Here is a 57,671-nt window from a genome sequence, read left to right as displayed (position 1 = left end):
GGGCCGCCGGATCGTCGGCGGCAACGGCGACGACGAAGGCCATGCATGGATGGAGCTGCTCGGCAGCGGCATGGTCAACCGCCGCGTGATCGCGAACTGCGGGCTCGATCCCGATGTGTGGCAGGGCTTCGCCTTCGGGGTCGGGGTCGACCGGCTCGCGATGCTCAAATATGGCATGGACGACCTGCGCGCCTTCTTCGACGGCGACCTGCGCTGGCTGTCGCACTACGGGTTCGGCGCGCTGTCGGTCCCGACGCTCAGCGGGGGGATTTCGGCATGAAGATCACCCTCGACTGGCTGAAGGTCCATCTCGAAACCTCGGCGACCGTCGCCGACGTCGTCGCGACGCTCAACCGCATCGGCCATGAGGTCGAAGGCATCGAGAATCCGGCCGAGAAGCTGACCGGTTTCCGCGTCGCGCGCGTGCTCACGGCCGAAAAACATCCGCAGGCCGACAAATTGCAGGTGCTGACCGTCGAGGCCGGCCCCGACATCAACGGCGGCGCGCCGCTGACCGTCGTGTGCGGCGCCCCCAACGCGCGCGCCGGCCTCGTCGGCGTGCTCGGCCTGCCCGGCGCGGTCGTGCCCGCGAACGGCATGGAATTGAAGGTCGCCGCCGTGCGCGGGGTCGAATCGAACGGCATGATGTGCTCGACGCGCGAACTCGAACTCGGCGACGATCATGACGGGATCATCGAATTGCCCGCCGATGCCCCCATCGGCACCGCCTTCGCCGATTACAGTGGCGCGGGCGAGCCGGTGATCGACATTTCGATCACCCCCAACCGGCAGGATTGCATGGGCGTGCGCGGCATCGCGCGCGACCTCGCCGCCGCCGGGCTCGGCACGCTGAAGCCGCTCGAGGTTCCCGTGATCGCGGGCGCAGGCGCCATCGCGACGCCGATCGCGACGAACGACGCGGAAGGCTGTCCCGCTTTCTATGGCCGCACCATCGCTGGCGTCGACAACCGCGTCGCCACCCCCGAATGGATGCGCCGCCGTTTGGAAGCGGTCGGCCAGCGCTCGATCTCGGCGCTCGTCGACATCACCAACTATGCGATGCTCGACCTCGGCCGGCCGAGCCATGTCTATGACCGCGCGCAGCTCAGCGGCGGGCTGACCGCGCGCCGCGCGAAGCCAGGCGAGACCGTCACCGCGCTGAACGGCAAGGATTATACGCTGAGCGACACGATGACGGTGATCGCCGACGACGCGGGCGTCCACGACATCGCGGGCATCATGGGCGGCGAGCATAGCGGGTGCAGCGAGACGACAACCGACGTGCTGCTGGAGATCGCCTATTTCACCCCCGAGCGCATCGCGCTGACCGGGCAGGCGCTCGGCCTGACCAGCGACGCGCGCAGCCGGTTCGAGCGCGGGGTCGACCCCGCCTTCCTCGACGATGCGACCGCGATCGTCACCGGGCATATCCTCGCGATCTGCGGCGGCACCCCGTCGGAAGTGACGCGCGCGGGCACCCCGCCCGCGGCCGAAAAGACGGTCGAGTACGACCCCGCGCTGTCGGCGACGCTCGGCGGCATCGCGATCGAACCCGCGACACAGCGCGCGATCCTCGAATCGCTGGGTTTCGGCGTGACCGAAGGCACGCCCTGGCGCATCGCGGTGCCGAGCTGGCGCCGCGACGTCGACGCCGCGCCCGACATCGTCGAAGAGGTCACGCGTATCACCGGCTTCGACGCGGTCGAATCGGTCGCGCTGCCGCGTGTCGATGGCGTCGCCAAGCCGACCGCGACCGCCGACCAGTTGCTCGAACGCCGGCTGCGCCGCGCTGCGGCGGCGGGCGGCTATCATGAGGCGGTAACGTGGAGCTTCGTGTCCGACCGCGAGGCCGCGCCCTTCGGCGGCGGCGCGTGGAGCCTCGCCAATCCGATCAGCGAGGAGCTCAAGGTCATGCGCCCGTCGCTGCTACCCGGGCTGCTCGCCGCGGCGGCGCGCAACCAGAATCGCGGCGCCGACAGTATCCGGTTGTTCGAGATCGGGCGCCGCTATCTGGCCGATACCGAACATCCGACCCTGTGCATCGTGATGGCGGGTAACCGCAGCGAGCGCGGCTGGCAGGCGGGCAAGGCGCAGCCCTTCGACGCCTATGACGCCAAGGCCGCGGCGCTGGCTTTGCTCGACGCCGCGGGGGCGCCGACCGACCGGCTGCAGGTGATGGAGCCCGTCGCCGAGGCCGGCATCTGGCACCCCGGACAGGCCGCGACCCTGCGCCTCGGCCCCAAGGCGGTGCTCGCCGAGTTCGGCGCGCTGCACCCGTCGCTGGCGCGGCATTATGACGTCGACGGCGCGGTGATGGCGGTGCAAATCTTCCTCGACGCGATCCCCGCGAAGCGCGCGAGCGGCCCGGCGCGCAGCGCCTTCACCCCGCCCGCGCTGCAGCCGGTGCGCCGCGACTTCGCCTTCCTCGCGCCCGACAGCCTCGCGGCGGGCGACCTCGTCCGCGCGGTGAAGGGCGCCGACAAGGCGGTGATCACCGACGCGCGCCTGTTCGACCGCTTCGCCGGGCAGGGCGTGCCCGAGGGTCAGGTCAGCCTGGCGGTCGAAGTCGTGTTGCAACCAGCAGAGAAAAGCTTTGCCGAGGCCGAGCTGAAGGCGATTGCGGATAAGGTGGTGGCTGCGGCAGCGAAGCTCGGGGCGGTGCTGCGGGGGTGAGCCCCGGTTCGGCCCGGAGCGGCGGCGCGTTGCACGCCCGGCCGGCAGGGCCGGGACGATGACCGCCGCGGCGAAACGGCCGCCGAAGGGCCGCCTGCTCGCCGTGAGCCTAGGTGTGGCGGCTTGGGTCGTCGCGACGCTGGTCAGTGCCGTTCAGGAGCAATTGTTCGCCGCCTATCACGGTCGGCCGCAGGACTGGTGGCCGACGCTCGGTTATACCGCCGCCGTTTTTTCGGTGTGGGCCTTGTTGACGCCGCTTGTGCTGAAGGCGGCAGAAGCCGTCCATGCAGCGCAGCTACCGCGCGTGGCGGCGGCCGCGCTATGGATCCTGGGATATCCGCTGTTCGCCGCACTGCATGTGATGATCTTCGTGCTGCTGTTCTGGCCGATCTATGGCGCGCAGGCCCCCACGGCGTTCGCGATGGCGCAGCCCGTGCTGCTGGCGAATCTCGACAAGGCCGCCTTTGCCTATGTCGCGCTGGTTGCGGTCGCCCATTGGCGCCGCCAGTTTCGCGCGCGGAGCGAGGCCGCGCCGTCCGCCGAGGCCGCCCCGGCCGGGGAGGAGGGGTTGTGGATCCGCGTGTCGGGGGGCTCGCACTTCCTGCGCTTTGACGAAATCGACTGGATCGCCGCTGCCGGAGACTATGCCGAGGTGCACGCCGGTGGGCGGCGCTTGTTGACCGATCGGTCGCTGACCGCGTTGGCCGCCGAGCTTCCCGAGGCCGCCTTTGCCCGCATCCATCGCAGCGCGATCATCAGGCTCGACCGCGTGCGCGAAGTGCAGCGTCTTGGCCGCGGCGATGCCAAGCTGTTGCTGCGCTCCGGCAAAACGCTGCGCCTCAGCCGGCGCTATCGCGACAGGATTGCCGCCCGGCTATCCTTCTGAACCCGCTCGGCGAAGCGGCGGTCCCGCTCACCGATCCGCGCTCGCCCGATCACTGCCCTTCGTCGACACCCGGCGGTGACGACAAGGACGAGGGTCACCACCATGCGTATCGCATCATTTCATTTCCTGTTCGCCGCGCTGTTGCTGGCGGCCGCAACGCCCCGCGCCGATGCCGCGACGGCCGACGACGGGGTGCTGGTCATCGGGGCGCTCCACGATCTCCACGACAGCGAGCCGGCGTTCGGCTATGACCAGTTGCGCGCCGCGATCCTGGCCTTTGCGCCCGACGTCCTGGTGATCGAGGTCCGGCCCGACGAACTGGCCGAACGCAAGGCGACGCCCGGCCGCCCCGAATATCCAGCCGTCGTCTGGCCGTTGCTGGCGCATATGGAGGTCGAGTCGATCGCGATGGAGCCGGGCGGCGAGATGTTCGAGACTATAGCGGGGGAAGCGGGCGCGGCCTTTGCGGCGCTGAAGCAGCGCGATCCCGATGGCGCCGCGGCGCTGTCGCGCCTCGATTCCGACATCGAGCAGATCCTGCTGCGCTATTGGCAGAATGCCGGGCAGGTGCAGGACGCAACGACGGCTTCGCTGGCAGGTAGCGTGCAGGCGGCGCAATTTGTGCTGGTCGGCCCGGCCTTCGTCGCCGCCCAGTCGCGCTGGGATAAGCATATGGCGGACCAGACGCGGCAGGCGGTGCGAAACAATCCAGGCAAGAAAATGATGGTCATCGGAAGTTACAGGAATCGGGCAATGCTAGAGACGGCGGTGCGCGAGATCGCTCCGCGACGCGTCCTCGACGCATCGGACTGGATCGGACGGCTGAACCCCGCGAAAACGGTCGGCGACCAAATCGGGAAATGACCCCATCCCCAGGCAGGAGCAGGATGATGAAGCGTTGGTATCAGGGAAGCTGTCACTGCGGGACGGTGACGTTCAAGGTGCATATGGATGTCGCGGCCGGCACCGGCAAATGCAACTGCAGCTTTTGCTGGAAGCAGCGGAACTGGAATGTCGGCGGGTTGAAGCCCGAGGCCTTCGAGCTGCTGACCGGCGAAGAGGCGCTGACCAGCTACGGCCGCGAAAGCGAGGCCTTTTCGATCTCGCATCAATTTTGTTCGCGGTGCGGGACGCAAACGCATGGCGGCGGCTATCTGGAGGAACTGGGCGGTGCGTTCGTCTCGGTGCGCCTCGCGGCGATCAACGACCTGCCCGTCGAGGATCTGGTGACCGCGCCGGTGACCTACAGCGACGGCCTCCACGACAATTGGTGGAATGCGCCCGACGAGATTCGCCACCTTTGATGGGGCGCCGCACGCCACCCCCAGCCAATCCCTTCCTTCGGCGAGCCATATCCATGCGTTTCCTGTTCCTCCTGCTCATGCTGGCGTTGTGGCCGGCCGGCGGCGCCGATGCGCAAGATGTGCCGCCGCTCCCGCAAACCGAGGTTGTCATTCTGGGCGTCGATCACAGCGCGCAGTTGATCAACCGCCGCCAGCAACCGGGCGCGGTCCGGGCTTTCGTCGATGCGATAGGCCCGGCCGCGATCTGCATCGAACGCGCTCCCGACCGCTTTGCGCGCAACGATCATTATGAATTCACTTATGAGATTCAGGACCTGCTCGTTCCGTTGGCGCGCGAACGCGGCCTGCCGCTGTGCCCCTTCGACTGGCTGCCGAGTGCGGAGGATAGCGCGCTGGGCCTTGGCATCGCCGACCTCGAGGCGGTTCCCCTCCTCCGCCGCGAGGCCGGTTTTCAGGGGTTCCTGACCTTCCCCGACCCGCGATCGCGCACGCACGGCCTGTTTTTTGCCGATGCGCCCGAAGAGGGCGCCCGCCACCGCGCCTTTTATGCGGATTATCCCGACCGGGCGGCGCGCGATTTTCCCCGTCGCCTCTTCCTATACCGGACCTTCATGCAGGCGCGGCGGATCGCCGCCGCAGCGCGCGCTTATCCGGGCCAACGGATGCTCGTGGTCGTCGGCGTGATGCACAAGGCCGATATCGAGCAGATATTGGCGGGCGATCCCGCGATCCGCATCGTGCAACCTTCGGCGATCGCGGCTGAGCCCGATGCGGCCGCCATGGCCCGCTTCACGCGGACGGAGGATCTGGCGGCGATCGCGACGTTCAACCTGCTCGGCACCGGATGGCGCGACTCGCATCTGGACCGCGCGTGGATGGCCGAGGTCGTCAGCGAACTCGAGCGGCGAAGTCCGGGTGCCGAGAGCGCCTTGCTCGCGGCGCGGCTGGCGGAGCGCGAAGGCGCGCGCCCGAGCGCGATGCTCGCACGCTACCTGGCGATCGCGCGGCGCGCCGACGCCGGACACTTCACCTGGATGGGCGTGAAGGACCGCTCGCGGATCGATTCCTTCTTCGACCCGTTCGGAAATCTGCCGGTCGCCGACCGCGCGCTGCTCGAAGCGGCGCGAATCCACATCGACCTTGGCGAACGGTCGAAAGCCATGGCGATACGCCGCCGGCTTGCCGCATCGCTTGGCAGCGATTTCAAGCGGCTGCAGTTCGACGGATATTGGGCGCGATATGTCGAGCGCGCGGCGTTTAGGCGGGTCACGTAAATGGTGTCGACCGCATGTTCACCATAGGCGGCGACAGGCGCATCTTCCATCGCGGTTAACCTGCTTCGAACGATTGCCATCCTAAAGTCCGCTCATGCGCTTGGCGACGATCACCAACTGGGCCTATGGCGCGACCGTCCTGCTGACGATCGTGTCGAGCACGACGATGATCTTTGCGTCGAACGCGCAGGAGCGCGAGCGCGAGGCGGTCGAGCAACGCTATCGGCTCGACCGGGCGACCGGCACGCTGGGCGACGAAATTTATCGGTTGAGCGACCGCGCACGGCAATATGTCAACACAGGCGATCCGACCTATCTGGCCGGCTATCGCAGCGAGGTGGCCGCGCTGGCGAGCGTCGAGCAGCGGATTCGCCACATCGGCGACGCCGGGGCGTCGGCGAGCGAGCTCGATGCGCTGAAAAAGGCGATCGCGCTGGCCGATACGCTGCACGACGAACAGGAAACCGCGCTGGCGGCGCAGGAGCGCGGCGACGCCGCGACCGCGCGGCAGATTTTGTTCGGCCCCGAATATGAGCGGCAGCTCGACCGGTCCGAACTGGAGGTCCAGCGGTTCCAGGACCAGCTCGACAGCCGCATCGAGGAACGGGTCGCCGACGCGACCGAGGTGTCGATCCTGTGGAAGCGCATTTCGGAGGTCGTGCTGGCGCTGACCGCGCTGCTCGTCCTGTGCGTGCTCTATTTCGTCTTCAAACGCCGCGTGCTGCACCCGGTCGTCAGGCTGAGCGACGTCGTCAACCGGCTGGCGGTGCAGGATTTCGCCGCCGAACCGCCCACGGTCGAGCATATCGACGAAATCGGCGACATGGCGCAGGCGATCCGCCTGTTTCGCGAAAACGGCATCGAACGCCAGCGGCTGGAGGTCGAGCGCGACGCCGACCGGTCGATGCGCGACCTGCTGTCTCGGATGACGCAGCGCATGCAGGGCAGCGACACGCTGCACGACCTGAAAGAGGTCGTCCGGCGCTTCATTCCCGAGATCGTCCCCGACCTTCCGGGTCGGCTCTACCTGCTCGACCAGCAGAGCAAGCTGGTGGTCGAGGCGTGCAGCTGGCTGGGCCCGGTGCGATCGAGCGCGCAGTTTTCGGCGACGTCTTGCTGGGCGCTGCGGCGCGGCCTGCGTCATCGCCCGGCGGGCGACCATGTCGACGTGCCGTGCGACCACATCGACTGGAACGCCGAGGCGCCGGTCGACAGCCTGTGCCTGCCGCTGATGGCGCAGCGCGAGACTTTGGGCCTGCTCTATTTCGAAATGCCGACGGACGCGGCGAACCGCGGCGCGGCGCAATTGATCTATTTCGACATGCTCGCCGAGAATATCGGCCTCGCCATTGCCAATCTGCAGCTGCGCGATTCGCTGCGCGAAATGGCGATGGCCGACCCGCTGACCGGGCTCGCCAACCGCCGGCAGCTGGGCCATGTGCTGGAAACGCAGATCGCGCAGGCCGTGCGCGACGGCGAGCCGCTGAGCTGCCTGATGATCGACGTCGACCATTTCAAGCGCTTCAACGACGTCCATGGCCATGAGGCGGGCGACGCGGTGCTGCGCGCGGTCGGGCGAGTGCTGGCCAATGTCACGCGCGAGCCGGAGTTCGCCTTTCGCTATGGCGGCGAAGAGTTTCTGTTGCTGTTGCCCGCGCTGTCGCCCGAACAGGCGGCGGAGCGCGCGCAGGACATCCGCGACCGCATCGCGACGATCGAACTCGCGCATGCCGGCGGCGAGCCGGGCGGCCTGTCGGTGTCGATCGGCCTGGCGGTGGCGCCGCTGCATTGCGATTTTTCGCGCCTGATTCCGACCGCCGATGCCGCGCTGCTCCGCGCCAAGGCGCTGGGGCGCGACCGGGTGGAAGTCGCGCAGGTCCGCAAGGCCGCGGCGCTCTAGGCCGCGACCGCTTCCTCGCTGCCGCTTCCCGCGGCTTCGAGCAGGCGTTTCTCGAGCGACTTCACCCGCGCCGCGCTGTCGATCTTGTCGCCGATCAGGTCGGTCACGTAAAAGGTATCGACCGCGCGTTCGCCATAGGTAGCGACATGCGCGCTGTGCACCGTCACCTTCGACTGGAAGAGCGCATAGGCGAGCTGGTTGAGCAGCGCGGGACGGTCCTGCGCATTGACCTCGATCACGGTGAAGCGGTTCGACGCCTTATTGTCGACGAAGACATTGGGGGCGATGCGGAACGCCTCGGCGCGGGCGCGGGGGAGCGCGCGGGCTTCGAGTTTGGGCAATAATTTGTGGCGGTTGGCGAGCGCATCCTCGATCGCGCGGGTCAGCCGGTCGATCTGCCCCGCCTCGGCAAAGGGGCGGCCGAGCGGGTCCTGGACGAGGAAATTGTCGAGCGCGAGGCCGTCGCGGGTGGTGTGGATACGCGCGTCGATGATGTTGCCGCCGGCGAGGTGGATGCCCCCCGCGATGCGATAGAAGAGCCCCGGATGGTCGGCGGCGAGCACCATCACCAGCGTCGCGCCGCGATCCTGATCGGGCACCGCGGCGATGTGCAGCGGGGTATCGCCCGCCTGCTGCATATGGCGCAAGTTGGCGGCGATGACCTCGACCGGTTCGGCGATCCAGTAACTTTCGGGGAGGCGCTTCGCGAGCCGGGCAAAGCTCTTCTCGTCGAGACCGAGCAGCGCCTGCGCATCCTCTTTCTTGTTCGCGATCCGCTGTTCGCGACCCTTTTGCTTGTGGCCGAGGCGCAGCACTTCCTCGGCGGCGTCGAACAGCTCGGTGAGCAATTGCCGTTTCCAGCTGTTCCACACCCCCGGGCCGACCGCGCGGATGTCGACGACGGTGAGCACGAGCAGCAGGCGCAGGCGTTCGGGGCTTTGCACCTGCCCCGCGAAATCGAGGATCGTCTTGAAATCGGCGAGGTCGCGCTTGAACGCGGTCGCCGACATCAGCAGGTGATGACGCACGAGCCACGAGACGGTCTCGGTCTCCGCCTCGCTGAGCCCCAGCCGCGGGCAGACGCGCAGCGCGAGTTCGGCGCCCAATACGCTATGGTCGCCGCCGCGCCCCTTGGCGATGTCGTGGAGCAGCACCGCGACATAGATGGTCCGGCGCGAATGGATCTGGTCCATGATCGCGGTCGACAGCGGATGGTCGTCGCCGAGCCGGTTCTGCTCGATGTCGGCGAGCAGCCCGATCGCGCGGATCGTGTGTTCGTCGACGGTGTAGTGATGATACATGTCGAACTGCATCTGCGCGACGACGCGGCCGAAGTCGGGCACGAAGCGGCCGAACACCCCCGCCTCGTTCATCCAGCGCAGCACCGTTTCGGGATCGTGCGGGGACGTCAGCACGTCGAGGAACAGCGCGTTGGCGCGCGCGATGCGCCGCACCCCGCGCGCGTCGATCAGCTTGGCATCGTGGCGCGCCTGGCGCATCGCCTGCGGGTGGATTTCGAGGCCATATTTGTCGGCGAGCGCGAAGATTTCGATCAGGCGCACCGGGTCCGCCTGAAAGAAATCGTCCGCCGGCAGCGCGAGGCGGCCGCGGTCGAGCACGAAGCCGTTGAGCCGGCCCGGGCGGCGGCGGATCGTCGGCAGGAAGCGCCGCCCGCGCGCCGCAAGCTGGTCGTCGAGATGGGCGAGAAAGGTGCCGGTGACGTCGCCGACGCTTTTCGCGTGGATGAAATAGAGCTGCATGAAGCGCTCGACCGCGCTCTTGCCCGGGCGCTCGGCAAAATGCATGCGGCGCGCGATCTCGGGCTGGAAATCGAAGGTCAGCCGGTCCTCGGCGCGCCCCGCGAGCGTGTGGAGGTGGCAACGCACCGCGAGCAGGAAATTCTCGGCGCGCGCGAATTGCCGAAGCTCGCGGGTCGAGAGCAGCCCCGCGTCGACGAGTTCGGGGACGGTGCGCACGCGGTGGATGAACTTGCCGATCCAGAACAGCGTGTGGAGGTCGCGCAGCCCCCCCTTTCCTTCCTTCACATTGGGTTCGACGACATAGCGCGAATCGCCCATGCGCTTGTGCCGCTCGTCGCGCTCGGCGAGCTTTTCGGCGACGAAGCTGCGCGCATTGCCCGCGACGACCTCGGCATCGAAACGCGCCGAGGCCTGATCGTAAAGATCGCGGTCGCCCCAGATGAAGCGCCCTTCGAGGAGGGCGGTGCGGATAGTGAGATCGTCCTTCGCCGCACGCACCATCTCGTCGATCGATCGCGACGAATGGCCGACCTTCAGCCCGAGGTCCCAGAGCGTGTAGAGCTGCGCCTCGATCACCTGTTCGGTCCAGCTCGTCTGCTTGAACGGGGTGAGGAAGCCGATGTCGATGTCGCTGTACGGCGCCATTTCGGCGCGGCCATAACCGCCGACCGCGATGATCGTGATGCGCTCGCCCGCTGAACGATTGCCCGCGGGATAGAGATGATCGACGGTGAAATCATAGGACAGGCGGATGATCTGGTCGATCAGGAAGGCGGTCGCGCTGGCGGCGAGGCGGCCCGACGAGGGCGCTTCGAGCAGGCGGCGGGCGATTTCGGCGCGGCCCTCCTCCAAGGCGACCTTGAGCAGGTCGACGAGCGCGCGGCGGCGCTTGCCGGTATCGCTGGTCTCGGCGGCGACGGCCTCGAGCCGCTCGGCGAGCGCGCGGCGATCGATGATCGCGCGGCGGCCGTCGAGATGCGCGAAAATGTCGCTCATACCTCGCCCCCGGTCGCCTTGAGCCGGTAGAGTGCGTCGAGCGCCTCGCGCGGGGTGAGCGCGTCGGGATCGATGTTTGCGAGCGCCTCGCGCAGCGCATCCGTCACCGGCGCGGGTTCAGCGGCAAGCGTCGCGGCGAACAGCGGCAGGTCGTCGAGCCCCGCCGCGAGGCCGCCGGTCTTTTCGCGCCCGGCTTCGAGCTTCGCGAGCACCGCTTCGGCGCGCTTCACCACCTTGGGCGAGACGCCGGCGAGGCGCGCGACCGCGAGGCCGTAGCTGCGGTCGGCGGGGCCGTCGGCGAGCTCGTGGAGGAGGACGAGGTCGCCCTGCCATTCGCGGGCGCGGACATGGTGGAGCGAGAGCGCGTCGAGGCTTTCGGCGAGGCGGGTGAGTTCGTGATAATGGGTCGCGAACAGGCAGCGGCACTTGTTCACTTCGTGGACGGCCTCGACCACCGCCCAGGCGAGCGCAAGCCCGTCATAGGTCGAGGTGCCGCGCCCGACCTCGTCCAAGATGACGAAGCTTTGCGGGGTCGCCTGCGCGAGGATCGCGGCGGTTTCGACCATTTCGACCATGAAGGTCGAGCGCCCGCGCGCGAGATTGTCGCTGGCGCCGACGCGGCTGAAGAGGCGGTCGACGAGGCCGAGCCTCGCCGAAGCCGCAGGGACGAAGCCCCCGGCCTGCGCGAGCACGACGATCAGCGCATTCTGGCGCAGGAAGGTCGATTTACCGCCCATGTTCGGCCCGGTGACGAGCCAGAGCCGGTCGGCCTCCGACAGCGACAGATCGTTGGGGACGAAGCGTTCGCCCGCCTTGGCCAGCGCCGCTTCGACGACCGGGTGGCGGCCGCCGGTGACGTCGAGGCACGGGGTGTCGGCGAGGTCGGGGCGGCACCAATTGTGGCTCATCGCATGGTCGGCGAGCGCGGCGGCGACGTCGAGCCGCGCGAGCACGTCGCACGATGCGGCGATCGCTTCGCGGCGCGCGGTCGCGGCGTCGGTGAGCGCTTCGAGATGCGCGGCCTCGGCGGCGATGGCGTGGACGCCCGCCTGGGTCACGCGGCTCGCCGCCTCGTGCAGGTCCGACGAGTTGAAGCGCACCACCCCGGCGAGGGTCTGGCGGTGGGTGAAGCCCGATTCGGGTGCCATCAGCGCGTCGGCGTGCTTCGCGGGCACCTCGACATGATAGCCGAGCACGCCGTTGTGGCGGATCTTGAGCGCGGCGATGCCGGTGCGGTCGCGATAATCGGCTTCCAGCGCGGCGATCGCCTTGCGCCCGTCGCGCGCGGTCTCGCGCAGCGCGTCGAGCGCATGATCATAGCCTTCGGCGACATAACCGCCCTGCGCGGCGTCGACCGGCGGGGTTTCGATCAAGGCGCGGCTGAGTTCGTCGACGAGCGCGCCATGGCCGCCGAGGCCGGGAAGCAGGCGGGTGAGCAAGGGCGGCAGGTCGGCGCGGCGGCCGAGCCGTTCGCGCAAGAGGCGCGCGCCGCCGAGCGCATCGCGCAACTGGGCAAGGTCGCGGGGCCCGCCGCGCCCCGCGACGAGGCGGCCGAGCGCGCGGCCGGCGTCGGGCAGCGCGCGAAGGTCACTTCGGAGTTCGCCGCGCCACAGCGCATCGCGCGCGAAGGCGTCGACGAGGTCGAGCCGGTCGAGGATCGCGTCCTTGTCGGTGAGCGGGCTCGCGAGATCGTCGGCGAGCAGCCGCGCGCCCGCCGCAGTGACGGTGCGGTCGATGGTGCCGAGCAGGCTGCCGTCACGCGCGCCGGCCATGGTGCGCACGAGTTCGAGGCTTTCGCGCGTCGCGGCGTCGATCGCCATGCGCCCCGAGGCGAGGTGACGTACCGGCGGCTGGAGGAAGACGGTCGTGCCGGTGCCTACATGGTCGAGATAGGCGGCGATCGCGCCCATCGCGGCGATTTCGCCGCGCGAGAATTGGCCGAAGCCGTCGAGGGTCTGCACACCGAACAGCGATTCGAGCCGTTTCTGGCCGGCGTTGCTGGCAAAATCGGCGGTCGGGCGGCGCACGACCTGGCGCACGCTCCACGCGGGCAGGTCGCCGATACTCTCGCTGACCAGCAATTCAGACGGCGCCAGGCGAGCGAGTTCGGCGTCGACCGCCTCGCGGCGCACCGCGACGACCTCGAACCGCCCGGTCGAGATATCGGCGGCGGCGATCGCGACCTCGCCCTCGCTGCCGACCTCGGCGAGCGCCGCGAGCCGGTTGGCGCTGCGCCCTTCGAGCAGGCTTTCCTCGGTCAGCGTGCCCGCGGTGACGAAACGCACGATCGCGCGCGCGACGAGCGCTTTCGATCCGCCGCGCGCCTTGGCCTCGGCGGGGCTTTCGACCTGTTCGGCGATTGCGACGCGGTGCCCGGCGCGGATCAGCCGCGCGAGATAGGATTCGGCGGCATGCACCGGTACGCCGCACATCGGCACCGGTTCGCCGCCATGTTCGCCGCGCGACGTCAATGCGATGTCGAGCGTCGCGGCGGCGGCCTTGGCATCGTCGAAGAAGAGTTCGAAGAAGTCGCCCATGCGATAGAAGAGCAGGCAATCGCCCGCCTTTTCCTTGAGCGACCAATATTGCGCCATCATCGGCGTCGGGGCGGAGGGCTTGGCGGCGGAAAGGGCGGCGGTTGCGGACATCGCGCCCTGATTAGTGATTGGGGGGCGCATGGCAAGGCGCGGGTAGCGAATGTCGGCTTTGAGGTAGGAAGCGGACGTTCTTTAAACCGTCGCTCCTGCGAAGGCGGGGGCCGCTGTCGGTTTACGCAGCGATACGGAAATAGGCCGTTAGCGGCCCCCGCCTTCGCGGGGGCGACGTCGTGTTTCGGTCGCAACCGGTCGTTTGCCCCCCAAGGGAGGGGTCTTTACCGCGCCCCGAACAGCGCGGTCCCCACGCGCACGTGCGTCGCGCCGAGCATCACCGCGCTCTCGTAATCGCCGCTCATGCCCATCGAGCGCAGCGGCAGGCCATGCCGCTCGGCGAGTTCGTCGAGCAGCGCGAAATAGGGGGTCGGTGCGACATCGGCGGGCGGGATCGCCATCAGGCCGGCGATCTTCAGCCCCGCGTCCTTTGCCTGCGCCAGCAGCGCGGGCAGGTCGGCGACCGCGCAGCCGCCCTTCTGTTCCTCGTCGCCGATGTTGACCTGCACGAACAGCAGCGGTTGCCCGCCCGCCTTCTCGCACGCCCGTGCCAGCGCGGTGACCAGCGACGGCCGGTCGACCGAGTGGATCGCGTCGAACAGCGCGACGGCTTCCTCGGCCTTGTTCGATTGCAGCTGCCCGATCAGGTGGAGCACGATATCGGACGTTCCGCCGCGCAGTTCGGGCCATTTGCCCGCCGCTTCCTGGACGCGATTCTCGCCGAAATGGCGCTGTCCGGCGGCGATCAGCGGGCGAATCGTCGAAGAGTCGTGCGTCTTCGACACCGCGACCAGCTGGACGTCACTCGCTTTGCGTCCCGCACGCGCCGCGGCGGCGGCGATTCCCGCTTCGACCCCGGCCAATCGCTGCGCTGCACTGTCCATGTCCGATCCTTCGCTGGCGCCCACGCGTTGCGCGCGGCGGCGACGCGCCTATAGAAAAGCCGATGCCCCGGCGCCACCCCTTCTCAAGACCATCGGGCCGACTGCCGCGGCGCTGGCTGTTCACCGATGCGCGGCTCGGCGATGCGGTGCTCGCCGCCGCCGCCGCGCTGCCGCCGGGCAGCGGCATCGTCATCCGCGACGACGACCGCGCGCCGGGCGATCGCTGGCGGCTGGTCCGCCGCCTCGCGCGAATCGCCAAAACCCGCAGCCTCCTGTTGCTGCTCGCCGGACGACCCGCGCTGGCGCGGCGTTGGGGCGCCGGCGGCGTTCACCTGCGCCGGCATCATGCCAAGCATGCGCCGCAGGCGCGCCGCCTCGGCCTGATCGTCTCGATGCCCGTCCACGACCCCCGCGAAGCCCGCGCCGCGCGCCGCGCGCGCGCCGACCTCGCCTTTGTCTCGCCGCTCCACCCGACCCGCTCGCATCCCGGCGCCCCGGCGCTCGGCCGCGCGGCGTGGCTCGGCCTCGCGCGGCTGAGCGGCGCCCGGCCGGTCGCGCTCGGCGGCCTCACCCCGGCGCGCGCGCGCGCGCTCCACCGCGCGAGCAGGGCAAGCGGCCTCGCTCCCGGATGGGCGGCGATCGATCATTGGCTGGAAAAGGCGACAAAACCGCGCAGATAGACTGCGTCGATATTTGGTTCAGGGTGAGTCGAAAATGGTGGCGTTTCGCGACCCGGAGCGCAGCGTACGTCTGTACGTGAGCACCGGAAGCGCGAAAGGTCGCCATTTGCAGGCCACCATGGGCCAAATAGCGATGCAGGCTAGAAGCGGAACGCGGTGCCCACATACACCGCCTGGCTGTCGCGGCGGGTGTCGGTCAGCGGCTGGACGCTGTCCTCGCTCTTGTACCGCACCCCGGCAGTCACATCGAGATTCTTGGTCAGGCGATAGCTGCTGACGACATCGACAGCCTGGTCGTCGCCGGGCGCGGTCAGGCGATCGGTCGCGCCGGCGGGATCGCTCGGGCGCGCCAGCATACGCGTCGCGAAGCGCGATTTCTTTTCATTCTGCTCGGGCGCCTTCGCCTGCGGCAGGTTGCGCAGGTCGATGCCGCGCGGCAGCGTCGGGGTCACGAATTTCTCGAACCCGACCGAAGCGCCGAGATTATAAGCGACGGGCGTGATCGCGACGGGGGCCTTGCGGCCCTGCACCAGCGCCGAGGTCATCGCGGCGCTCGAGGCGTCGTCGCGGGCGCGAATCACCACGGTGATCGCCCGGTTCTGACGATTCTCGTCGGTCAGCGCGGGGGTGAAGCTGAAGTTGCTGCGCGCATCGGCCGACACCTTGGCATAGCGTGCGATCAGGCGCGGATCGCCCGAAGCGGGGGTGAATTGCCCCAGCAGGGTTTCCGACAGGCTTGTTTCGCGGATGCGGTCGGCGCGGCTCATCGCGGCGAGAGCGGGGGGCAGGGCAAGCGAAACCGTCGCCAAAACGACGACCCCTGCTTTCCAGAAATGGCGCTTGCTGCGCGGCATTGTCTGCGACTCCAACCCCAGTACCCTCATCAGATAGGCCGAACGCACCGACTTTTCCAGTGATTCGCGAGAAAGCAATTCTTTATGCCCCATATTTCGCGGGGCTGTTGCGCGATCACCACAGTGCGACGCCAAGCTGTCTCCCCGATGAACGCCGCGAACAAGCCGATTGCCGCGCTTGCCGCCGCGCGGCAACGGCGATAGAGACGCTGGAAATCCAGCAAGCGCGGCGGTCGCCCGCGCCCGATGTATAAGGTGTTCCGGCATGTTCCAGCTTTCCGTCCCTGCCAAGTTCGGCGCCACGCTCGGTCGCCGTTCGGCCACGCTCGCGCTCCTCGGGGTCGCGGCGCTCGGCCTTTCGGGGTGCGGCGGCAAGGAACGGCCGCGTGCCGACCTCGCCGCGTCGCAAGTCACGACGATCGGCGTGAACTCCTATCTGTGGCGCGCCAGCCTCGACGCGCTGTCGTTCATGCCGCTGCTCCAGGCCGATTCGTCGGGCGGCGTCATCATCACCGACTGGTACGCCAACCCCGGCAACCCGAACGAGCGGATGAAGGTCACCGTGTCGATCCTCGACCGCGATCTGCGCGCCGACGCGCTGCGCGTCGCCGCCTCGCGCCAGGTCGCGCAGGGCGGCACCTGGGTCGACGCGCCGGTTCAGGCGGCGACGGTCCAGAAGCTCGAGGAAATCATCCTCACCCGCGCTCGCGACCTGCGCCGTTCGGCCTTCGAGGGCTAATAACCCGGCGCGGACACGCGCCGACAGACATCAACGGGGTAAAAACGAATGACCCGCGAACCGCGCTTTGGCGCCCTCGCCGCCGATGCCCGCTGGCAGGCGGCGTGGGAGGCCGCGAACAGCTTTGCCACGACCGAGACGGCGGACAAGCCGAAGGCCTATATCCTCGAGATGTTCCCCTATCCCTCGGGGCGCATCCACATGGGTCATGTCCGCAACTATGCGATGGGCGACGTTCTCGCGCGGTTCAAGAAGATGACCGGCCACGACGTTCTCCACCCGATGGGCTGGGACGCGTTCGGCATGCCCGCCGAAAATGCCGCGATGGAAAAGGGCGTCCACCCCGGCGGCTGGACCCGCGACAATATCGCCGCGATGCGCGGCCAGCTGAAACGCCTCGGTCTCGCGATCGACTGGAGCCGCGAACTCGCGACCTGCGAGCCCGATTATTACGGCCAGGAACAGGCCTTGTTCCTCGACCTGTTCGCGCACGGCCTCGTCACGCGCAAGCACAGCTACGTCAACTGGGACCCGGTCGACATGACCGTGCTCGCCAACGAGCAGGTGATCGACGGCCGCGGCTGGCGTTCGGGCGCGCTCGTCGAGAAAAAGAAATTGTCGCAGTGGTTTTTGAAGATCACCGACTTCGCCGAGGAACTGCTCGACGGCCTCGGCGGCCTCGACAGCTGGCCCGACAAGGTGCGGCTGATGCAGGAAAACTGGATCGGCAAGTCGCAGGGGCTGGAATTCAGCTTCAAGCTCGCTGGCGGCGCGCCTGGCTTCGACGTCTTCACGACGCGCCCCGACACGCTCTATGGGGCGAGCTTCGCGGCGATCTCGCCCGACCATCCGCTTGCCGAGAAGTTGGCGAAGGACGCGCCCGAACTGGCCGCGTTCATCGAGGAATGCCGCCGTCAGGGCACCGCCGCCGAGCAGATCGACACCGCGGAAAAGCTCGGCTTCGACACCGGCCTCGCGGTCGAACATCCGCTCGACCCCGCGCTGCACCTGCCCGTGTGGGTCGTGAACTATGTGCTGATGGATTATGGCACCGGCGCGATCTTCGGCTGCCCGGCGCACGACCAGCGCGACCTTGATTTCGCGAGAAAGTACGAACTGCCCGTCCTCCGCGTGATCGCCGATGGCGACGAGACCGCGCAGCATTTCAGCGGCGACGAGGCCTACACCGGCCCCGGCAAGCTGGTGAACAGCCACTTCCTCGACGGCATGACGATCGACGAGGCCAAAGCCGCGATCGTCGCGCGCGCCGAGCATGAGGGCTGGGGCAAGGGCACGACCGTGTGGCGCCTGCGCGACTGGGGCGTCTCGCGCCAGCGCTACTGGGGCACCCCGATCCCCTTCATCCATTGCGACGCCTGCGGTCTGGTCCCGGTGCCGAAAGCGCAGCTTCCCGTCGTGCTGCCCGAGGACGCCGATTTCTCGGTCCCCGGCAATCCGCTCGATCGCCATCCGACCTGGAAACATGTCGCCTGCCCGTCGTGCGGCGGCGAAGCGGTGCGCGAAACCGACACGCTCGACACCTTCGTCGACTCCAGCTGGTATTTCCTGCGCTTCGCCTCGGCGCCGTCGGACAAGCCCTTCGATCCCGAGGTGATCCGCCGCTGGCTGCCCGTCGACCAGTATATCGGCGGCATCGAGCATGCGATCCTCCACCTGCTCTACGCGCGCTTCTGGACGCGCGCGCTCAACAAGCTGGGGATGATCGACATCAAGGAGCCCTTCGCCAGCCTGTTCACGCAGGGCATGGTGACGCACGAGACCTATAGTCGCGATCAGGGCGAAGGCCTGCCGCCGCTCTACTTCACCCCCGACGAGATCAGCCGCAGCGCCGAGGGTGCGACGCTCGAATCCGATGGCGCGCGGGTCGATGTCGGCCGCGTGATCAAGATGTCGAAGTCGAAGAAGAATGTCGTCGATCCCGACGCCATCCTCGACCAGTATGGCGCCGACGCGGCGCGCTGGTTCATGCTCTCCGACAGCCCGCCCGAGCGCGACCTGCCGTGGAGCGAGGCGGGTATCGAGGGCGCCTGGCGTTTCGTCCAGCGCCTGTGGCGTCTGTTCGGCGACACCGAAAATATCGGCGACGGCGCCGAGGACAACGGTCTCGCGCGCAAGCTGCACCAGGCGATCGCCGGCGTCGCCGCCGACATCGAGGCGCTCGGCTTCAACAAGGCGGTCGCGAAAATCCACGCCCTCGCCAATGACGTCGAGAAGGCCGTCCCCTCGGCGACCCGCGCCGAAGCGTGCCGCACCCTGATCCTGCTCGTCGCACCGATGCTGCCGCACCTCGCCGAGGAAGCCTGGGCGGCGCTGCCGGAAGGCCAGCGAACCACCGCGATGATCGCCGACGCCGCATGGCCGCACGCCGATCCGGCACTTCTCGTCGATGACGAGGTGACGATCGCGATCCAGATGGCGGGCAAGCTGCGCGATACGATGACGATCGCGAAGGGTCTCGACAAGGAAGCGACCGAAGCCGCGGCGCTCGCGCGCCCGCGCATCGTCGAACTGCTCGCCGGTGCGTCGCCGAAGAAGGTGATTGTGGTCCCCGACCGTTTGGTGAATATCGTACCCTGATATGCGCAAGCTGCTCGCCCCCCTCGTCGTCGCCTCGCTGCTCCTTGGCGGTTGCGGGCTGCGCCCGCTCTATGCGAGCGGCAGCGACGGGGCGGTGGCGACGATCCTTGCCGACGTCGATGTCGCGCCGATCGAGGGGCATCAGGGCTGGCTCGTCCGCAACGCGCTGCGCGACCGGCTCGTCGCGGCGCAGAACGGGCAGGGCGCGGGCAAGCGCCTGCGCCTCGACGTCCGGCTCGAGGACAGCATCACCGGTTTCGGCGTCCGCGCCGACGATGCGGTGACCCGCGAACGCCGTACCCTGCGCGCGCGCTACCAGCTCGTCGATGCGGCGAGCGGCGAAGTGCTGCTCGACGCGACTGCCTTTTCCGATTCGGGGATCGACGTCGTCGGCAGCGAATATGCGACGATCGCCGCCGAATCGACCGCGCTTGAACGCCTCTCGTCGGCGGTGGCCGACCAGATCGTCGCCCGCCTCGCGGTCTTCGCCGATCGCGGCGGTGGTCGGATGTCCGACGCGCCGCCCGCCCCCGGCGGGCAATGAAGAGCGTCAAACCCGCCGAACTCGAACGGGTATCGCGGCTCGACCACCGCTTCATCCTCCTCACCGGCCCCGACGATGCGACGATGGGAGCCCTCGCCACGCGGCTGACCGGGCTTGCCGGCAAGGAGGCCGAACGGCTCGACCTCACCTCGTCGCAAATGTCGCAGGATCCGTCCTTGCTGGCCGCCGAGGCCGCGTCGATGTCGCTCTTCGCCGGCGCGCGGGTGATCCGGCTCGATATCATGGGTAGCGGCGATGACAGCCTCGCCGCGGTCGAGGCGCTGCTCGGTGCCGACAGCGCGATCAACCCGGTGATCGCCACCGGCGCCTCGGTCACCGCCAAGTCGAAACTGGTCAAGCTCGTCGAGGGCTCGGACCATGGCGTTGCCGCCATCTGCTACCAGCCCGACCGCCGCGCGCTGGTCGGCATCGCGATGAGCGCGGCGGAAGGCGAAGGGCTGCGGCTCGGCAATGCCGAGGCGCAATTGCTGATCGACCTCGTCTCGGGCGATCAGGCGCTGATGCGCCGCGAGGTCGAAAAGATCGCGCTCTACCTTGACGCGGGCCGCGACCGCCAGCGCCAGGTCACCGCCGCCGACATCGCCGCCTTGGGCGCCGCGACGCACGAAGAGGACGTCAGCGAGGTGATCAACACCGCGCTCGGCGGCAAGGTCGGCGATCTCCCGGCGATGTTCGCCACCGCTGCCGCGGTCGGGGTCGCCGAAATCCGGATCATCCGCGCCCTCGCGATCCGCGCCACGCAATTGGCGCGGCTGCGCGCCGAGGTCGACGCCGGCGCGCACCCCGCGACCGTCGTGTCGGCGCGGAGCAGCGGCGTGTTCTGGAAGGAACAGGGCGCGGTCACCGCGCAGCTCCATATCTGGGATTCGGTGCGCATCGCGCGGCTGATGAGCCGGCTGCTCGACTGCGAACGCAGCCTCAAGGCGTCGGGCACCGCGGGCGGCGTGCTGTTCCGCAAACTCGTCACCGACATCGCGCATCAGGCGGCACGGGCGCGGTAGGCGAGCTCTAAGCCACCCGATTGATCCCGTTCGACACGAACGGAAAAAGTGGATCGCTGGCATCTTCCCCTTGGGGAGGGTCCGCCGCGGCAGTGCCCGGCCGCGGCGGACCTCCCGCCCCTCCCGCCAGGGGAGGGGGGAGAGAGCGTGGCTAGAATTGCCCGCGCAGCGTCACGCCATAGGTGCGCGGCTCGCCCGGGAAACCGACGAACAATTTGTTCGCGGTGGCGGGGAAGCCGAGCGCCGCGGGCGCCGCGACCGAGCGGAAGCCGTTCGACCCCTGCAGCGGCATGTCGGCGCCGATCTGGTAATATTTGCGATTGAGCAGATTCTGCCCCCACAGCTCGACGCCCCAGCGCCGGTCGGGTCCGAAGATGCCGATGCGGCCGTTGAACACCGCGAACCCGTCCTGTTCTTTCTCGATATCCAGGTTCGAGCCGGTGTTGGTGTCGCTCTGCAGGCGGGTGTCGAGATAGAAGAGTGCGCTCATCCCCGAACTGCCGATCGGCGGGGTCCAGCTGATCCCCGCGGTCGCGACATATTTCGCGGCGTTCGACACCCCGCGTCCCGGCAGCTGAAACAGCACCGGCGACAGCGGGCGCCCGCCGGTACCGACGAGGTTGCGGCGATAGAGGGTGTCGACATAGGTCAGTCCCATATTGACCGACAGATAGCGCGCCGGGCGGATGAAGGTCTCGATCTCGAGGCCCTTGGCGACGACGCCGGGGGTCAGCCGGTCCGACGCGCAGGCGCCGGTGACCGCGCTGTTGTCGATCGGCCCGGTCCCCAGATCGTCCTTGCACGCCTGGATATTCGTCACCTCGAAATTGATGCCGTTGAAGGTGTTGAGCTGGTAATTGCTATATTCCTGCCAGAAAGCGGCGACGTTGATGTCGATGCCCGGGCCATCCCATTTGACGCCCAGTTCATAGGCATCGACCTTCTCGCTCGCGAACTGCAGGTCGCTCGCCTCGGGGCGGCCGTTGCCCGGCGTGTTGGCGGGGCGTGCCAGCGCGGTGGTGCAGGCGGTATTTTGCGCGGCCGATCCCGCGGTCGTGCTGCACGGCCGGTCGAGCGCCGAATAGTCGAGGTTGAAGCCCCCCGCCTTGTACCCCTTCGAGGCCGAGGCATAGACCAGCCAGTCGGGATCGGGTTTCCAGCTCAGCACCGCGGTGCCGGTCCACTGCCCCTCGCTGAACTTCGTCCCCGGGGCGCCCTTGACGATATCGGGCGCGGTGCCGTTGATCACGCAGGCGAGGCTGGCCAGCGCCTGCAGCGGCGAATTGACGATCGCCGGGCACAGCGTGTTGGTGAAATTGGCATCGCCCGCCAGCGTCTTGCGCTCGTGGGTGTAACGCGCCCCGACGGTCAGCGTCAGCACATCCTCGACGATGTCGAAGCTGTTGTGCGTGAACAGCGCATAGTTGGTGCTGCGCTGGTGGAAGGTCGACCCGTTGTTGCCGGTGTTGTTGAGCGGCGCCGCGCCGAGCAGCGCCGCAATCCCCTGGAAACCGGGGAAGGAGGCAGCGGGCAGGTTCGAACAGGTCGCCGATGCGGGGTTGAGCAAGGTCGGCGCGAGGCTCGCGGCGGCGAGACAGTTGGCGTAGCGCTGATAGTCGGCGCCATAGACGATGTCGTCGTCGACATCGAGTTTCTCGTTGGCATAATAGCCGCCGACCAGCCAATCGAGCCGCCCGTCGAACGCCTCGCCCTGCAGCCGCAATTCCTGCGTGAACAGCCGGAACCGGCGGTCGAGGTCGGTGCGGCGCAAGATGTCGAGCGCGCTGAAATCGGCATCCTGCCCCTGCGCATTCTTATAGTCGCGATAGGCGGTGATCGAGGTCAGCGTCGCGGCGCCCAGCTCCCAGTTGAGTTCGCCCGACACGCCCCAGTCCTTGGTGTCGGAGCGATAGGAGACGCCCGGGGTGGTCGCCTGTTGACGGATGAAGCTGGTGCCCGCCGGTGCGACCTGATGATTGGCGCCCAGAAATTGCAGCAGCGGCAGCAGCGTATTGGGCGAGGCGACCGGGAAACCGTCGGCGCCGCGCGTCAGGTTGCGCACCGGATTGAGCAGCACGCCGCCGCAGCAATTCTCGTTGCGCTGGCTGTAATCGGCGATCAGCCGGAATTTCACGCTCTCGGTCGGCTCGAGCAGCAACTGGCCCTTGACCAGCCAGCGGTCGCGATCGTTGATATCGGGTTCGCCCGCGGTGACATTCTTGATGAAACCGTCGCGCTTCTGCCAGACGCCGTCGACGCGCACCGCCGCCTTGTCGCCGAGCGGCGCGTTGATCATCCCGTCGACGCGCCAATAATCATAATTGCCGTAACTCACCGACCCCTTGGCGCCGAAGCCGCTGAGGTCGGGTCCCTTGGTGACGATGTTGATCAGGCCGGCGGTCGAGTTGCGCCCGAACAGCGTGCCCTGCGGCCCGCGCAGCACCTCGACGCGCTCGATATCGCCGAGTTCGGACAGGCCGACCCCGGTGCGGCTGCGATAGACGCCGTCGATGAACAGCCCGACCGAGCTTTCGAGGCCGGGGTTCTCGCCGACCGTACCGATACCGCGAATGCGCGCGGAGAAATTGACCTCGCTCGTTGCGCCCGACACGAGTAGCGACGGCGCGACCTGTCCCAGCGCGCGGACGTCGGTGGCGCCGGTCTTTTCGAGCGTCTCGCCCGACACCGCCGACACCGCGATCGGCACGTCGGACAAGAGTTCGCTGCGGCGCGTCGCGGTCACGATGATCGTGCCGTCGTCGGGGACCTCGGCGCCCTGCGGCGCGACATCCTGCGCCCAGGCCGGTGTCGCCGCGAGGGCGACCGCAAGCGCCACGCCCTGCGCGCTGCCACGGGCAAAGCGCGCAATTCTCCCGTCACTCTTTTTCATCGTCATCCTCCCACAAGGCTTATTTTATTCTCAGGGATGATAACAAATTCCAGCGGGGAATCCACAACGAAAACCGCCCGCATCCGGTGGGATGCGGGCGGCTCTCAAGCTCCTGAAATCAGGCAGTTTGTGGTCTAGAACTTGCCGCGCAGCGTCAGACCATAGGTCCGCGGTTCGGCCAGGAACTGCGAGAAGATCTGGCGTCCGCCGGGGAAACCGTTCGCGTCGGTGAACGGTGCCGAGGTCGTGCCCGCCTGGAAGGGCGAGTTGAACGCGACCTGGGCATATTTGGCGTTGAGCAAATTCTGCGCCCAGAATTCGACCGCCCACTTCTCGTCGGGGCCGCGCACGCCGAGGCGGGCGTTGAACACGGTGTAGCTTTCCTGCTCCTTCTGCGGGAACAGGTCGGAACCGGTGTTGTACCCGCTCGTCGCACGGCCATCGATATAGACGAGGCCGGTCAGCCCGCCGCTGCCGAGTTCGGGGGTCCAGGTCATGCTCGCGGTGCCGACCAGTTCGGGCGCGTTCGACAGATTGTCGCCGGGCAGGAAGCGCAGCGCGGGGTCAAGCGGCCCGCCGGCGTTGGTGCCGACCAGGTTGCTGCGATATTTGGTCTTCGAATAGGTCATCCCCGCAGCCAGCCGGAAATCGCTGGCCAGCGCCAGCGACGTTTCGAGTTCGAAGCCTTCGGCGCGCACGCCCCAGCTCACCTTGTCCGACGCGCAGACGCCGGTCGCGGCGCTCTGGTCGCGGTCGCCGCCGGCCAGATCGGCCTCGCAGCCGTTGATGTTCTGGACCAGGAAGACCGTGCCGTTGAAGGTGTTCAGCTGGAAGCTGCTGAAATCCGACCGGAACAGCGAAACACCGACGTTGAAGCCGTTCGCCGAATATTTGGCGCCCAGTTCATAGCTGTCGACCTTTTCGGGGTCGAACTGCAAATTGTTCACCAGCGCCTGCGCGCCCGCCTGGCCGCCGAACGGCACGATCGGCGATTTCAGCGCCGAACGGTCGAGGTTGAAGCCCCCCGCCTTATAGCCGCGCGAATAGCTGGCGTAGGTGAGGAGGTCGTCGACGGGTTTCCACGACAGGATCGCGGTGCCGGTGAACTCGTCCTCGGCGCGCTTGCTGTTGATCGACACGCCATTGAGCTCGGCGGTCGAATTGCCCTGGCAGCTGAGGCCGATCAGCGCGCCCGCCAGTGCCTTGGCGGTGGCGTTGGTCGTGGTGCTGACCAGATCGTCGAGTACGAGGCCCTGGACTGTAGTGCAGGCGGTGTTGTCGTTGGTGAAGCTCGCGTTGAACTTCTTCTTGTCGTTGGTGTAGCGGACGCCGAAGGTGAAATCGATCGTGTCGGTGATGTGGAAGATATTGTGCGTGAACAACGCCCAGTTCTTGCCATTCTGATAATAGCGGTCGTTGATCGAGCCGCGGTTGTTCAGCCCGTCGAGCGCGGTGAACGCCGCGACGATGTCGGTGCCGGTCTGGCCGCCGCCGCTCGCCCCCGCGATCGTCGCCGGGCCGACACCGGGCGCGACGCACAGCGGGCTCGCCGCCGAATAAAGCGCCGCGAGGCCGCCGCCCGAAATGATGCGGCAGGTGGCGAACCGGCCGTACTGGCTGCCGAAGCGCAGGTTGTCGCGGACGGTCAGCTTTTCATTGGCGTAGAAGCCGCCGACCAGCCAGTCGAGCTTGCCGTCGAACGCCTCGCCCTGCAGGCGCAGTTCCTGGGTGAAGGTGTGGAACTGGCGATAGGCGTCGTCGTCGGGATCGCGATAGAGGATGTCGACCACGCCATAATCGACGTCGCCGGCCTGGCTCGACCGATATTGGCGATAGCCGGTGATCGAGGTCAACGTCGCGCCGCCCAGATCATAGTCGATCTGGCCCGAAAAGCCGTAATCCTTGGTCTTGCCGGCATAGCTGCGGCCCGGGCTGACCGACAGATTGCGGTCATACCCCTGGTTGAATGCCGCGAGCGGCTGGCCGAGGTCGCGCAGCACGTTGATGATGTTGTTGCCGTTCTGCTGCAACGGCGACAGCGGTACCGACGGATTGTTGAGGTTGCCGACCGCGGTGTTGACCGCGCTGCTGACATAGGTCGCGCCGCAGCATTTCTCGTCGCGATAGGTATAGTCGGCGATCAGCCGGATCGACAGCGCGTCGGTCGGTTCGAACAGCAGTTGCCCGCGCAGGAAATAGCGGTCGCGATCGTTGACGTCGGTGTTGTTCGTCGTGTCGCGATAGAATCCGTCGCGCTTCACCCAGATGCCGTCGAGGCGCGCCGCGAGGGTGTCGCTGATCGGCCCGGTGACGCTGCCGCCGAGGCGGAAATAGTCATAATTGCCATAGGTCGCCTCGGCGGTGGCGCCGAAGGTGAAATCGGGCTTTTTCGAATAGATGCTGATCAGGCCCGCCGACGAGTTGCGGCCGCCGAGCGTGCCCTGCGGGCCGCGCTGGACTTCGACGCGGTCGATTTCGCCCAGTTCGTTGAGGCCGATGCCCGAACGCGAGCGATAGACGCCGTCGATGAACACCGGGACCGAGCTTTCGAGACCGGGGTTGTCGCCGACGGTGCCGATGCCGCGGATACGCGCCGAACCATTGGCTTCACTGCCGGTCGACGACACGAGCAGCGACGGCGCGACCTGGTTGAGCTGGCGGATGTCGTTCGCGCCGCTGTTCTGCAGCGCTTCGGCGTTCACCGCCGAGATCGCCACCGGCACGTCGGCGAGGCGCTGCGCGCGTCCCTGCGCGGTGACGACGATTTCGCTGTTGCTGCTGTCGTCGGCGGTCGCCGTGTCGGTGGCGGTGTCCTGCGCAAAGGCCGGCACCGCCATGCCGATGATCGCCAGCGAGGCGCCGAGCGCACTCGTGCGCAGCAGGCGGGCAGCACAATGGGTATAGGATTTCATATTGGGCACTCCTCTCAACATTTCGTTGTTTTTATTAGGAGGCGAGCATACGCAAATTGCGCCCCCGATCCAGCCGAGGCGGCGCATTTGCGTCATGTTTTCGGCAAGTGCGGCTTTTCGGCCACAGGCGGCAAAGCCCGGTCCGGCGGGCGATCAGGCGCGGCCCGGCATTGCCGTAACGTCATCGGTGGCAGGATTGCCACAGCGCAGCGACAGCAATTTTCCGTCGGCGACCAGCATCGCGCGATAATCGCCCGCGAAATTCGCCGCGATGGCGCTGTCGCCGACATCGAGCCCGCCGGTCAGGCTGCCGAAGGCGGGCAGAATCAGCCGCTGCGCGTCGCCCGCGAAGCATGGCCGCGACACCGCCCGGCCGCGCAGGGTCAGCCGCAGCTTGGGATGGAAATGCCCCGATATCTCGGGGCGGGTCTCGCCCGCTTCGCACTGGTGGCGCAGGACGATGCCGTCGACCTCGATCTCTTCGGCGATGGTGCCGCCCCAGGCGCCGCCCGACAGGCCATCGTGATTGCCCGCGATCCAGGTCAGCGGCACCGCCCCCGTCTGGCGGCGCAATCGCTCGGCGACTGCGGGCGCGACCCGTTCGGCGGCGGCGCGGTCGTGGAAACTGTCGCCCAGGCACCAGAGCGCGCGCGCGCCGGTCTCGGCGACCAGCCGTGCCAGCCGGTCGAGCGTGTCGTGGCTGTCATAGGGCGGCAACGGCTGGCCGTGCGCAGCGTACCAGCTCGCCTTTTCCAGATGCAGGTCGGCGACGATCAGCGCGCCGTGGCGTGGCCAGAACAGCGCGCGCCCGGCGAGCGGCACGAACTGGTGGCCGGCAAAATCGAGCAGGGGCGCGGCGGGCATGGCGCCGCTATGGCGCCGCCCCGGGCATCCGTCCAGTTCTTGGCGTCCAGTTCCCGGCGTCCGGTTCCCGGCGTCTAGCTGCCCTGCGCCGACGTGTTCGCGGCGAACCGCTGGCCCGTCGCGCGGCTCGCGCCGTCGGGCAGGTCGAACACGATGCGCTTGTTCGGGAAATCGATCTCGACCCGGTCGAACAGCGCGAGGCTGTCCATGCCGAGCAGCAGCGCCGGCCGCTCCTGCAGGCCCAGCGCGCGGAATGCCTGGCTGTCGGCGAAGCTCACCGGCAGGTCGTTGACGTCCATGCCGTTGATGATGATGCGCTTGATCGCGGTGCGCGTCGCGGGCACCGCCTCGCCGGTCACCGCGCCGAGCGTGGTCGACAGGAAGGGCAGGCGGTTCGCGCGCCGCGCCGCGACCAGTTTCTGCAGCGCCAGATTGCCGACGCTCGTCTGCGCGCCGGTGTCGACGATCACGTCGATGCGTTTGCCGTCGAGCCGCGCGTCGGACAGGATCAGCCGTCCCGCCGAATTGCGCGCGGTGACGACGATCGCGTCGTCGTCGCGGATGATCGGCCGCGCGCGCTTGCGCGTTTCCAGGATCTCCATGCTCTCTTTGCGAAAATCGATCAGGATGCGCCGGTCCTCGAGCATGTCGACCCCGATCAGCCCCGCGGCCCCAAGATGGCGGCCGAAAAAGGAGGGGGCGTCGAACGCGGTCATCTGCAGGTCGGTCATCGACAGCGCCGCGACGCGAAAGCTGGGGACCGTCGCCGACCCGCCGATCGTCGCCATGCGCAGCTTGCCGCCCTCGACCAGCCCCAGCCGGTCGGCGAGTTCGCGCGCGATGATCGTGCGTTCGGCGCCAGTGTCGACGAGGAAGGAAAACGGCCCCTTGCCGCCGACCATCACCTTCACCGACATGCGCCGCGTCGCGTCGAGGTCGAACGGCTGGATGAAGGGGGTGACCTCGGCGCTCGTCACCGGCTGGGCCAGCGGATCGGCGGGGGTCGAGGCCGGCGCCGGCGCGGGCGGCGGCGCGACCGGCGGCTGGCTCGCGCCGAGCAGTGCCGGGGCGGACAGCAGCAGCGTCCAGATCATTCGCCGCCTGAGAACATGGGTCATCGCGGGCATCCTCATTATGTTATGCCGCCAGTCTACGCCTGTCGGCGGTGCGCGGCAAGCGGGGTGCGGTGCGCGGACGGAGGGTGCGGTGATGGGCGGTTCGGGGTATCCAAGCCTGCCCATATTTCCGTTCGTGTCGAGCGAAGTCGAGACACCCATCGGTAGCGCACGCCTTTGGGGTGTCTCGACTACGCTCGACACGAACGGGACTTGTGGAGGACTGTTGTCCACTCCCGCTCGGACATCCCACCTCGCTACGCGTCCCCCATCGCCGCCGCGGCCAGTTCATCCGCCAGCTCGCCCAGCAACGCATCGTCGAGGTCGGCGGCGGCGACATTTTCGCGCCCGATCAGCACCAGCACCGGCACCGCCAGCGGGCTGATCCGCGGCAGATGCTTGTGCAGCATCGTCCCCGCCGCGCGGTCGAGCAGGTCGCCCAGCCGCGCGACATCGGTCAGCCGCTCGCGCGCATCGGCCCACGCCGCTTCGAGCAGCAGATGGTCGGGCTCATATTTGCGCAGCACGTCGAAAATCAGGTCGGTCGAAAAGGTCACCTGCTTGCCGGTCTTGCGCTTGCCCGGATGCTGGCGTTCGATCAGCCCGCCGATCACCGCGACCTCGCGGAACGCGCGCTTCAGGAGGTGCGATCCCTCGACCCATTCGACGAACTCGTCCTCCAATATCGCGGCGTCGAACAGCGCGGCGGGGTCGGTCACCGGTTTCAGCGACCAGATCGCCAGCGCATAGTCCGACGCGACGAAGCCCAAAGGCTGCAACCCCGCGCGCTCCATCCGTTTCGAGATCAGCATGCCGAGCGACTGGTGCGCGTTCCAGCCCTCGAACGGATAGACGACGAGGTAATGATGATCCTCATGCGGGAAGGTCTCGACCAGCAGTTCGCCGGGCCGCGGCAGCACCGACCGATACGCCTGCATTTCGAGCCAATAGCGGACATCGTCGGGAAAACGGACCCAGCTCGCCGGATCGGCCAGAAACCCGCGCACCCGATCGGCGAGCCGCGTCGTCAGCGCCATGCGCGCGCCGACATAGGAGGGGATGCGCGCCGGGCGCGTCGTCGCGCGGACATAGAGGTCGGTGTCGCGGATCGACTCGACCTCGAGGCTCAATCCGGCGAACGCGAAGGTGTCGCCGGGGGTCAGTGTGCTCGCGAAATATTCCTCGACACTTCCCAATCTGCGCCCGTTCTTGAACCGCACGTCGAGCGTCGGGGCGTCGACGATGATCCCCGCGTTGAGCCGGTGCTGCGCCGCGAGTCGCGGGTGCGCGATGCGCCAGCGTCCTTGCCCGTCGGGGGCGAGGCGGCGGAAGCGGTCATAGCTTTTGAGCGCATAACCCCCGTCGCGCACGAAGCCGAGCAGCCGCGAAAAGGTCGTCGCATTGACCCAGCGATAGGGGGCGGCCGAGCGGATCTCTTCGAGCAACTCGTCCTCGGCGAAGGGCGCGGCGCAGGCGAGCGCCATCACATGCTGCGCCAGCACGTCGAGCGCGCCGGGGCGAAAGCGGTCGGCGTCGCGCTCGCCCGCTTCGACGGCGTCCAATGCCGCCTGCGCCTCGAGATATTCGAAGCGGTTGCCCGGCACGATCAGCGCCTTGCTTGGTTCGTCGAGCCGGTGATTGGCGCGCCCGATCCGCTGCAACAGCCGCGACGACCCCTTCGGCGCCCCCATCTGGATCACGCAATCGACATCGCCCCAGTCGAGCCCGAGATCGAGGCTCGACGTCGCGACCAGCGCGCGCAGCCGCCCTTCGGCCATCGCCAATTCCGCGCGCTGGCGTGCCTCGCGATCGAGGCTGCCATGATGGATCGCGATCGGCAGGCCGAGGTCGTTGACCTTCCACAGATCCTGAAAGATCAGCTCGGCCAGCCCGCGGGTGTTGCAAAAGATGATCGTGGTGCGGTTTTTCGCGACCTCGGCCATCACCTGATGCACCGCATATCGCCCCGAATGCCCCGACCATGGCACCGCGCCCTCGGGCAGCAGGATCGATATGTCGGGATCGGCGCCCGCCTCGCCCTCGACCAAAGCCACCGTTTCGGGGTTCGCGTCGGGGGCGAGCCAGCCGGCATATTGCACCGGATCGGCGATCGTCGCCGACAGCCCGACGCGGCGCATGTCGGGTGCGATGTGCTGCAGCCGCGCGAGCGACAGGCTCAGCAAATCGCCGCGCTTGCCCGGCGCGAAGGCATGGATTTCGTCGATCACCACCGTCTTGAGGTCGGCGAACATCAGGAAACTGTCGGGATAAGACAGCAAAAGCGACAGCGATTCGGGTGTGGTGAGCAATATGTTCGGCGGCCGGCTGCGCTGCCGCGCTTTCTTGTCCGAACTGGTGTCGCCGCTGCGGCTTTCGACGCTGATCGGCAGGTCCATGTCGGTGATCGGGCCGATCAAATTGCGTTCGACGTCGGCGGCGAGCGCTTTCAGCGGCGACACATAGAGGGTGTGGAGCCGGTCCGACGGGCTTTCGGCGAGATCGACGAGTGTCGGCAAAAACCCCGCCAGCGTCTTCCCCGCCCCCGTCGCCGCGACGAGCAAGGCATGTTCGCCGCGTGTGGCAGCGGCCAGCATATCGGCCTGATGCCGCCGCACCCGCCACCCGCGCGCGGCGAACCAGTCGGTGAAGATTTGGGGGAGCGGCATGGGGGAGATGTGGGGCTGCAAGCTGTGGGGAGCAAGCTCTTCTCCCCTCCCGCTTGCGGGAGGGGTCGGGGGAGGGCGTGTCAATTCAGGAGCGGCGCCTCACCGACAGCCCCTCCCCTAACCCCTCCCGCAAGCGGGAGGGGGACATGGCCATCGACATCCCCGCCAAAACTCGCAATACCCCACATGGGGTCGCATCCATCGGAAGGATGCTCATGTTGAAATCGATACTGGCCGCGAGCGGTGCCGCGGCGCTGCTGTTGCCGTTGCCGGTCGCCGCCGAAGAACCGATGATGAAGCTCGCGGGCATGCTCCGCTGCGCCGCGGTCTATCAGGTCACCAGCGAACGCGCGCCGAAGGATAGCGAGGCCCAGCTGACCGCGGGGCGCCATTTCCTGCAATATTATATGATCATGCTCGCGCTCGCCGAGAACAAGCCTGACGACAAGTTTGACGCCAAGACGCTGAAAACCTTGTTCGAGGCCGAAAACGCCATCGCCAATTCGGATGCCGTGCTTGCGCGGGCCGAGGGCAAGACCGACGTCTTCGCCGCCGACATCGCCACCTGCGCCGGCTTCCGCGAGCGCCAACCCGAACTCTTCGCGAGCGCCGACAGGACGATCGAAACCCTGGCCAAGGCGCAGGCGAACGCCGCGACGCAATAGGAGGAAGGCCGGCGGCCCGAGCCTGACAAGTTGCCTTATAACCCCGTTCGTGTCGAGCGAAGTCGAGACACCCCGAAGGCTGGCGTGGTCCAAGCGTGTCTCGACTTCGCTCGACACGAACGGGAATAGGGGTGGGCGGGTTTACACGAACACTCTCCTAAACCCGCGCCCCCATCGCCCCCAGCAACCCGCGCCAATGCTCGCCCAGCCGCCGCTGGAACAGCATCAGCTCGAATCCGTGCCGCGCGACATGTTTCTGCGGGATCGTATCCCAGCCGCGATGCTCGACCGTCACCCGCGTCTCGGCGCCGACCGCCTCGAAGCGCACCTCGACCTCGGTCGCCTGATCGGCGCGAAAACTTGGCAGGCGCCAGCCGAACGCCAGTCGCTCTCCGGGCAACCAGCAACGGACGCGCCCGATCTCCCACTCGGTGCCGTCGGCGAAGCGCGTGACCAGCCGTCCCTCGGGACCCGCGGGGTCGAACCGCAATGCGCCGTCACCCTTTCGCGACACTTCGAACAGCGCATGGCTCTTCCACCATAGCCCGATCTCGTGGGTGAAGACGTCGAACGCGCGGGCCGGCGTTGCCGCGACGCGCAGCGCGACGATCACCGCCGCGCTCATGCGCCGCCCTCGACATGGTGTTTGAACGCCGCGAGCTGGTCGCTCCACAGCGCCTCGGTTTCGGCGAGCCATTGCTTGAGTTCGGCGGTCGCGCCGGCCTTCAGCCGATAGATGCGCACCCGCGCGTCGAAGCTCAGGTAATTGTCCTCGACCAGCCCGCCGTCCTTCAGCGCGCGCAGATGGCGGCTCATCGCCGGCGGCGCGAGCCCGAGCGCTCCCGCAAGCTCGCCCGCGCTGTACGGGCGCGCGCCGAGCAACTCGACCGCGCGGCGGCGCTTCGGGTCGGCGAGCGCGGCGAACAGGCGATCGACGGCCTCGCTCGATCTTTCGGCGCTCAATCGTCGAGCCGCGTCTTCGTCGTGAAGCCGCCCTCGGCGTCCCACTCTTCCGCCGTCTTTTCCGCGACGGTGACGCCAAAGGTCCAGATATGCCCCTCGGGGTCCTTGGCGCGGTAGCTGCGGTCGCCATAGAATTGCGTCTCGGGCTCGGCGATGATCGCCGCCCCCGCCGCGCGCGCCCTTTCGCAATGCGCGTCGATATCCTCGCCGACCGCGAGCTGGACATGCACCGACTGGCTGTTCTTGCCGCCGATCGATTTCGGGCTCTTGTGGTCGTCGGACCATTCATTGCCGACCATCACCACCGAATCGCCATAGCCCATCTCGCTGTGCGCCAGATTGCCCTCGGCATCGAGCAGCACGAACAACGGTTCGAAGCCGAAGGCGTCCTCCAGCCAGCGGAACGCCGCCTTGCTGTCCTGATAACTCACGGCGCTCGAAAGCCCCTTGCCGCGTGGATGATCGACCATGATATCTCTCCCGATTCGCAGATGATTTCACTATCGTACAATATTTTCATAAAAATGAAAATACATGCAATCGCGAATGAAGTTGCTAGGAAAAGCGCATGACTGTCGATCTCGCCCGCTGCCTCGCCGAAGCCTATGACATCGCGCTGCCGCACCGCGGGCAGGGCAAGGTCGCCGACTATATCCCGGCGCTCGCCTGCGTCGACCCGAACCATTTCGGCATGGCGCTCGCGCTCCCCGACGGCACGATGCACGTCGCCGGCGACGCCGACACGCCCTTTTCGATCCAGTCGGTGTCAAAGGTCTTCACGCTGGCGCTCGCGCTGCGCCGCGTCGGCAGCTCGCTGTGGGACAGCGTCGGCCGCGAACCCTCGGGTAGCGCCTTCAACTCGATCGTCCAGCTCGAGACCGAGCATGGCATCCCGCGCAACCCGCTGATCAACGCCGGCGCGATCGCCACCACCGACCGGCTGATCGACGGTCGCGACGGCGATGCGGTGATCGAGGAAATCCTCGCCTTCATTCGCGCCCGGGCCGGTGACGAGGGGGTCGACATCGACCTCGACGTCGCCTTTTCCGAATCGGAAACCGGCGCCCGCAACCGCAGCCTGACCCATTTCATGGACGCCTTCGGCAACCTGCGTCACCCCGTCGAAACGACGCTCGGCGTCTATTTCCGCCAATGCGCGATCGCCATGAGTTGCACCCAATTGGCAAAGGCCGGGCTGTTCCTGACGATGGACGGCCGCGACCCGCGCACCGGCGAACAATTGGTCGAACCGCACCGCGCCCGGCGCATCAATGCGATCATGATGCTCTGCGGCCATTACGACAACAGCGGCGAATTCGCCTTCCGCGTCGGCCTGCCGGGCAAGAGCGGCGTCGGCGGCGGCATCCTCTGCATCGCGCCGGGGCAGGGCTCGATCGCGGTCTGGTCGCCGGGATTGAACGAAGCCGGCACCTCGCTGGTCGGCGCGATCGCGCTCGAACATTTCGCCTATGCCGCCGGCTGGTCGGTGTTCGACTAAGGCCGCGCCTTCAATCGTCGAGTAGGGTCAATTTCACCCGCGCCGTGCCGCTGCGGTGCATGCCGATTTCCTTCGCCGCGGCATGGCTGATGTCGATCACCCGCCCGCGCCCGAACGGACCGCGGTCGTTGATCCGCACGATAACGCTCTCGCCGTTGGCCAGGTTGGTGACGCGCACCTTGCTGCCAAAGGGCAGGGTGCGGTGCGCCGCGGTCAGGTCGTCGGGGTCGCAGATTTCGCCGTTGGCGGTGCGATTGCCCTCCAGCTCGCGGCTGTAATAGCTCGCCATCCCGCTCGAAAGCTCGGTTTCGACGACGACCCCGTCATCGCCATCGGCGTCCTGCGCGACGGCCGGAACCGCCAGCAACAGCGGCATCAGCATGGCGGCAAAGCCCCGCATGACATCCTCCCCTTTGTCCTCTGGCGGCAGCAAGCAGCCCCGGCTTGCCGAGGCAAGCCGGTCCGCGTTACGCCGCGCGGGATTTGCGGTCAGACGTCGAGATTGGCCACCGACAGCGCGTTGGTCTGGATGAAATCGCGCCGTGGTTCGACCTCGTCGCCCATCAGCCGCTCGAAGATCTCGTGCGCGATATCGGCCTGTTCGGCCTCGACGCGCAGCAGCGTGCGGTTCGACGGATCGAGCGTGGTTTCCCACAATTGCTCGGCATTCATCTCGCCCAGCCCCTTGTAGCGGCTGATCGACAGACCCTTGCGGCTGTGCGCGAAAATCGCTTCGAGCAGTTCGGACGGGCGGGTGATCGGCGTCGTCTTGCCGGTGGAGGCCGCGGGCAGGTCGCTATCGCTCGTATCGGCGTCGCTATCGGCTTCGGCGGCGGCGAGCGCCGCCGCTTCGGCGGCCTGCGCCGCGGCGCTGCTGCCCTTCACCAGGCGGCCCGGGCGGGCATAGGTGTCGGCCTGCTCGCCGGCGAGCTTGTGCAGCCGCCGCGCTTCCTGACTCGCCAGGAAGGCCGCGTCGATCGCATGATGGTCGCTGACCCCGCGCCAACGCTTTTCGAGCGTATAGCCGCCGTCCACCGCGACGATCGTCCATTTCGCCTCGCTGCCGCCGGTAAGCGCGCCCTCGGCGGCGTTGAGCCATTCGGCGGCGCGCACGCCGGCCGCGGTGCGGCCCGCGCTGTCGAGTTCGGGATCGAGCGCGCCGTTGAGCGCCAGCGCCTCGACCAGCTCGTAATTATGCCCGCGCGGCACATAACGCATCAGCGCGCGCAGCCGGCGGCCATGCTCGATCAGGTCGCGCAGGTCGTTGCCCGACCGCGCCCCGCCGCTCGTCTCGAGCATCAGCGCATCGATCCCGCCGTCGACGAGGTAATTTTCGAGCGCGCTATCGTCCTTGAGATAGACCTCGCTGCGGCCTTTCGCGACTTTGTAGAGCGGCGGCTGGGCGATGTAGAGGTGACCGCCCTCGATGATCTCGGGCATCTGGCGATAGAAGAAGGTCAGCAGCAGCGTGCGGATATGCGCGCCGTCGACGTCGGCGTCGGTCATGATCACGATCTTGTGATAACGCAGCTTTTCGAGGTTGAACTCGTCGCGGATCCCGGTGCCGAGCGCCTGGATCAACGTCCCGACTTCCTTCGACGAGATGATGCGGTCGAAACGCGCACGCTCGACGTTCAAAATCTTGCCCTTCAGCGGCAGGATCGCCTGGACATGGCGGTCGCGGCCCTGCTTGGCGCTGCCGCCTGCCGAGTCACCCTCGACGAGGAAGAGTTCGCATTTGGCGGGGTCGCGTTCCTGGCAGTCGGCGAGCTTGCCGGGCAGGCTCGCGATATCCATCGCGCCCTTGCGCCGCGTCAGCTCGCGCGCCTTTTTCGCGGCTTCGCGGGCGGCGGCGGCGTCGATCACCTTCTGGATCACGGCTTTCGCATGGGCCGGATTTTCCTCCAGCCATTCGGTCATCCGGTCGGCCATCAGGCTTTCCAGCGGCTGGCGCACTTCGCTGCTGACCAGCTTGTCCTTGGTCTGCGAGCTGAATTTGGGGTCGGGCAGCTTGACCGACACGATCGCGGTCAGCCCTTCGCGCATGTCGTCGCCGGTCAGGCTGACCTTTTCCTTCTTCAGGATGCCCGACTTGTCGCCATAGCCGTTGATCGTGCGCGTCAGCGCGGCGCGGAACGCGGCGAGGTGCGTGCCGCCGTCGCGCTGCGGGATGTTGTTCGTGAAGCAGAGGACATTTTCATAATAGCTGTCGTTCCACTCGAGCGCGACATCGATGCCGATGCCGTCGCGCTCGCTGCTGATCGCGATCGGATCGGCCAGCAACGGGGTCTTGTTGCGATCGAGATATTTGACGAAGGCCGCGATGCCGCCCTCGTAAAACAGGTCATGGCTGACATGCTCGGCGTGGCGCGCGTCGACCAGCTTGATCCGCACCCCCGAATTCAGGAAGGCAAGCTCGCGATAGCGGTGTTCCAGCTTCTCGAAATCGAATTCGAGGACATTCTTGAACGTCTCGGTCGATGCCTGGAAGGTAACGCGCGTGCCCTTCTTGCCCGCCGGGGCAGGGCCGTTGACCTTGAGCGGGCCGACCGAATCGCCATGCTCGAAGCGCATCCAATGCTCTTCGCCGTCGCGCCAGATCGTCAGCTCGAGCCATTCGGACAGCGCGTTGACGACCGACACGCCGACCCCGTGCAGGCCGCCCGACACCTTGTACGCATTATCGTCGCTGGTGTTTTCGAACTTCCCGCCGGCGTGGAGCTGGGTCATGATGACCTCGGCCGCCGAAATGCCTTCTTCGGCGTGGATGCCGGTCGGAATGCCGCGGCCATTGTCCTCGACGCTGACCGACCCGTCGCTGTTCAGCGTGATCAGGACGAGGTCGCAATGCCCCGCGAGCGCTTCGTCGATCGCATTGTCCGAAACCTCGAACACCATGTGGTGCAGCCCCGACCCGTCGTCGGTGTCGCCGATATACATGCCCGGCCGCTTGCGTACCGCGTCGAGGCCCTTGAGAACCTTGATCGAATCGGCGCCATAGGCGTTCACATTGGGCAGGTTGGCGTTGGCGCTCGGCGCGATATTTTCTGGGGTGTCCGTCATAGCGATTATATAGGGTCGGGGTCGCCAAAACCCAAGCGAAAATGCGGCTCTCGCTCCTTTCGGATCGAGCGTTGCGCGCCCGCGTCGCGGCGGCTAGTTTCGGGGCATGAAACCTCGTCTCGCCCGCTCGCTTCCCCTGCTTCTCGCGCTCTCGGTCGCGGCCTGTTCGCAGCCCGCCCCGCCGCCCGACAACGCCCCCGCCGTCGCGGGCGAACCGCTCGCCTCGCGTCCGGTGAAGACCGGGACCGAAGGGCCGCAGCTTCCCGCCTGCGCCAGCACCTCGCGCGTCAAGCCCGGCGGCACCGATGTTTATTGGGCGCCCGGCGAAACGCGCGCGGTCAAGGCGAAGCTCGCGGGGGGCACGTCGGTGTCGCTATGCGAGGCGACCGACGACGACGCCTGGTTCGGTATCGTCTTCGCCGCGCCCGGCGGCGATCCGGCCTATTGCGACGTCACGCGGCCGGTGCGCTCGGCGCGCGAATATCAGGGTCCGTGCCGCTGGGGCTGGATCAAGGGCGGGACGGTGCAGCTGGGGGCTTAAGAATTTCCGTCGCCCCCGCGTAGGCGGGGGCCGCGGTCTTTACCCGCGGCAATCCTCGATCAACCGGCCGATTTCGGACTGGACCGGCAGCGTCAGCGTGCTGCCGTTGCTTGCCTCCAGCGCGAAGCGGCCGCGGCTGAAGGCGATGCGGTCGAGCCGGGCGTCGCGATTGCCGAGCGTCACGCGGCCGCCGCTCAGCCGCAGCCGGTCGGTGCCGGCGCTGGTCCTGAGATCGACGTCGAGCGTCTCGCCGGCGCCGAGCCCGGCGCCAAGCTCGATCGAACCGCCGCTGCACGCCATCGTCACCAGCGGCGACGCGACGCCCGCTTGTGCGAAGCTCGCGGTGCGGGCCGCCGCGTCATAACGCCACTCGCCGGCATCGAGGCGCCGCTCGTCCCAGGCTTTCGCGGGAGCGGGAACCGGCGCGGGGGTCGGGCGGGGTGCCGCGGCGACCGGGGTCGGCGCGGGAGCAGGCGCCGGAGTCGGCACCGCGGTGCAACTCGCGATCGCGAGCGTCAACGGCAGGGCGATGCTGTAGCGCCACCAGGCGCGTTTTCGGCTCACGATGCAAATCCCCGGAAATCGACCACTTCGTCGATGCCAACGCGCGGCACCGGCCATTGGTTCACCGCCGCATCCTCGTCGGCGTAACCGATCGCGAGCCCGGTGAACAGGATCTGGTCGTCGCCGAGCGCCAGGGTCTCGCGGATCGTCGCGCCGTACATCGCCCAGCATTCCTGCGGGCAGCTTGCCAGGCCATGCTCGACGAGCAGCAGCATCACCGACTGCAGCCACATGCCCATGTCGGACCATTGCGGCGGCCCCATGATCCGCGAGCAATGGAGGAACAGCATCACCGGCGCGCCGAAACCGGTATAATTGTTCATGAACTGGCCGAGCCGCGCCTTCTTGTCCTCGCGCGGGATGCCGAGCGCGGCGTACAGCCCCTCGCCGACCCCGAAGCGCCGCGTTTCCCACGGCTCGGTCAGCCCCTTGGGGTAAATGTCATATTCGGGTTGATGCCCCTCGCGGCCCATAGCGATGCGCGCCGCGACCGCGTCCTTGACCGCCTGCCAGTCGCTGCCCGCGAGCACTATGGCCTGCCAGGGCTGGAGATTGCCACCCGACGGCGCACGCTGCGCGGCGGCGAAGATTTCGGTCAGCAGCGCGGGGTCGACCGGCCGATCGGTAAAGGCACGCACCGAACGCCGCTTGTGCAGCGCGTCGGTCACGGGAAGGGTGGCGGTGTCAGTCGCTGGCATATTTATCCTCTCGCCGCTTGCCGAACAGCAATTTGCGTTCGAGCCGGGCTTTCAGCTGGCGGTAATAGGAGAGGAGGAAGACATCGTCCTCCTCCGCGACCGGCCGCCCGATCTTGGCGCGGATCGTGTCCGCGACCTCGCGCATGGCGCGCGCATCGCGGATACGCAAGACCCGCTCGAGCTCCTGCAGTTCGAAAATGCCATAGACCGACAGTTCGGCCTCGCTGAACGCCATCGGCCCGGCCGCCTCGGCCTCGGCGGCGATGTCATGGTCGAGCTTCGATCGCTGCGCCATCACCACCCACGTCCCGGCGATCAGGTCGCCCATCCGCATCCGGTCCTTGTTGAACAGCAGGAACAGGCTCAGCGTCAGCGACCAGGCGACCCCGGCGAACGCGGTCCAGCCCGACACCGCATCCTCGCTCGCGCCGAAGCCCAGCATCATCAGCGGCAGGAACAGTTCGAGCTCGCGGATCAGGTTGCGCGCGACCACCGCGTCGGCGGTCAGCCGGCCGCCGTCGCGCGCGACGACGCGAATCCCCATCAGGCGCTTGCCCGGCGTCGCGGCGCGCTGGCCGAGTTCGAAGCCGATGAACCAGAAGGTCCGCAGCACGAAGAAACCGAGCAGCCAGATCATCTCGATCAGGTCGCGCGACGCGGCGGCGTCGATCCAGTCGAGGAACAGCGAGAACAGGATCATGATCGCGAGCAGGATGCCGAGGTCGACGATCAGCGCGCCGAAACGCAGCCCCGAACTCGCGATCTTGAGCTCGAGGTCGACCCCCTCGGGGGTGATGAACTGGCGGATCTTGCCTTTTTGCGCGGTCCGCATTTTCGCGTTCGCCGTGGCGCTCATGTCGCCGCGCTCCGCCGCGGGATATAATAATAGGCGAACCAGAGGAGCAGCATCACGGTGCCGATGCCATAGCGCATCACCGTGTCGGTGATCAGCTGGCGCCCGAAGCCTTCGAGCAGTCCGGCGACGAGCAGCATGATGATCACCCCGACCATCACCTTGCCCGCGGTGCGCCCGGCATCGGACGCCGCCTGCAACCGGCTGCGCGCGCCGGGAAAGACCACCGCGGCGCCGATGCGCAGTCCCGCCGCGCCCGACAAGGCGGCGGCGAACAATTCGGTGGTGCCGTGGATGAACAGCCAGCCGCCGAAATCATAGCCCAGCCCCTTGCCGGTGAACACCGCGACCATCGCCCCCAGGCTGATTCCCTGATAGAATTCGAGCATCATCGTCGGGATGCCGAAGGCGAAGCCGAGCGCGAAGGACAGGATCGACACCTGGCTGTTGTGGGTGAAGAGGAAGGTGGCGAACACGTGCAGCGCGCCGTCTTCCTCGGACGCCGCCGCCTTGCCATGGCCGATCGTCGATTGCAGAAACTCGGCGGTCGCGCGCGGGTCGCGCCCGCCCGCCATCCCCTCGTCGACGAAGCTGTAATACCAGTCGGGCTGGCTCGACACGAGCGACCAGCTGGTGATCGCGCCGAGGATGATGATCGCCGCGATGATCAGCGTTTCTTTCCACACCGCCTGCACCGCCAGCGGCCAGTCGCGGGTGAAAAAGCGCGCCATCCGGTCGAACCGCGACTGGCGCACGCCATAGATCAGGAAATAGCCGCGCATCGACAGCGCTTCGAGGTGATCGAGCAGCGCCTTGTCGAGGCTCGTCGCGCGCGCGATCGACAGCGACGACAGGGTCGCGCGGTACAGGACTGGCAGCTGGAGCAGTTCTTCGCTCGACAGTCCTTTGGCGCCGCGCTTTTCGAGCCGGGTGAGCAGCGCGTCGAAGGCGATCCAGTCGGCCTCGCGCTCGGCGCGAAAGCGCCCGGTCGAAAAGGCGGGCGCGTCGAGCGCCGCGGCGACGGGAAGGTCGGGGATCACAGGCTGCCCTCGCGCTTGATGCCCAGATAGGCGTCGACGACCCCTGCCGTCATCGTGTCGGCGGGCACTTCGAGGACGTCGGCGCCGAGCCGCTGCAACCGCGCGATCACCAGCTGCCGGTCGCGCAGCATCGCCGCGGCAACGTTCGACCTCGTGACGTCGGCGGCGCTTTCGGGGCGGCGACGTTCCTCGGTTTCCAGTTCATCGTCCTTCAGCACGACGAACAGCAGGCGGTGTTTCTTGACCAGCCGCCCGGCGGCACGGATCATCAGGTCGGCGCTCGTCGCGTCGGTGAATTCGGTGAACAGGATGATCAGCGAGCGGCGGTTGAGCTGCGCCGACAGGGTGGTCAGCGCGAGGGTGAAATTGCTTTCGACATGGGCATAGTCGACCAGGCTCGCGGCGCGCTGCAGCGCCGGGAAATCCTGGGTGTGCATGTAAGCGGGGGTCATCGCCTGCGGCTTGGCGGCAAAGGAGAACAGGCTGACCCGGTCGTTCATCTTCAGCCCGACATAGGCGAGCAGCAGCGCCGCCGACACCGCGCGGTCGACGCGCGGCATGCCGCCGACGGGTTCGGACATCGTCCGTCCGGCGTCGATCGCCAGCACGACGCGATTGTCGCGTTCGACGCGATATTCCTTGGCGAACAGCTTCACATGCCGCGCCGACGCGTTCCAGTCGATCGCGCGCCGGTCCATGCCGGGCTGATATTCCGCCAGCGCCTCGAATTCGGCGCCTTCGCCGCGCATCCGCTGCTGGCGCAGCCCGAACCAGCTGTTGCGCTGGAACAGGCGGCGCCCTTCCTCGGTCACCGCGCGCAGGCTGGGGACGACCGCGATGTTGGTGTCGACGACGAACTTGCGCTGTTTCCACACGAGGCCCAGCGGGCCGCGCCAGCGAATCCACAGGCTGTCGATCACCGCCTTGCCGCGCCGCGCGGCCGACAGGCTCAACGTCCGGACGAGCGCGCGGCGTGTGCCGTCCTCGCTTTCGGCGGCGCGCATCTCGTCCGACAGCCGCCCGCCGACCGCGAGCCGCTCATCGACCGCCAGCGCGACTTCGGCATGGCGCGGCACGCCGCGCTCGCTCGTCGCGGTGAGCCTGAGGTCGAACGGATCGCCGACCCCGACCTGGTGCGGGAAACGGGTGTCGAGCGCCAGGCCGCGCGGATGGGGACCGGCAACGCCGTCGATCAGCAGGCAGGCGGTGATGAACCCGATCCAGCCCGGCGCGACGAGCCACAGCTCGGGCCGGATCAGCCCGAGCAAAAGCGCGACCGGCGCGCCGGCCAACAGCAAGAGGACCGCGCGGCGGGTCGGGTAGATCACCGAGGCACTTCCTCGCGTTCGAGCAGCGCGGCGACGACCTGTTCGACGCTGCGCCCTTCGATCTCGGCTGCCGCCGACAGGATGACGCGGTGGCGCAGCACCCCGGCCGCGAGGCGCTGGATATCGTCGGGGATGACATAGTCGCGCCCGTCGAGCGCCGCGGCGGCGCTCGCCGCGCGCGCCAGCAGCGATGCGGCGCGCGGGCTTGCGCCGCACTCCAGGTCGGCGCTCTCGCGCGTCGCGCGGATCAGGCGGACGATATAATCGACGATCTCGTCAGCCAGCCGCACGGTCGAAATCACGTCGATCGCTTCGCCGATCGCCGCCGCGTCGGCGACCTGCGACACGCCGAAATCGGCGACCGCGGGGCTTTTGAAACGCCCGCCATGTTCGGCGACGATCCGCCGTTCCTCGGCGGCGTCGGGATAGCCGACGACCAGTTTGAACAGGAAGCGGTCGAGCTGCGCCTCGGGCAGCGGATAGACGCCCTGCTGCTCGATCGGATTCTGCGTCGCGAGCACGGTGAAGCGCGGGCTCATGCCATGCGGCTCGCCGTTGATCGTCACGCGGCGTTCCTGCATCGCTTCGAGCAGCGCCGCCTGCGTCTTGGGCGGGGTGCGGTTGATTTCGTCGGCGAGCAGCAATTCGGTGAAGATCGGCCCCTTGGTCAGCGTGAAGGCCGACGTCTGGAAGTTGAACAGGTTCGACCCCAAAATGTCGCCCGGCATCAAATCGGGGGTGAACTGGATGCGTCCGAAATCGAGCCCGGTCGCGCGCGCGAACGCCTGTGCGAGCAGGGTCTTGGCGGTTCCCGGCGGCCCTTCGAGCAGGACATGCCCGCCCGCGAGCAGCGCGATCGTCACCATGCGGGTCAGCGGACCCTGCCCGAACACCGCCTTGGCGACCTCGGCGTCGATCGCGGCGCCCAAGGCCTGCACGCGCTCGATGCCCTTGGCCCCGTCTCCCTTGGCGATCGGTTCAGCTGTCACGGATTAAGTCCTTCCTGATGTCGTGCAGCGCCTGTGCGTCTGCGAGGAATTCATGATTGTTGCGCGCGAACGGCAAGCGCCGCGCGAGCGCCGAGAAAAGATTGCTGCCGGGCGGCAAATGCCGGTCGATCCAGCCGTCGGTCGCCGCGACGTCGAGTCCGGCGGGCGCGTGGAGCCGCCGTGCGATGGCGGCGCGCAGGCTCGCGACATAATCGCCCGCCCCCTCGAGCTCGCGGCCCGCCTGCTTGATCAGGTCGGCGCTGTTGGCGATCAGGGCCGCCTTCGACACCGGGATCGCGCGCTGCGGGGTCAGCGCCGGGCCGAAGCGCGCCCACGCCTGCCAGAGCGCGAACAGCCCCGCCGCGATCAGGCAGAGCGTGATGCCGATGAAGGGCGGGACGAAGGCGAAGCGCAGCAGCGAGCGTCCGCCGCCGAGCCCGTTCAGCGTGACGTCGAAGGCGAGCCCGTCGGCGGCGTCGCCATCCTCGGCGATGGCGTCGATCAGCGTCACCGCGCCGCGCGCGCCGTCCGGCGTGGCAAAGGCGAAATTGTTGATCAGGTCGGGGTCGGCGAGGATGTAATAATCATGCGATTTCGCGCGTGCCAGCACCGCGCCGCCGCGCGGGCCGGCGGCGAGCGTTTCGATGTCGTCGCCGGCGACGGTCTGGACATTGGCGGGCAGCGCCACGCTGATGTTCCGCCCGGCGAGCCAGGCGGGCGCGGGCGCCGCCGCCGCTTTCTCGGCGCGGATGTCGACCTTGCCGAAATGTTCGGACGGCAGCAGCTTCGACGGCGGCACGATGGGATAGCCGCCGCTGACCCAGCCCGGCTTGGTGTCGGTACCGCGAAGCCGCCCCGCCCGCCATTTGGGCAGGACGATCAGCACCGGCGCCCCGCCGGCGCCGGCGATCAGCTCGGCGATTTCCTCGGGGCGCGTCTGGTGCGTCGGGGTCAGGACGACCAGCGGCTCGTAATCTTCATAGACATAGGGCTTGGTGCTGCGCCGCACGTCGACCGATGCGCCCGCGCGCTCGACCAGGTCGACGATCCCGGCATAGCCCGGTGCCGCCTTCGACAGCGCATGGCCCTTGCCGTCGTTGCCACTGCCGATCTGCGGCCCCAGCGCGATCAGCGCCCACAGCGCGATGAAGGCGACGATGCCCAGCACGACGATGCCGGCCATCAGCCGCGGGTTGAAACTGGTCTCGCCGGTTGCATTGTCGCTCATGTGCGGACCCAGTTTCGCGGCACCGTCATCTCGGCATAGGCGGTGCGGCACTGTTCCCAGGCGCCGGCGTCGATCGCGCGGCCGCCGAACAGGCTGATTTCGACCGCGCGCGCGATGCGGCTGAACGCCTCGCGCGCGACCCCGGGCAGGTCGGTCGCCGCGGCAAGGTCGCGCGAGGTCATCGCCGGCCGGACCAGCCCCGGGCGGCGATCGCTGATGTCGGCGACGCTGCGATAGAGCAGCAGGTGGACCGCCTCGGCATAGCGCCCCGCCGCCGCCAGTTCGTCGGCCTCGCCGAGCAGGATGCGTGCCGCGCCGGCCTCGGCATGGCCGGCCAGATCGGCCTCGTCGGCGAGCGCCTGGCGCTTGCGGCGATAGCGCAGGTCGTCGACCCATTGGGCAAAGGCGGGGACGAACAGATAGAGCAGCAGCAGCACGAGCAGGATGCCGCCGATCCACAGCAAGGGCTCGCCGAGCGGCGACAGCCAGTCGAACAGGCTGCGGACTGCGTCGCCCAGCGTCTTCAGCCATTCGGGGGTGTTCGGCGGCGGCGGGGGCGGTGGGAAGGCGGTCTGGATCGTGTCGCCGGCCATCGTCTGGGTATAGCCCGGTGCGACGAGTTCGGGATCGACGAGCCAACCCCCGGTCGCATCGGCGTTCGGCGGCTGCGCGGCGGCCGACGCCTGGGCGATCCACAGCGATATCATGTTGAAATAATGCTTCCGCCCCGGTGGATCATTACGACAAGTGGTAGCGCGCCCGCGGTCGCGATGGCAAGAGATGCTTGCATAGGCAAACGCGCCATCATAGCGCGCCGCGACGGCGCGCGTGATGGTTGCACCGGTAACGATGTCATGATGGGAGGATCCGGGTGGACGCGGCTCAGGCGGTACATGAAAAATTCCTCGCCGCGCTGGCCGACGGACGCCTGCCCGACCGCGCCGATGCGCCGGGTCCCGCGGCGGCCGGCCTGTCGCGCGCCGAGGCGACCGACATCTTCCTGTCGCAGCTCACCAGCCGTCAGATGGACCGGCTGTCGCGTCATCTGCAGGCGCGTGCCGAGGGTTTCTACACGATCGGCTCGTCGGGGCATGAGGGCAATGCCGCGGTCGCCGCGGCGCTGCGCGTCACCGACATGGCGTTCCTTCATTATCGCTCGAACGCCTTCCAGCTCCACCGCGCGCGCGCGGTGCCGGGGCAGACCCCGACCTGGGACATGCTGCTGAGCTTCGCCGCCTCGTCCGAGGACCCGATCTCGGGCGGCCGCCACAAGGTGATCGGGTCGAAACCGCTCAACATCCCGCCGCAAACCTCGACGATCGCCTCGCATCTGCCCAAGGCGGTCGGCGCCGCTTTCTCGATCGGCATCGCGCGGCGACAGGGGCTGAAGGACCTGCCGCTGCCCGACGACGCGGTCGTGCTCGCCAGCTTCGGCGATGCCTCGGCGAACCATTCGACCGCGCAGGGCGCGTTCAACACCGCCGGCTGGACCGCGTTCCAGGGTTCGCCGATGCCGCTGATCTTCCTGTGCGAGGACAATGGCATCGGCATCTCGACCCGCACCCCGACCGGCTGGATCGAGGCGCAGTTCCGTCACCGCGCCGGGCTCCACTATATCCAGTGCGACGGCACCGACCTTGCCGCGGCCTATGCCGGAGCGTGCGAGGCCGCCGACTATGCGCGCCGCTTGCGCAAGCCGGTGTTCCTCCACATGGCGACCGTCCGCCTCTATGGCCATGCCGGGTCCGACGTGCAGGGTGCCTATCTGCCGAAAGCGCTGATCGAGTCCGACGAGGCGCGCGATCCGTTGCTCAAGGGCGCGGCGCTGCTGGTCGAGCAGGGCTGGATGACCGCGTCCGAGATCGCCAACGCCTATGAAGAGATCGGCGCAACGCTGGCGCGGCAGGCCGAAGCGGCGATCCTCCGCCCCAAGATCACCACGTCGGCGCAGGTGATGGACAGCATCGTCCCGCCACGGCGCGACATGGTCCGTGCGAACACCCCCTCGGCCGACGATCGCAAGGCGATGTTCGGCAGCGACGCCGGCCAGATGGACAAGCCGCAGCATATGGCACGGCTCTTGAGCTGGGCGCTCGCCGACCTGATGCTCGCGCACCGGGAAATCGTCGTCGCGGGCGAGGATGTCGGGCCGAAGGGCGGGGTCTACAACGTCACCGCGAAGCTCCACCAGCGCTTCGGCTCGTCGCGCGTGGTCAACACCCTGCTCGACGAACAGGCGATCCTCGGCCTCGCGATCGGCATGGCGCACAACGGCTTCGTGCCGATGCCCGAGATCCAGTTCCTCGCCTATGTCCATAATGCCGAGGACCAGATCCGCGGCGAAGCGGCGACGCTCAGCTTCTTCTCGAACGGCCAATATACCAACCCGATGGTCATCCGCATCGCGGGGCTCGGCTATCAGAAGGGTTTCGGCGGCCATTTCCACAACGACAACAGCCTCGCGATTTTCCGCGACATCCCCGGCGTCATCCTCGCGGTGCCGTCGAACGGGCGCGATGCGGTCGCGATGCTGCGCGAATGCGTCCGGCTTGCGCGCGAGGAACAGCGCGTCGTCGTGTTCGTTGAACCGATCGCGCTCTACATGACCCGCGACCTCCACGAAGAGGGCGACGGCCTGTGGACCAGCGTCTACGAAGCCCCCGGCGACGGCGCGCGGATCGGGCTCGGCGACGTCGGCGTCCATGGTGACGGCACCGACCTTGCGATCGTCACCTATGGCAACGGCACCTATCTCTCGCGGCAGGCCGAAAAATTGCTCGCCGAGGGCGGGGTCAAGGCGCGCGTCATCGACCTGCGCTGGCTCGGCCCGGTCGACGAGGACAAGCTCGTCGCCGCGGTCGGCGATGCGAAGCGCATCCTGATCGTCGACGAATGCCGCATCACCGGGTCGCAGAGCGAGGCGCTGATGGCGACCTTCGTCGAACGCACCCCGGAAAAAAAGCTGAAGCGCATCGCCGCCGACGACAGCTTCATCCCGCTCGGCCGCGCGGCGACGCTCACCCTGCCGAGCCGCGATTCGATTGTCGCCGCCGCGAAGGAGCTGCTGGCATGAGCGCGCGCCGGACCGCCCTCGTTATCGCCCCCGGTCGCGGCACCTATGGCAAGGGCGAACTCGGCAGCATCGCCCGGCTCCACGGTGCGCGCTTCGCCGGCATCATCGCCGATTTCGACGCGCAGCGCGCCGACCGCGGCCAGCCGACCGTCAGCACCCTCGACGGCGCCGAGCGCTTCAGCGTCGCGACGCATATGCGCGGCGATGTCGCGGCGCCGCTGATCTACACCGCCACCGCGCTCGATTATCTGAGCATCGACCGCGAGAAATATGACATCGTCGCCGTCGCGGGCAATTCGATGGGCTGGTACAGCGCGCTCGCGCTCGGCGGCGCGGTGTCGGTCGCCGACGGCTTCCGTATCAGCAACGCGATGGGCCTCAACAGCCAGACCCACGGCCCCGGGGGGCAGATTCTGCTGCAGGTCGTCGACGAGGACTGGCGCCCCGTCTCCGGTCTGCGCGACCGTCTGCTCGATCTTGTCGCGTCCATCGACGCCCGCCCCGGCCACGCGCTCGCCTTGTCGATCGACCTTGCCGGCATGCTCGTCTTCGCGGGCAATGAGGAAGGTCTCGCCGCGCTGCTCGCCGAGGCGCCCCCGACCCCCGGCCGCGATCCGCTCCGCCTCGCCGGCCACGGCCCCTTCCACACCCCGCTGATGTTCGGCAGCTCGGACAAGGCGAAGGCCGAACTGCCTGTCGGCCTCTTCGGCGCGCCTGCGATCCCGATGGTCGACGGTCGCGGCCATATCTGGCGGCGTTTCGCCAGCGACCCGGCTGCTGTGTGGGATTACACCTTCGGTCACCAGATTCTCGCGCCCTATGATTTCGCGCTGTCGGTGCAGGTCGCGGTCAAGGAGTTCGCCCCCGACGTTGTCATCCTGCCCGGCCCCGGCGACACGCTCGGCGGCGCGATCGCGCAATCGCTGATCGGAATCGGCTGGCAGGGGATCGGCGGCAAGGCCGACTTTATGGCGCGGCAGGCGGCGGACCCGATCCTGCTCTCGATGGGCCGCGCCGAACAGCGCGCGCTGGTGACCGGCTAACGTCACCGGTTGGGGCCGACCGGGGGGTCTCCCGGCCGGCCCGCCCATGGAAGCGGCCTGGTGGGGCCGGCCGCGCGGAGCGAACGGCGCCGCCCCTAGGGACCAACGAAAGGGCGATGCGCCGTTCAATCCTCTTCTACGGATGCGCCCGCAAGAATTTGACCGCGCCGGGCGGCGATCATGCTCCGAAACGGAACGAGTTTTCCGCTGCGCCGTGCCCCGATTCGGCGATGAAGCGCAGTCGCAGCAGTTCGGCGATGCTTCCCGCCTCGGCGCGGCGCATGATGTTCGCGCGGTGGACCTCGACCGTGCGCGGGCTGAGCGCGAGCCTTCGGGCGATCGCCTTATTGCCCAGCCCCGCCGCGATCGCGTCCAATATATCGACCTCGCGCGGGGTCAGCGCCGCGAGCCGCGCCGCGGCGGTGCGGCGCATCAGGCGGTCCCGCTGACAAAGCTGCCAGTCGCCGAACGCGGGGTCGAGGGTGCGGTGCACCAGCCGCGGGTCGAGCGGCGCGGGCAACAGGTCGAACGCCCCGCCGCGCAGGATCACTCGCGTTTCGTCGAGGCTCAGCCGCTCGGCGGCGACAAAGGCGGTGATGTCGGGGCGCATGGCGACATGGGCGAGCAGCGCGCTGCCGCTCGTCGCCCCCGGCTGGCGCCAGTGAAACAGCAGCAGGCCGCCGCCATGGTCGGCCTCCGCGCCCAGATAATCGTCGGCGCTGGCAAAGCTGCGCACCACCCGCGCCGCCCCGGCGGCGAGGACACGAAAACAGGCGGCCCGTTCGATGGGGTCCGGCAGCACCAGATGGATTTCGCCCTGTGTCTCGCTCACGCCGTCCGTGCTGCCGGTGGCACGCCGACAAGCCCAGCGAAAATCCCGCGGCTTTGGCGCCGATATGGAGCGATTGGATGAAGGAGGATGCCGGTGGTCTTTGGTGACCCCTACGGGAATCGAACCCGTGTTTCAGCCGTGAGAGGGCCGCGTCCTAACCGCTAGACGAAGGGGCCGCACATGCCGGTTCGGCATGAAGACCGAAAGATGGTGACCCCTACGGGACTCGAACCCGTGTTTTCGCCGTGAAAGGGCGACGTCCTAGACCGCTAGACGAAGGGGCCGTCGTTCGGTGAAGCGGCGCATTAGCCGCGCATGTCCCCATGGTCAAGGACTCTATCGGCGCTTCTTCAACCGGGCCGCTTATGGCACACGGCCTGCAGCTTGTTGCCCTCGGGATCGCGCACATAGGCGCCGTAATAATCGGCATGATAGTGAGGACGCAGCCCCGGCGGACCCGCGTCACTGCCGCCATTCGCCAGCGCCGCGGCGTGGAAGGCGTCGACCGTCGCGCGGTCAGCGGCGACGAAGGCGAGATGGCTGCCGTTGCCGGCGCTCGTCGGCTGGCGGTCATAGGCGGGGCCGATGAACAATTTGGGGCCGGTGGGGGTGCCATAGCCCTTGGCCGCGCTCTCGCGGACCAGTTCGGGATGGCCGAGCACCGCCATGATCGCATCGTAAAAGGGTTCGGCGCGGGCGAAATCGTCGATGCCGAGCGTGGTGTGGCTGTACATGACCGCTTCCCTCTCTGACGTCCCTAATCGGCCCCTGCGGCATCCTCAAGATGCCGCTAATCGGCCCCTGCGGCATCGCCGAGATGCCGCTAATCGGCCCAGGCGGCATCCTCCAGATGCAGCTCGGCGGCCGGGCGGCTGCCCCAATCGTCGCGCTTTGCGCGCCCCGCGAGCCATAATTTGCGCCCGCGAGCGTGCAGCAATGTCTGCCCCAATTCGGTTTCGGCGCTGCGAAAGGCGATCGCCTTGAACCTTGCACCGTCGTCGCCCGACACCGTCAGGCGGACATGGTCGGTGCCGACGATGCTCGCCTCGACGATTCGCACCGGCCCGGTCGCGACGCGCGGCGCCGGCCAGCCCGCGCCATAAGGCCCGGCGCTCTCGATCGCCTCGCACCACAAAGGCGATATCCCGCGCGGCGCAAGCACCGCGTCGATCAGCAATGCGCGGTCGCCGCTCGCGCGCTCGACATCGGCGGCGAGCCGCTCGTTGAGGAAGGCGCCGAGCGCGTCGAGCTTGCCGGCCTCGACGGTCAATCCCGCCGCCATCGCATGACCGCCGCCCGCGATCAGCAGGCCGCTCTCCTTGGCGGCGAGGATCGCGGCGCCAAGGTCGACGCCGTTGATCGAACGCCCCGACCCCTTGCCGATACCGTCCTCGCCCAGCGCGATGACGATCGCCGGCCGGCGGAGCTTCTCCTTCAGCCGCCCCGCGACGATGCCGATCACCCCGGGGTGCCACCCCTCGCCCGCGACGATCGCGACCGGCGCGTTGGCGGCGCGCTCGCTCATCGCCATCGCCTCGTCGAGCACCCCTGCCTCGATCGCGCGGCGCTCCTCGTTCAGGCGGTTGAGTTCCTGCGAAATGTCGGCGGCTTCCTGCGGGTCGCTCGTCGTCAGCAGCCGGACCCCGAGGTCCGATTTGCCCACGCGCCCGCCGGCGTTGATTCGCGGGCCGAGCGCGAAGCCCATGTCGGTCGCGGTCGGCGCCTTGGTCAGCCGCGCCGCGTCCATCAGCGCCGCCAGCCCGATATTGCCGCGCCGCGCCATGATCTTCAGCCCCTGCGTCACCAGCGCGCGGTTGAAACCGGTCAGGCGCGCGACGTCGGCGACGGTGCCGAGCGCGACGAGATCGAGCAGGTCGAGCAGCGCCGGTTCGGCGCGCCCGGCGAAGAAATCGCGCCCGCGCAGCACGCGCAGCAACGCCGCGCCGAGCAGGAAGGCGACCCCGACCGCCGCCAGATTGCCGTGCACCGCCGCATCGGGCGCCTCGTCGAGCCGGTTCGGGTTCACCACCGCGAAGGCGGCGGGCAGGGTGGTCGCGCATTGATGATGATCGACGATGATCGTCTCGATCCCCGCGGCATTGGCCTCGGCGATCGCTTCGAACGCCTGCGCGCCGCAATCGACGGTGACGACCAGCTTCGATCCCGCCTCGCCGATCCGGACCAGCGCCGCGCCCGACGGGCCATAGCCCTCCATCAACCGGTCGGGGATATAGGCGCCGACCGGGACGCCGAGATCGCGCAGCAGTCGCACGAGCAGCGCCGCCGAGGTCGCGCCGTCGACGTCATAATCGCCGAAGATGGTGATCGCCTCTTGTCGCTCGACCGCGTCGGCGAGCCGCGCGGCGGCTTCGTCCATGCCCTTGAACAGCGCCGGGTCGGGCATGAAGCCGCGTAGCGTCGGCGCGCGCTGGCGCTCGAGGTCGTCGCGCGGCACCCCGCGCGCGAGCAGCAATTGGGTGACGAGGTCGTCGGGTGCCAGATTCTCGGACGCCATGTCGGCGCTCGCGCGGCGCCAATGCCACGGCTGCCCGGCGATCGAGCGCGTGATACCCAGAGCGGTGTCGGTCATGCCCGTGCCTTGGCGGTCAGGATGCGCGCGCGCAACGCCTGCGCCACGCCGAGCGGGATCGCGGGGATTTCATGGCACGCGAGCGAACTGCCGCCCGGCACCCCGAACACCAATGTCGCGAGGCCGAGCGGGCGCAGGATGAAGTCGGTCTTGAGGTCGGCGCTCTGCACCGACGCGTGCGGTAGCAGCGTGGTCTTGGGTTTCCACATCCCGCGCCGGATCGCGATCTGCTCGCCGAGGTCGATCCAGCGGTGGAAGCGCGCCGCGAACAGCGACCCCAGCGCGATCAGCAGGCCGATCACCGGCCCCAGCCAGCCGAGCGGGTGCCCGAACGACACGGCGGTCAATCCGCCGACCGTGGCGCCGGTCGCGCCGACGAAGCCGCCCAGCGCGACGATGCGATGGCTGTGCTGCCAGTCGGCGTCCTCGGCGGCGCGCGCGATCGCGATTTCGGCGAGGACCGGGTCGATGTCGGCGAGCTGCGCGAAGGGCACGACCTGATGGTCCTTCTCCTTGCCGCCGTCGCTCGCAAGGCTCTGCAGCCGCAGTTCGTGCCACCCGAAGCGCCGCCGGAACCAGCCGGTGACGAGGATCGCCGCCTGCACCCGGCGCACCGGGATCGCGACGTCGGTGCGCGTCGTCAGCCCGCGGGTGCGGCGCAGCGAGCGCGGCTCGCGGGTCAGGCGGAACCCCCAGTTTGCCAGCAGCATTGTCGCGATGCCGCTCGCGAAACCGATGAACAGCAGCGAGATCAGCGCGCCGAGCCCGGCGATCCAGCGGTGCGCGATCACCCACTGGTCCAGCCCATATTGGCCGGCGATGTCGATCCAGTCGCGCGGGTCGAAGACATTGAAGTCGAACGGCAGCAGGCCGTCGAAAAACTGCATGCCCGCGCCGACCACGGCGAGCGCGGCGAGCGAGAAGTTGAACAATCCGGCGAGCAGCAACCGGCGCGGCCCCATCGCGAAAAGCAGCCGGTCTTCGCCCGCCGTCGCGCTGACCGCCGGATCGGCCGATGCCGCGGTGGGCGCTGCGGCGGCCGGTTCGCTGCGATGCGCGCGGATCGTCGTGCGCAGCGCCTGCGCCGCGTCGAGGCCGATCGCGTCGAGATTGGCCTCATTCTCCTTGCCTGCGCCGCCCGCGCCGGTCTCGAACCCGACCTTGGCGATGCCCAGCGCCCGCGCGACCAGCCCCTGTTCGATGCCGACGTCCTGGATGCGGTCGAAGGGGATGGTGCGGTGCTGGCGCGACAATACGCCGCTTTCGATGACGATCTCGTCGGCGCCGACGAGGAAGCGGAAACGCAGCCATTTGAGCCAGGCGGAAACGAGCGAAATGACCAGAAAGGCGAGGATCGCGGGGACGATCCACACCCAGTTGCCGGTGAAGCCGAGCGCCGCGACCGCGGGCAGGAAGTTCAGGCTGCGCGGCCCCAGCCTGACGATCGCGAGCGCCAGCGTCGCCGGGTGCAGCCGCTGCCAATCGGGTTCGGCTTCGGCGGCCGGGGCCGCGGGGGCTGCGGGGAGGGCGGCGATGCTCTCGCTCATGCGAAGTCGGTCTGGATATGGCGGCGGATCGTCTCGCGCATCGCGGCGGCGAGGTCGGCGGGCAGCCCGGGCAGGGTGACCGTGCTGTTGTGCGTCCCCGATGTGTGGACGATCAGGTGCGACAGCCCGAACCAGCGCTCGACCGGCCCCTGCCCGACGTCGATATGCTGGACGCGGACGAAGGGCACGATGGTGTCGGTGCGGAACAGCCAGCCGCGCGCGACGCGCAGCTGCCCCTCGCCGATCTTGTAGCCCCAGCGCGATACGCGCCGCGATGGAAAGCTGACGATGACGATCACCGCGATCAGCCAGGCGAGCGCGGTGATCAGCCCGTACGGCCCCTCCAGATGGCGGATCAGCAGCGCGTCGAACACGCTCGCGCCGCTCGCCAGCGGCACCAGGTTCATCGCGGTCGTCACGCGCAGCACATGGCCATAGCGCGGATCGACCGGGTCGAGCCCCTCGGCGGCGTTGATCGCGTGCGGATCGAAGGGATCGGTCGGGTGGGCGGCGGCGATGTCGGTCATGATCCTCCGTTAGTCGGTCAGGCGCTCAAGGGACAACTATATTGAAACGCGGGTCGGCGGGCGGATGGAGCGCGAACCACGACAGGAACGCCATCCGGTCGCCGTCGATCCGGATCGCCCCCGATTGCAGCAGCGCGGGGAACTGCGCCTGCCCCAGCATCACATCGTCGAGCGTCTTGCGGTCGATGGTGATCGTCGCGGTCGGCGCGGGATCGGTGACGCCGTAACGCGGGAATTCGACCCCGCCGCCGACGCTGATCGCGACCGTCTCCTTGCTGTCGGGCAGGACGAACTGGAACGTCCCGCTCAGACCCGATCCTTTCGCGGCATCGAAGCGCGTCGCGAGCGCATCGAAGAACACGCCCGTCGGGATCGCGCTGACGAAGCTGCGGCTCTGACCGTTGCCCGACACGCTTTCGACCGCATTGCCGCGCAGGCTCGCGGCGGCGGCGAGATAATAGTTCCGCCAGGCCCCCGATTCGGCCTGATAGCCGAGCTGGTCGTAAGCCGCAGCGAGCGCCGCGCGCGCCTCGCTGTTGTCGGGCTGGGCAAAGACCAGCTTGTTCAGCAATTCGGCCGCCCAGCGATACTCGCCCGCCGCGATCGCCGCCTTGCCCGATGCCAGCAGCTTGTCGGCCCCGCCCGCCAGCGCAACATATTTGGGCGCCGACTGCTCGGGCGGCAGCGGGTTGAAATTCGCCGGATTGCCGTCCCACCAGCCGAAATAGCGCTGATACGTCGCCTTCATGTCGTGGTTGAGCGTGCCATAATAGCCGCGCGTCGAGAAATCGCGGCCCTGCACCGGCGCCTCGGCGGTGGCATCGGCGAGCTCGTGCAGCGTCGCGCCGCGATTGGCGAGAAACAAAGTGCGATCGTGGACATAGCGGTAAGCATCGCGCTGGTTGGTCAGCAGGCTGCTCACCTCGCCCGCGCCCCACGTCGGCCAATGGTGCGACGCCAGCGCGACCTCGGCCTTGCCGCCCCAGCGCAGCAATGCGGCGTCGATGACCTTCGACCAGCGCAAGGCATCGCGCACCTGCGCCCCGCGCAGCGTCAGCACATTGTGCAACGTGTGGGTCACCACCTCGGTCGTGTGCAGCGCCTTATAGGCCGGGATATAGAAGACGAACTCCGATGGCGCCTCGGTCCCGCCCGCGTCGAGGAACTCGAAGACCAGCCCGTCGATGGTCAGCGCGCCGCCCTTTTCGCTCACCGTCTCGGTCGGCTCCATATAGCCGATCGTCCCCGACGACAGCTTGGGCCCCAGCCCGGTGTCGACCTGACCGGCCGGCCCCGGCGCCAGGATCGACCCAAACATGTACAGCGCGCGCCGCCCCATCGCCGCCCCCGCGAGGACATTTTCCGACGTCGCTTCCTCCGAAAAGCCGTGCGGCGCGATGATACGGATCTTGTCTTTCTTCACCTGTTCGGGGGTGACGATCCCCCCGACCCCGCCGAAATGGTCGCTGTGGCTGTGGCTGAAGATCACCGCCTTGATCGGCAGCTTGCCCGATTTCGCCTCGACGGTGTCGGCGAACAGCTTCCACCCCGCAGCGGCGGCTTCCTCGGACAGCAGCGGGTCGACGACGATCCAGCCCGACTTGCCGCGGATGATCGTCATCACCGAAATATCATAGCCGCGGATCTGCCAGATCTTGCCCGGCACCACCTCGAACAACCCGTGCACGGCATCGAGCCGCGCCTGCCGCCACAGCGACGGGTTGACGGTATCGGGCGCCTCGGGGCTGTTCAGAAACGCATAGGGGCGGCGGTCCCAGACGATCTTGCCATCCTTGCCGGTGATCAGCGCCTCGGGGATTTCGGCGAGCTTGCCGCGCGTCGCATTCGCCATGTCGCGCGGGTCGTCGAGCGGCAGGCGCGCCGCCAGCTCGGCCTGTGCGGTGCGGGTGGCCTCGCTCGCGGCATCCTGTGCGGTGGCGGTCAGCGGCAGGCTCGCGGCGAGCAGCAAGGCGGTCAATCGGCGCATATCATCGTCCCCCATTTTTGGGGGCAGCTTGCGCCGCGTGCCCGCGCTTGGCAAGCATCGGCACATGACCGACGCGCCGCCCCTGCTGATCGCCTGGCACAGCCGCACCGGCGGCAGCGAAGTGCTCGCCCGCGCCGCCGCCGAAGGCGCCGCGACGGCAAGGCTGATCGCCGCCGCGGATGTCACGCCCGACGATCTGCTCGCGGCCGGCGGCTATCTCTTTATCGGCCCCGAAAATCTCGCCGCGCTCTCGGGCGCGATGAAGGAGATGTTCGACCGCAACTACTACCCCTGTCTCGGCAAGCTCGAGGGGCGCCCCTATGCGACGATCATCTGCGCGGGTTCGGATGGGCATGGCGCGCTACGCCAGCTCGACCGCATCGCCACCGGCTGGCGGCTGAAACGGGTGGCGGAGCCGGTCATCGTGAACACGGCGGCGCAGACACCCGAGGCGATCCTGGCCCCCAAGACGATAGCGCCGGGCCGCCTTGGCGAAGCCCGCGACCTTGGCGCGACGCTGGCGGAAGGCGTCGCGGCCGGGATTTTCTGACCAACCGGTCGTTCGATCCACGCCATGCGGTTCGTGCCGTGCGGGCCAAACCCCTGCGGCCCGAGCGGCGCCCGCCCCGCTATTGAGCCGCTTCGCTGTCCAGCGACGCGCGCTGCGCATCGAGGACAATGATGCGTTGCTGCATCGCATCGACGAGGCAGGCCTTGTCGTTGCAACGATCGCGCTCCCCGATACGCCAGCCATTTTGTTCGGCGGCAATCTGCTGGCGAAGCGGGCCGGCGGAGCGGTCGAGCTGGCGATAGGCGCGGTTCAGATCGCGGTCGAGCGCCGCCAGTTCCTCGTCGCCGCAAATCAGCTTTTCGGCGCGTGCGGCGGCATATTTGCAATTGAAGCTCGGCGGGGTTTCCAGCGCCGGAACCGATGCGGTCTGCTCGGCGGGGGCGGGCGTGGGCGTCGGCGGGGTTTCGGGTTTCGCCGAGGGTGCGACGGTCGCCTCGCCGGTATCGGGGGCGGCCGTCCGTTCGTCGCCGCCGCGCATGAACACCATGGCGCCGAGCAAGGCGACGGCGATCAGCAGCGCGCCGATGATCAGCGTCCGGACCGACACGCTGGCGGGTCCCGCGGCCGGCTGGCCGGCCGCCTGCGACAGGATCGCGGCGTGCAGATTGTCGGCGGTCTCCGACGTGGCGGCGAGGGCGGGCACCGGCGGGACAGGGCCAGGCGCGCCGATTCCGGCCAGCTGGTGCGCCTTCACGGCGATCCGCGCGATCGAATCGTCGCGTTTCTCCAGCCAGTCGATCCATTGCGCGCTCGCGAGGTGATAGGCGAGGTCGTCGGGAACGATCTCTTCGAGGCGCAGGGGAATGATGGCCTTATGCGCGCTGTCGGCCAGAATCAGCTCGCGTTTCACATGCGGGCTCTT

47 protein-coding genes and 2 tRNA genes (2 of these 49 only partly in view) are annotated in these 57,671 nt (G+C 68.2%); 18 read left to right on the top strand and 31 right to left on the bottom strand.

What is annotated here, in order from left to right; all coding sequences use genetic code 11:
- From pheS to EEB18_RS10060, 7 genes are all read left to right on the top strand, one after another.
- Nucleotides 1–280, top strand: the final stretch of a protein-coding gene (gene pheS, locus EEB18_RS10090) for a phenylalanine--tRNA ligase subunit alpha (protein WP_187141742.1). 818 nt of this gene lie to the left of the window's left edge; only the last 280 of its 1,098 coding nucleotides appear in the window; its start codon lies beyond the left edge, outside the window; it ends in the stop codon at nt 278–280.
- Nucleotides 277–2,673, top strand: a complete 2,397-nt coding sequence (gene pheT, locus EEB18_RS10085; RefSeq protein ID WP_187141741.1) for a phenylalanine--tRNA ligase subunit beta — start codon at nt 277–279, stop codon at nt 2,671–2,673. The genes pheS and pheT overlap by 4 nt, the downstream gene beginning before the upstream one ends.
- A gap of 58 nt (nt 2,674–2,731) precedes the next feature.
- On the top strand, nt 2,732–3,559 hold the full coding sequence (locus EEB18_RS10080; RefSeq protein ID WP_187141740.1) for a LytTR family DNA-binding domain-containing protein: 828 nt from the start codon (nt 2,732–2,734) through the stop codon (nt 3,557–3,559).
- 102 nt (nt 3,560–3,661) lie between these two features.
- Nucleotides 3,662–4,423 carry a hypothetical protein gene (locus EEB18_RS10075; protein WP_187141739.1) on the top strand — a complete coding sequence of 254 codons (762 nt, stop codon included), beginning with the start codon at nt 3,662–3,664 and terminating at the stop codon, nt 4,421–4,423.
- 26 nt (nt 4,424–4,449) lie between these two features.
- The gene (locus tag EEB18_RS10070; RefSeq protein WP_222943163.1) at nt 4,450–4,863 is read left to right on the top strand and encodes a GFA family protein; all 414 of its coding nucleotides are present in this window, start codon (nt 4,450–4,452) and stop codon (nt 4,861–4,863) included.
- Between the two features lie 53 nt (nt 4,864–4,916).
- A complete protein-coding gene (locus EEB18_RS10065; RefSeq protein ID WP_187141737.1) occupies nt 4,917–6,137 on the top strand; it encodes a hypothetical protein in 1,221 nt (406 codons plus the stop codon).
- Between the two features lie 94 nt (nt 6,138–6,231).
- A complete protein-coding gene (locus EEB18_RS10060; RefSeq protein WP_187141736.1) occupies nt 6,232–8,037 on the top strand; it encodes a diguanylate cyclase in 1,806 nt (601 codons plus the stop codon).
- On the opposite strand, the gene EEB18_RS10055 is transcribed toward EEB18_RS10060, so the two are convergent.
- The 3 genes from EEB18_RS10055 to EEB18_RS10045 form a co-directional block, all read right to left on the bottom strand.
- Nucleotides 8,034–10,793 (bottom strand): [protein-PII] uridylyltransferase, encoded by a 2,760-nt coding sequence (locus EEB18_RS10055; protein ID WP_187141735.1) that lies wholly within the window; start codon nt 10,791–10,793, stop codon nt 8,034–8,036. The two genes, EEB18_RS10060 and EEB18_RS10055, sit on opposite strands and share 4 nt — an antisense overlap.
- On the bottom strand, nt 10,790–13,441 hold the full coding sequence (gene mutS, locus EEB18_RS10050) for a DNA mismatch repair protein MutS (protein ID WP_262408192.1): 2,652 nt from the start codon (nt 13,439–13,441) through the stop codon (nt 10,790–10,792). The genes EEB18_RS10055 and mutS overlap by 4 nt, the downstream gene beginning before the upstream one ends.
- 224 nt (nt 13,442–13,665) lie before the next feature.
- Entirely contained in the window at nt 13,666–14,325 is a 660-nt protein-coding gene (locus tag EEB18_RS10045) for a YggS family pyridoxal phosphate-dependent enzyme (RefSeq protein ID WP_187141734.1), read from the bottom strand.
- 62 nt (nt 14,326–14,387) lie between these two features.
- Between EEB18_RS10045 and EEB18_RS10040 the strand changes: the two genes are divergently transcribed.
- Complete coding sequence (locus EEB18_RS10040) at nt 14,388–15,005, top strand: thiamine phosphate synthase (protein WP_187141733.1); 618 nt, start codon at nt 14,388–14,390, stop codon at nt 15,003–15,005.
- A 140-nt stretch (nt 15,006–15,145) separates the two neighbouring features.
- Here EEB18_RS10040 and EEB18_RS10035 read toward each other — a convergent pair whose 3' ends face one another.
- Nucleotides 15,146–15,859, bottom strand: coding sequence for a hypothetical protein (locus EEB18_RS10035; RefSeq protein ID WP_187141732.1), 714 nt, complete (start codon nt 15,857–15,859; stop codon nt 15,146–15,148).
- A gap of 265 nt (nt 15,860–16,124) precedes the next feature.
- Between EEB18_RS10035 and EEB18_RS10030 the strand changes: the two genes are divergently transcribed.
- Genes EEB18_RS10030 through holA form a run of 4 tightly spaced genes read left to right on the top strand, consistent with a single transcriptional unit; the run spans nt 16,125 to nt 20,762 of the window.
- The gene (locus EEB18_RS10030; protein ID WP_187141731.1) at nt 16,125–16,598 is read left to right on the top strand and encodes a DUF3576 domain-containing protein; all 474 of its coding nucleotides are present in this window, start codon (nt 16,125–16,127) and stop codon (nt 16,596–16,598) included.
- A 48-nt stretch (nt 16,599–16,646) separates the two neighbouring features.
- Entirely contained in the window at nt 16,647–19,196 is a 2,550-nt protein-coding gene (gene leuS / locus EEB18_RS10025) for a leucine--tRNA ligase (RefSeq protein WP_187141730.1), read from the top strand.
- Nucleotide 19,197: 1 nt separating this feature from the next.
- Nucleotides 19,198–19,740: an LPS assembly lipoprotein LptE gene (gene lptE, locus EEB18_RS10020; protein ID WP_187141729.1), complete on the top strand. Its 543-nt coding sequence runs from the start codon at nt 19,198–19,200 to the stop codon at nt 19,738–19,740.
- Nucleotides 19,737–20,762 carry a DNA polymerase III subunit delta gene (holA, locus tag EEB18_RS10015; RefSeq protein ID WP_187141728.1) on the top strand — a complete coding sequence of 342 codons (1,026 nt, stop codon included), beginning with the start codon at nt 19,737–19,739 and terminating at the stop codon, nt 20,760–20,762. Before lptE ends, holA begins: the two co-directional genes overlap by 4 nt.
- A 151-nt stretch (nt 20,763–20,913) precedes the next feature.
- On the opposite strand, the gene EEB18_RS10010 is transcribed toward holA, so the two are convergent.
- From EEB18_RS10010 to EEB18_RS09990, 5 genes are all read right to left on the bottom strand, one after another.
- Nucleotides 20,914–23,652: a TonB-dependent receptor gene (locus EEB18_RS10010; RefSeq protein ID WP_187141727.1), complete on the bottom strand. Its 2,739-nt coding sequence runs from the start codon at nt 23,650–23,652 to the stop codon at nt 20,914–20,916.
- A 134-nt stretch (nt 23,653–23,786) separates the two neighbouring features.
- Nucleotides 23,787–26,564 (bottom strand): TonB-dependent receptor, encoded by a 2,778-nt coding sequence (locus tag EEB18_RS10005; RefSeq protein WP_187141726.1) that lies wholly within the window; start codon nt 26,562–26,564, stop codon nt 23,787–23,789.
- Nucleotides 26,565–26,717: 153 nt separating this feature from the next.
- Nucleotides 26,718–27,428 carry a ligase-associated DNA damage response endonuclease PdeM gene (gene pdeM, locus EEB18_RS10000; RefSeq protein ID WP_187141725.1) on the bottom strand — a complete coding sequence of 237 codons (711 nt, stop codon included), beginning with the start codon at nt 27,426–27,428 and terminating at the stop codon, nt 26,718–26,720.
- Between the two features lie 74 nt (nt 27,429–27,502).
- Complete coding sequence (locus tag EEB18_RS09995; RefSeq protein WP_187141724.1) at nt 27,503–28,546, bottom strand: retroviral-like aspartic protease family protein; 1,044 nt, start codon at nt 28,544–28,546, stop codon at nt 27,503–27,505.
- A 254-nt stretch (nt 28,547–28,800) separates the two neighbouring features.
- Nucleotides 28,801–31,209, bottom strand: coding sequence for a ligase-associated DNA damage response DEXH box helicase (locus EEB18_RS09990; RefSeq protein ID WP_187141723.1), 2,409 nt, complete (start codon nt 31,207–31,209; stop codon nt 28,801–28,803).
- A 218-nt stretch (nt 31,210–31,427) separates the two neighbouring features.
- Here EEB18_RS09990 and EEB18_RS09985 point away from each other — a divergent pair, with 218 nt between their 5' ends.
- The gene (locus tag EEB18_RS09985) at nt 31,428–31,874 is read left to right on the top strand and encodes a hypothetical protein (RefSeq protein WP_187141722.1); all 447 of its coding nucleotides are present in this window, start codon (nt 31,428–31,430) and stop codon (nt 31,872–31,874) included.
- Between the two features lie 157 nt (nt 31,875–32,031).
- Here EEB18_RS09985 and EEB18_RS09980 read toward each other — a convergent pair whose 3' ends face one another.
- From EEB18_RS09980 to EEB18_RS09970, 3 genes are read right to left on the bottom strand one after another with little or no spacing between them, the layout of a single operon-like run.
- Nucleotides 32,032–32,499: an SRPBCC domain-containing protein gene (locus EEB18_RS09980; protein ID WP_187141721.1), complete on the bottom strand. Its 468-nt coding sequence runs from the start codon at nt 32,497–32,499 to the stop codon at nt 32,032–32,034.
- Nucleotides 32,496–32,837, bottom strand: coding sequence for an ArsR/SmtB family transcription factor (locus tag EEB18_RS09975; protein ID WP_187141720.1), 342 nt, complete (start codon nt 32,835–32,837; stop codon nt 32,496–32,498). Before EEB18_RS09975 ends, EEB18_RS09980 begins: the two co-directional genes overlap by 4 nt.
- Nucleotides 32,834–33,307 carry a VOC family protein gene (locus EEB18_RS09970; protein WP_187141719.1) on the bottom strand — a complete coding sequence of 158 codons (474 nt, stop codon included), beginning with the start codon at nt 33,305–33,307 and terminating at the stop codon, nt 32,834–32,836. The genes EEB18_RS09975 and EEB18_RS09970 overlap by 4 nt, the downstream gene beginning before the upstream one ends.
- A 98-nt stretch (nt 33,308–33,405) precedes the next feature.
- On the opposite strand from EEB18_RS09970, the gene EEB18_RS09965 reads away from it, so the two are divergent.
- On the top strand, nt 33,406–34,335 hold the full coding sequence (locus EEB18_RS09965; RefSeq protein ID WP_187141718.1) for a glutaminase: 930 nt from the start codon (nt 33,406–33,408) through the stop codon (nt 34,333–34,335).
- Between the two features lie 10 nt (nt 34,336–34,345).
- Here EEB18_RS09965 and EEB18_RS09960 read toward each other — a convergent pair whose 3' ends face one another.
- Nucleotides 34,346–34,735 (bottom strand): septal ring lytic transglycosylase RlpA family protein, encoded by a 390-nt coding sequence (locus tag EEB18_RS09960; protein WP_056341575.1) that lies wholly within the window; start codon nt 34,733–34,735, stop codon nt 34,346–34,348.
- Between the two features lie 89 nt (nt 34,736–34,824).
- Nucleotides 34,825–37,398: a DNA topoisomerase (ATP-hydrolyzing) subunit B gene (gyrB, locus tag EEB18_RS09955; protein ID WP_187141717.1), complete on the bottom strand. Its 2,574-nt coding sequence runs from the start codon at nt 37,396–37,398 to the stop codon at nt 34,825–34,827.
- A gap of 106 nt (nt 37,399–37,504) precedes the next feature.
- On the opposite strand from gyrB, the gene EEB18_RS09950 reads away from it, so the two are divergent.
- Nucleotides 37,505–37,939 (top strand): hypothetical protein, encoded by a 435-nt coding sequence (locus EEB18_RS09950; protein WP_056341569.1) that lies wholly within the window; start codon nt 37,505–37,507, stop codon nt 37,937–37,939.
- Between the two features lie 39 nt (nt 37,940–37,978).
- On the opposite strand, the gene EEB18_RS09945 is transcribed toward EEB18_RS09950, so the two are convergent.
- The 8 genes from EEB18_RS09945 to EEB18_RS09910 form a co-directional block, all read right to left on the bottom strand.
- Nucleotides 37,979–38,503: a hypothetical protein gene (locus EEB18_RS09945; protein WP_187669109.1), complete on the bottom strand. Its 525-nt coding sequence runs from the start codon at nt 38,501–38,503 to the stop codon at nt 37,979–37,981.
- Nucleotides 38,500–39,201 (bottom strand): nitroreductase, encoded by a 702-nt coding sequence (locus tag EEB18_RS09940; protein ID WP_187142439.1) that lies wholly within the window; start codon nt 39,199–39,201, stop codon nt 38,500–38,502. Before EEB18_RS09940 ends, EEB18_RS09945 begins: the two co-directional genes overlap by 4 nt.
- On the bottom strand, nt 39,188–40,057 hold the full coding sequence (locus tag EEB18_RS09935) for an RDD family protein (RefSeq protein WP_056341559.1): 870 nt from the start codon (nt 40,055–40,057) through the stop codon (nt 39,188–39,190). The genes EEB18_RS09940 and EEB18_RS09935 overlap by 14 nt, the downstream gene beginning before the upstream one ends.
- Nucleotides 40,054–41,094 carry a stage II sporulation protein M gene (locus EEB18_RS09930; protein ID WP_187142438.1) on the bottom strand — a complete coding sequence of 347 codons (1,041 nt, stop codon included), beginning with the start codon at nt 41,092–41,094 and terminating at the stop codon, nt 40,054–40,056. Before EEB18_RS09930 ends, EEB18_RS09935 begins: the two co-directional genes overlap by 4 nt.
- The gene (locus EEB18_RS09925; protein ID WP_187142437.1) at nt 41,091–42,422 is read right to left on the bottom strand and encodes a DUF58 domain-containing protein; all 1,332 of its coding nucleotides are present in this window, start codon (nt 42,420–42,422) and stop codon (nt 41,091–41,093) included. Before EEB18_RS09925 ends, EEB18_RS09930 begins: the two co-directional genes overlap by 4 nt.
- Nucleotides 42,419–43,315, bottom strand: a complete 897-nt coding sequence (locus EEB18_RS09920; RefSeq protein WP_410468132.1) for an AAA family ATPase — start codon at nt 43,313–43,315, stop codon at nt 42,419–42,421. Before EEB18_RS09920 ends, EEB18_RS09925 begins: the two co-directional genes overlap by 4 nt.
- Nucleotides 43,316–43,400: 85 nt before the next feature.
- Nucleotides 43,401–44,639, bottom strand: coding sequence for a DUF4350 domain-containing protein (locus EEB18_RS09915; RefSeq protein ID WP_187142436.1), 1,239 nt, complete (start codon nt 44,637–44,639; stop codon nt 43,401–43,403).
- The gene (locus EEB18_RS09910; RefSeq protein WP_187669108.1) at nt 44,636–45,346 is read right to left on the bottom strand and encodes a DUF4129 domain-containing protein; all 711 of its coding nucleotides are present in this window, start codon (nt 45,344–45,346) and stop codon (nt 44,636–44,638) included. The genes EEB18_RS09915 and EEB18_RS09910 overlap by 4 nt, the downstream gene beginning before the upstream one ends.
- Before the next feature lie 164 nt (nt 45,347–45,510).
- Between EEB18_RS09910 and EEB18_RS09905 the strand changes: the two genes are divergently transcribed.
- Both EEB18_RS09905 and EEB18_RS09900 read left to right on the top strand, forming a co-directional pair.
- Entirely contained in the window at nt 45,511–47,712 is a 2,202-nt protein-coding gene (locus EEB18_RS09905; RefSeq protein ID WP_187142409.1) for a thiamine pyrophosphate-dependent enzyme, read from the top strand.
- Entirely contained in the window at nt 47,709–48,755 is a 1,047-nt protein-coding gene (locus EEB18_RS09900) for an ACP S-malonyltransferase (RefSeq protein WP_187142408.1), read from the top strand. The genes EEB18_RS09905 and EEB18_RS09900 overlap by 4 nt, the downstream gene beginning before the upstream one ends.
- Nucleotides 48,756–48,933: 178 nt before the next feature.
- On the opposite strand, the gene EEB18_RS09895 is transcribed toward EEB18_RS09900, so the two are convergent.
- From EEB18_RS09895 to EEB18_RS09865, 8 genes are all read right to left on the bottom strand, one after another.
- Nucleotides 48,934–49,587 (bottom strand): response regulator transcription factor, encoded by a 654-nt coding sequence (locus tag EEB18_RS09895; protein ID WP_262408190.1) that lies wholly within the window; start codon nt 49,585–49,587, stop codon nt 48,934–48,936.
- Nucleotides 49,588–49,688: 101 nt separating this feature from the next.
- A tRNA-Glu gene (locus tag EEB18_RS09890) sits at nt 49,689–49,763 on the bottom strand.
- A gap of 32 nt (nt 49,764–49,795) precedes the next feature.
- Nucleotides 49,796–49,871 (bottom strand) — tRNA-Glu (locus tag EEB18_RS09885).
- A 66-nt stretch (nt 49,872–49,937) separates the two neighbouring features.
- Nucleotides 49,938–50,321, bottom strand: a complete 384-nt coding sequence (locus tag EEB18_RS09880) for a VOC family protein (protein WP_056341505.1) — start codon at nt 50,319–50,321, stop codon at nt 49,938–49,940.
- An 89-nt stretch (nt 50,322–50,410) separates the two neighbouring features.
- Nucleotides 50,411–52,177, bottom strand: coding sequence for a single-stranded-DNA-specific exonuclease RecJ (recJ, locus tag EEB18_RS09875; protein ID WP_187142407.1), 1,767 nt, complete (start codon nt 52,175–52,177; stop codon nt 50,411–50,413).
- Nucleotides 52,174–53,724, bottom strand: a complete 1,551-nt coding sequence (locus EEB18_RS09870; RefSeq protein ID WP_262408189.1) for a PH domain-containing protein — start codon at nt 53,722–53,724, stop codon at nt 52,174–52,176. Before EEB18_RS09870 ends, recJ begins: the two co-directional genes overlap by 4 nt.
- Nucleotides 53,721–54,251 (bottom strand): PH domain-containing protein, encoded by a 531-nt coding sequence (locus EEB18_RS22710; RefSeq protein WP_187142417.1) that lies wholly within the window; start codon nt 54,249–54,251, stop codon nt 53,721–53,723. Before EEB18_RS22710 ends, EEB18_RS09870 begins: the two co-directional genes overlap by 4 nt.
- A gap of 25 nt (nt 54,252–54,276) precedes the next feature.
- Nucleotides 54,277–56,238, bottom strand: a complete 1,962-nt coding sequence (locus EEB18_RS09865) for an alkyl/aryl-sulfatase (protein ID WP_187142416.1) — start codon at nt 56,236–56,238, stop codon at nt 54,277–54,279.
- Between the two features lie 64 nt (nt 56,239–56,302).
- Between EEB18_RS09865 and EEB18_RS09860 the strand changes: the two genes are divergently transcribed.
- Entirely contained in the window at nt 56,303–56,788 is a 486-nt protein-coding gene (locus tag EEB18_RS09860; RefSeq protein WP_187142415.1) for a flavodoxin family protein, read from the top strand.
- Between the two features lie 79 nt (nt 56,789–56,867).
- On the opposite strand, the gene EEB18_RS09855 is transcribed toward EEB18_RS09860, so the two are convergent.
- A protein-coding gene (locus EEB18_RS09855) for a TIR domain-containing protein (RefSeq protein WP_187142414.1) crosses the window boundary here: on the bottom strand, nt 56,868–57,671 show its 3' portion. 213 nt of this gene lie beyond the right edge of the window; the window shows 804 of its 1,017 coding nt (coding positions 214–1,017); the start codon falls outside the window, past its right edge — the gene reads right to left on this strand; its stop codon occupies nt 56,868–56,870.

Source organism: Sphingopyxis sp. OPL5 (assembly GCF_003797775.2).
Classification (GTDB): domain Bacteria; phylum Pseudomonadota; class Alphaproteobacteria; order Sphingomonadales; family Sphingomonadaceae; genus Sphingopyxis.
The sequence above is the reverse complement of the archived record's forward strand: the minus strand, read 5'-3'. Positions and strand labels throughout refer to the sequence as shown.

Coding starts and splice junctions, on each gene's coding strand:
- pheT (WP_187141741.1), top strand. CDS start 277: ATGAAGATCACCCTCGACTGGCTGAAGGTCCATCTCGAAACCTCGGCG.
- EEB18_RS10080 (WP_187141740.1), top strand. CDS start 2,732: ATGACCGCCGCGGCGAAACGGCCGCCGAAGGGCCGCCTGCTCGCCGTG.
- EEB18_RS10075 (WP_187141739.1), top strand. CDS start 3,662: ATGCGTATCGCATCATTTCATTTCCTGTTCGCCGCGCTGTTGCTGGCG.
- EEB18_RS10070 (WP_222943163.1), top strand. CDS start 4,450: ATGAAGCGTTGGTATCAGGGAAGCTGTCACTGCGGGACGGTGACGTTC.
- EEB18_RS10065 (WP_187141737.1), top strand. CDS start 4,917: ATGCGTTTCCTGTTCCTCCTGCTCATGCTGGCGTTGTGGCCGGCCGGC.
- EEB18_RS10060 (WP_187141736.1), top strand. CDS start 6,232: ATGCGCTTGGCGACGATCACCAACTGGGCCTATGGCGCGACCGTCCTG.
- EEB18_RS10055 (WP_187141735.1), bottom strand. CDS start 10,793: ATGAGCGACATTTTCGCGCATCTCGACGGCCGCCGCGCGATCATCGAT.
- mutS (WP_262408192.1), bottom strand. CDS start 13,441: ATGTCCGCAACCGCCGCCCTTTCCGCCGCCAAGCCCTCCGCCCCGACG.
- EEB18_RS10045 (WP_187141734.1), bottom strand. CDS start 14,325: ATGGACAGTGCAGCGCAGCGATTGGCCGGGGTCGAAGCGGGAATCGCC.
- EEB18_RS10040 (WP_187141733.1), top strand. CDS start 14,388: ATGCCCCGGCGCCACCCCTTCTCAAGACCATCGGGCCGACTGCCGCGG.
- EEB18_RS10035 (WP_187141732.1), bottom strand. CDS start 15,859: ATGCCGCGCAGCAAGCGCCATTTCTGGAAAGCAGGGGTCGTCGTTTTG.
- EEB18_RS10030 (WP_187141731.1), top strand. CDS start 16,125: ATGTTCCAGCTTTCCGTCCCTGCCAAGTTCGGCGCCACGCTCGGTCGC.
- leuS (WP_187141730.1), top strand. CDS start 16,647: ATGACCCGCGAACCGCGCTTTGGCGCCCTCGCCGCCGATGCCCGCTGG.
- lptE (WP_187141729.1), top strand. CDS start 19,198: ATGCGCAAGCTGCTCGCCCCCCTCGTCGTCGCCTCGCTGCTCCTTGGC.
- holA (WP_187141728.1), top strand. CDS start 19,737: ATGAAGAGCGTCAAACCCGCCGAACTCGAACGGGTATCGCGGCTCGAC.
- EEB18_RS10010 (WP_187141727.1), bottom strand. CDS start 23,652: ATGAAAAAGAGTGACGGGAGAATTGCGCGCTTTGCCCGTGGCAGCGCG.
- EEB18_RS10005 (WP_187141726.1), bottom strand. CDS start 26,564: ATGAAATCCTATACCCATTGTGCTGCCCGCCTGCTGCGCACGAGTGCG.
- pdeM (WP_187141725.1), bottom strand. CDS start 27,428: ATGCCCGCCGCGCCCCTGCTCGATTTTGCCGGCCACCAGTTCGTGCCG.
- EEB18_RS09995 (WP_187141724.1), bottom strand. CDS start 28,546: ATGACCCATGTTCTCAGGCGGCGAATGATCTGGACGCTGCTGCTGTCC.
- EEB18_RS09990 (WP_187141723.1), bottom strand. CDS start 31,209: ATGCCGCTCCCCCAAATCTTCACCGACTGGTTCGCCGCGCGCGGGTGG.
- EEB18_RS09980 (WP_187141721.1), bottom strand. CDS start 32,499: ATGAGCGCGGCGGTGATCGTCGCGCTGCGCGTCGCGGCAACGCCGGCC.
- EEB18_RS09970 (WP_187141719.1), bottom strand. CDS start 33,307: ATGGTCGATCATCCACGCGGCAAGGGGCTTTCGAGCGCCGTGAGTTAT.
- EEB18_RS09965 (WP_187141718.1), top strand. CDS start 33,406: ATGACTGTCGATCTCGCCCGCTGCCTCGCCGAAGCCTATGACATCGCG.
- EEB18_RS09960 (WP_056341575.1), bottom strand. CDS start 34,735: ATGCGGGGCTTTGCCGCCATGCTGATGCCGCTGTTGCTGGCGGTTCCG.
- gyrB (WP_187141717.1), bottom strand. CDS start 37,398: ATGACGGACACCCCAGAAAATATCGCGCCGAGCGCCAACGCCAACCTG.
- EEB18_RS09950 (WP_056341569.1), top strand. CDS start 37,505: ATGAAACCTCGTCTCGCCCGCTCGCTTCCCCTGCTTCTCGCGCTCTCG.
- EEB18_RS09940 (WP_187142439.1), bottom strand. CDS start 39,201: ATGCCAGCGACTGACACCGCCACCCTTCCCGTGACCGACGCGCTGCAC.
- EEB18_RS09935 (WP_056341559.1), bottom strand. CDS start 40,057: ATGAGCGCCACGGCGAACGCGAAAATGCGGACCGCGCAAAAAGGCAAG.
- EEB18_RS09915 (WP_187142436.1), bottom strand. CDS start 44,639: ATGAGCGACAATGCAACCGGCGAGACCAGTTTCAACCCGCGGCTGATG.
- EEB18_RS09910 (WP_187669108.1), bottom strand. CDS start 45,346: ATGATATCGCTGTGGATCGCCCAGGCGTCGGCCGCCGCGCAGCCGCCG.
- EEB18_RS09900 (WP_187142408.1), top strand. CDS start 47,709: ATGAGCGCGCGCCGGACCGCCCTCGTTATCGCCCCCGGTCGCGGCACC.
- EEB18_RS09880 (WP_056341505.1), bottom strand. CDS start 50,321: ATGTACAGCCACACCACGCTCGGCATCGACGATTTCGCCCGCGCCGAA.
- recJ (WP_187142407.1), bottom strand. CDS start 52,177: ATGACCGACACCGCTCTGGGTATCACGCGCTCGATCGCCGGGCAGCCG.
- EEB18_RS09870 (WP_262408189.1), bottom strand. CDS start 53,724: ATGAGCGAGAGCATCGCCGCCCTCCCCGCAGCCCCCGCGGCCCCGGCC.
- EEB18_RS22710 (WP_187142417.1), bottom strand. CDS start 54,251: ATGACCGACATCGCCGCCGCCCACCCGACCGATCCCTTCGATCCGCAC.
- EEB18_RS09865 (WP_187142416.1), bottom strand. CDS start 56,238: ATGCGCCGATTGACCGCCTTGCTGCTCGCCGCGAGCCTGCCGCTGACC.
- EEB18_RS09860 (WP_187142415.1), top strand. CDS start 56,303: ATGACCGACGCGCCGCCCCTGCTGATCGCCTGGCACAGCCGCACCGGC.